The sequence below is a fragment of the Bifidobacterium sp. UTCIF-1 genome (genome assembly GCF_006408915.1).
Lineage (GTDB): Bacteria > Actinomycetota > Actinomycetes > Actinomycetales > Bifidobacteriaceae > Bifidobacterium > Bifidobacterium reuteri.
The window spans coordinates 57672-115342 of sequence record NZ_JFAG01000005.1; the positions used below are offsets into that span (position 1 = coordinate 57672).

Annotated in this window: 46 protein-coding genes (2 of these 46 cut by a window edge); 41 read left to right on the forward strand and 5 right to left on the reverse strand. The window is 53.2% G+C overall.

Annotated features, from left to right (window positions below):
* The 26 genes from BW09_RS03510 to BW09_RS03635 all read left to right on the forward strand — a co-directional run.
* A protein-coding gene (locus BW09_RS03510; protein ID WP_007051325.1) for a DHA2 family efflux MFS transporter permease subunit crosses the window boundary here: on the forward strand, window positions 1-850 show its 3' portion. The gene continues 650 nt to the left of window position 1, outside the view; 850 of the gene's 1500 nt are visible here — the last part of the coding sequence; its start codon lies off the left edge, out of view; the stop codon is at window positions 848-850.
* Window positions 851-1278: 428 nt separating this feature from the next.
* Window positions 1279-2886 (forward strand): extracellular solute-binding protein, encoded by a 1608-nt coding sequence (locus BW09_RS03515; RefSeq protein ID WP_039199152.1) that lies wholly within the window; start codon window positions 1279-1281, stop codon window positions 2884-2886.
* Between the two features lie 106 nt (window positions 2887-2992).
* Complete coding sequence (locus tag BW09_RS03520) at window positions 2993-3964, forward strand: sugar ABC transporter permease (RefSeq protein WP_012578329.1); 972 nt, start codon at window positions 2993-2995, stop codon at window positions 3962-3964.
* Window positions 3965-3976: 12 nt separating this feature from the next.
* Window positions 3977-4912: a carbohydrate ABC transporter permease gene (locus tag BW09_RS03525; RefSeq protein ID WP_140464738.1), complete on the forward strand. Its 936-nt coding sequence runs from the start codon at window positions 3977-3979 to the stop codon at window positions 4910-4912.
* A 62-nt stretch (window positions 4913-4974) separates the two neighbouring features.
* Window positions 4975-5652 (forward strand): YesL family protein, encoded by a 678-nt coding sequence (locus tag BW09_RS03530; protein ID WP_033501636.1) that lies wholly within the window; start codon window positions 4975-4977, stop codon window positions 5650-5652.
* A gap of 28 nt (window positions 5653-5680) precedes the next feature.
* Complete coding sequence (locus BW09_RS03535; RefSeq protein ID WP_140464740.1) at window positions 5681-6772, forward strand: LacI family DNA-binding transcriptional regulator; 1092 nt, start codon at window positions 5681-5683, stop codon at window positions 6770-6772.
* A 100-nt stretch (window positions 6773-6872) separates the two neighbouring features.
* Window positions 6873-8783 carry a glycoside hydrolase family 32 protein gene (locus tag BW09_RS03540; protein WP_101026367.1) on the forward strand — a complete coding sequence of 637 codons (1911 nt, stop codon included), beginning with the start codon at window positions 6873-6875 and terminating at the stop codon, window positions 8781-8783.
* 163 nt (window positions 8784-8946) lie between these two features.
* A complete protein-coding gene (locus tag BW09_RS03545; RefSeq protein WP_007055170.1) occupies window positions 8947-9219 on the forward strand; it encodes an ACT domain-containing protein in 273 nt (90 codons plus the stop codon).
* A gap of 36 nt (window positions 9220-9255) precedes the next feature.
* Complete coding sequence (locus BW09_RS03550; RefSeq protein WP_140462614.1) at window positions 9256-10620, forward strand: PFL family protein; 1365 nt, start codon at window positions 9256-9258, stop codon at window positions 10618-10620.
* A 197-nt stretch (window positions 10621-10817) separates the two neighbouring features.
* Window positions 10818-12284 carry a polysaccharide biosynthesis tyrosine autokinase gene (locus BW09_RS03555; protein ID WP_140462615.1) on the forward strand — a complete coding sequence of 489 codons (1467 nt, stop codon included), beginning with the start codon at window positions 10818-10820 and terminating at the stop codon, window positions 12282-12284.
* 67 nt (window positions 12285-12351) lie between these two features.
* Window positions 12352-13509: a glycosyltransferase gene (locus BW09_RS03560; protein WP_258184973.1), complete on the forward strand. Its 1158-nt coding sequence runs from the start codon at window positions 12352-12354 to the stop codon at window positions 13507-13509.
* Between the two features lie 27 nt (window positions 13510-13536).
* On the forward strand, window positions 13537-14025 hold the full coding sequence (locus tag BW09_RS03565) for an acyltransferase (RefSeq protein ID WP_140462616.1): 489 nt from the start codon (window positions 13537-13539) through the stop codon (window positions 14023-14025).
* Complete coding sequence (locus BW09_RS03570; protein WP_140462617.1) at window positions 14022-15182, forward strand: glycosyltransferase family 1 protein; 1161 nt, start codon at window positions 14022-14024, stop codon at window positions 15180-15182. The genes BW09_RS03565 and BW09_RS03570 overlap by 4 nt, the downstream gene beginning before the upstream one ends.
* Before the next feature lie 26 nt (window positions 15183-15208).
* Window positions 15209-16465, forward strand: coding sequence for a cell envelope integrity protein CreD (locus BW09_RS03575; RefSeq protein ID WP_258184974.1), 1257 nt, complete (start codon window positions 15209-15211; stop codon window positions 16463-16465).
* Window positions 16462-17568 (forward strand): glycosyltransferase family 4 protein, encoded by a 1107-nt coding sequence (locus tag BW09_RS03580; RefSeq protein WP_140462618.1) that lies wholly within the window; start codon window positions 16462-16464, stop codon window positions 17566-17568. The genes BW09_RS03575 and BW09_RS03580 overlap by 4 nt, the downstream gene beginning before the upstream one ends.
* Window positions 17569-17574: 6 nt before the next feature.
* Window positions 17575-18711, forward strand: coding sequence for an acyltransferase (locus tag BW09_RS03585; protein WP_140462619.1), 1137 nt, complete (start codon window positions 17575-17577; stop codon window positions 18709-18711).
* Between the two features lie 2 nt (window positions 18712-18713).
* Window positions 18714-19904, forward strand: a complete 1191-nt coding sequence (locus BW09_RS03590; RefSeq protein WP_140462620.1) for a glycosyltransferase family 4 protein — start codon at window positions 18714-18716, stop codon at window positions 19902-19904.
* 42 nt (window positions 19905-19946) lie between these two features.
* Window positions 19947-21080 carry a polysaccharide pyruvyl transferase family protein gene (locus BW09_RS03595; RefSeq protein WP_140462621.1) on the forward strand — a complete coding sequence of 378 codons (1134 nt, stop codon included), beginning with the start codon at window positions 19947-19949 and terminating at the stop codon, window positions 21078-21080.
* Between the two features lie 31 nt (window positions 21081-21111).
* Window positions 21112-22218, forward strand: a complete 1107-nt coding sequence (locus BW09_RS03600; RefSeq protein ID WP_140462622.1) for an acyltransferase family protein — start codon at window positions 21112-21114, stop codon at window positions 22216-22218.
* Window positions 22215-23228 carry a nitroreductase family protein gene (locus BW09_RS03605; RefSeq protein WP_258184975.1) on the forward strand — a complete coding sequence of 338 codons (1014 nt, stop codon included), beginning with the start codon at window positions 22215-22217 and terminating at the stop codon, window positions 23226-23228. Before BW09_RS03600 ends, BW09_RS03605 begins: the two co-directional genes overlap by 4 nt.
* Window positions 23225-24304 (forward strand): glycosyltransferase family 2 protein, encoded by a 1080-nt coding sequence (locus tag BW09_RS03610; RefSeq protein WP_258184976.1) that lies wholly within the window; start codon window positions 23225-23227, stop codon window positions 24302-24304. Before BW09_RS03605 ends, BW09_RS03610 begins: the two co-directional genes overlap by 4 nt.
* A 6-nt stretch (window positions 24305-24310) precedes the next feature.
* Complete coding sequence (locus BW09_RS03615) at window positions 24311-25291, forward strand: glycosyltransferase family 2 protein (protein ID WP_140462623.1); 981 nt, start codon at window positions 24311-24313, stop codon at window positions 25289-25291.
* A 30-nt stretch (window positions 25292-25321) separates the two neighbouring features.
* Window positions 25322-26470: a glycosyltransferase gene (locus BW09_RS03620; RefSeq protein ID WP_140462624.1), complete on the forward strand. Its 1149-nt coding sequence runs from the start codon at window positions 25322-25324 to the stop codon at window positions 26468-26470.
* A gap of 1 nt (window position 26471) precedes the next feature.
* Window positions 26472-27491: a glycosyltransferase family 2 protein gene (locus BW09_RS03625; protein WP_140462625.1), complete on the forward strand. Its 1020-nt coding sequence runs from the start codon at window positions 26472-26474 to the stop codon at window positions 27489-27491.
* A gap of 12 nt (window positions 27492-27503) precedes the next feature.
* Window positions 27504-28517: a glycosyltransferase family 2 protein gene (locus BW09_RS03630; RefSeq protein ID WP_140462626.1), complete on the forward strand. Its 1014-nt coding sequence runs from the start codon at window positions 27504-27506 to the stop codon at window positions 28515-28517.
* 74 nt (window positions 28518-28591) lie between these two features.
* The gene (locus BW09_RS03635; RefSeq protein ID WP_140462627.1) at window positions 28592-29560 is read left to right on the forward strand and encodes a glycosyltransferase family 2 protein; all 969 of its coding nucleotides are present in this window, start codon (window positions 28592-28594) and stop codon (window positions 29558-29560) included.
* A gap of 303 nt (window positions 29561-29863) precedes the next feature.
* On the opposite strand, the gene BW09_RS03640 is transcribed toward BW09_RS03635, so the two are convergent.
* A complete protein-coding gene (locus BW09_RS03640; protein WP_140462628.1) occupies window positions 29864-30661 on the reverse strand; it encodes a glycosyltransferase family 2 protein in 798 nt (265 codons plus the stop codon).
* 575 nt (window positions 30662-31236) lie between these two features.
* On the opposite strand from BW09_RS03640, the gene BW09_RS03645 reads away from it, so the two are divergent.
* Window positions 31237-32745, forward strand: coding sequence for an oligosaccharide flippase family protein (locus BW09_RS03645; RefSeq protein ID WP_181161733.1), 1509 nt, complete (start codon window positions 31237-31239; stop codon window positions 32743-32745).
* 3 nt (window positions 32746-32748) lie between these two features.
* Here BW09_RS03645 and BW09_RS03650 read toward each other — a convergent pair whose 3' ends face one another.
* Window positions 32749-33846 (reverse strand): polysaccharide pyruvyl transferase family protein, encoded by a 1098-nt coding sequence (locus BW09_RS03650; RefSeq protein WP_140462630.1) that lies wholly within the window; start codon window positions 33844-33846, stop codon window positions 32749-32751.
* Window positions 33847-33993: 147 nt separating this feature from the next.
* Here BW09_RS03650 and BW09_RS03655 point away from each other — a divergent pair, with 147 nt between their 5' ends.
* The 8 genes from BW09_RS03655 to BW09_RS03685 all read left to right on the forward strand — a co-directional run bounded on the left by BW09_RS03655 (window position 33994) and on the right by BW09_RS03685 (window position 43526).
* Window positions 33994-35046 (forward strand): acyltransferase, encoded by a 1053-nt coding sequence (locus tag BW09_RS03655; protein ID WP_140462631.1) that lies wholly within the window; start codon window positions 33994-33996, stop codon window positions 35044-35046.
* A complete protein-coding gene (locus tag BW09_RS03660) occupies window positions 35043-35924 on the forward strand; it encodes an SGNH/GDSL hydrolase family protein (protein ID WP_140462632.1) in 882 nt (293 codons plus the stop codon). The genes BW09_RS03655 and BW09_RS03660 overlap by 4 nt, the downstream gene beginning before the upstream one ends.
* A gap of 587 nt (window positions 35925-36511) precedes the next feature.
* Window positions 36512-36958: a hypothetical protein gene (locus BW09_RS11065; RefSeq protein WP_258184977.1), complete on the forward strand. Its 447-nt coding sequence runs from the start codon at window positions 36512-36514 to the stop codon at window positions 36956-36958.
* A gap of 48 nt (window positions 36959-37006) precedes the next feature.
* Entirely contained in the window at window positions 37007-38530 is a 1524-nt protein-coding gene (locus tag BW09_RS03665) for a DUF4012 domain-containing protein (protein WP_258184978.1), read from the forward strand.
* Window positions 38531-38539: 9 nt separating this feature from the next.
* Window positions 38540-39913, forward strand: coding sequence for a hypothetical protein (locus BW09_RS03670; RefSeq protein ID WP_181161732.1), 1374 nt, complete (start codon window positions 38540-38542; stop codon window positions 39911-39913).
* A gap of 123 nt (window positions 39914-40036) precedes the next feature.
* A complete protein-coding gene (locus tag BW09_RS03675; RefSeq protein ID WP_140462633.1) occupies window positions 40037-40864 on the forward strand; it encodes a hypothetical protein in 828 nt (275 codons plus the stop codon).
* A gap of 105 nt (window positions 40865-40969) precedes the next feature.
* Complete coding sequence (locus tag BW09_RS03680) at window positions 40970-41560, forward strand: low molecular weight phosphatase family protein (protein ID WP_140462634.1); 591 nt, start codon at window positions 40970-40972, stop codon at window positions 41558-41560.
* 232 nt (window positions 41561-41792) lie between these two features.
* Window positions 41793-43526: a hypothetical protein gene (locus BW09_RS03685; protein ID WP_140462635.1), complete on the forward strand. Its 1734-nt coding sequence runs from the start codon at window positions 41793-41795 to the stop codon at window positions 43524-43526.
* A gap of 91 nt (window positions 43527-43617) precedes the next feature.
* Here BW09_RS03685 and BW09_RS03690 read toward each other — a convergent pair whose 3' ends face one another.
* Together BW09_RS03690 and BW09_RS03695 are read right to left on the reverse strand one after the other, a co-directional pair.
* Entirely contained in the window at window positions 43618-44322 is a 705-nt protein-coding gene (locus BW09_RS03690) for a tRNA (cytidine(34)-2'-O)-methyltransferase (protein WP_375137547.1), read from the reverse strand.
* Window positions 44323-44428: 106 nt separating this feature from the next.
* Window positions 44429-45433, reverse strand: a complete 1005-nt coding sequence (locus BW09_RS03695) for a hypothetical protein (RefSeq protein WP_140462636.1) — start codon at window positions 45431-45433, stop codon at window positions 44429-44431.
* A gap of 167 nt (window positions 45434-45600) precedes the next feature.
* On the opposite strand from BW09_RS03695, the gene BW09_RS10845 reads away from it, so the two are divergent.
* The 6 genes from BW09_RS10845 to BW09_RS03720 all read left to right on the forward strand — a co-directional run bounded on the left by BW09_RS10845 (window position 45601) and on the right by BW09_RS03720 (window position 57377).
* Window positions 45601-45771, forward strand: a complete 171-nt coding sequence (locus BW09_RS10845) for a hypothetical protein (RefSeq protein WP_181161731.1) — start codon at window positions 45601-45603, stop codon at window positions 45769-45771.
* Window positions 45772-46108: 337 nt separating this feature from the next.
* Window positions 46109-47125, forward strand: coding sequence for an A/G-specific adenine glycosylase (locus BW09_RS03700; RefSeq protein WP_044090098.1), 1017 nt, complete (start codon window positions 46109-46111; stop codon window positions 47123-47125).
* A 17-nt stretch (window positions 47126-47142) separates the two neighbouring features.
* Complete coding sequence (locus BW09_RS03705; RefSeq protein WP_044090100.1) at window positions 47143-47784, forward strand: hypothetical protein; 642 nt, start codon at window positions 47143-47145, stop codon at window positions 47782-47784.
* A 247-nt stretch (window positions 47785-48031) separates the two neighbouring features.
* On the forward strand, window positions 48032-49258 hold the full coding sequence (locus tag BW09_RS03710; RefSeq protein ID WP_044090101.1) for a Fic family protein: 1227 nt from the start codon (window positions 48032-48034) through the stop codon (window positions 49256-49258).
* Between the two features lie 367 nt (window positions 49259-49625).
* Window positions 49626-53189, forward strand: a complete 3564-nt coding sequence (locus tag BW09_RS03715; RefSeq protein ID WP_044090102.1) for a DNA-directed RNA polymerase subunit beta — start codon at window positions 49626-49628, stop codon at window positions 53187-53189.
* Between the two features lie 141 nt (window positions 53190-53330).
* On the forward strand, window positions 53331-57377 hold the full coding sequence (locus tag BW09_RS03720; protein ID WP_044090103.1) for a DNA-directed RNA polymerase subunit beta': 4047 nt from the start codon (window positions 53331-53333) through the stop codon (window positions 57375-57377).
* Window positions 57378-57489: 112 nt separating this feature from the next.
* Here the strand turns inward: BW09_RS03720 and BW09_RS03725 are convergent, their stop codons facing one another.
* A protein-coding gene (locus BW09_RS03725; protein ID WP_044090104.1) for an FHA domain-containing protein crosses the window boundary here: on the reverse strand, window positions 57490-57671 show its 3' end. Its footprint extends 484 nt past the window's final position; 182 of the gene's 666 nt are visible here — the last part of the coding sequence; its start codon lies beyond the right edge, outside the window; the stop codon is at window positions 57490-57492.

The window sequence follows — 57671 nt, forward strand, 5'->3', positions numbered from 1 at the left end:
TTCCATCGTCGCCTCCGCGCTGGGCTTCGGCTGCCTCGTGGCCGGCGTGAGCCTGATCAGCGACATGGGTTTCTCCGTGGCGGTAGTCGGTTTGTTGGTGATTGGCGTAGTCGTTCTTGCCCTCTACGCCTACCGTCAGCTGCACATCGCCGACCCACTGCTTGACCTGCGCGCGCTTGGCATTGCGGCGTTCCGTACGCCGGCCATCATGGTCAGCTGCTCGTTTGCCTGCACTTTGGCGTTCATGTATTTGGTGCCGCAGGAATTGCAGCGCGGACTGGGCATGAGCTCTACGCTCGCCGGTCTGCTCATGCTGCCCGGCGGCATCGTCAACGCGGTGTGCACGCTGATGGCCGGTCGCCTGTTCGACCGTCATGGTGCGAGGGTGCTCGTGTGGATCGGTGTGGTGATGGCAGCCATCGGTGGCGCGTTGTTCTTTGCCATCGGTGTTGACTCGGGTGTTGTGCTGTTCTTGGCCGCACACATCATCGTGATGGTGGGCATCCCGTTTATTCAGCAGTCGGCGCAGTCCGCTGCGCTCAAATCGTTGCCGGGCCGCATGGCTGCTGATGGCAGCACCATTCTCAACACCATGCAGCAGGTGTGCGGCGCCATCGCCACCGCTGTGGCCACCTGCCTGCTGGGCCTGGGCCAGACCGGCTATGCGGCCGGTGGCGGTGCCAATGCCGCGCAGGGCTTCGTGGACGGTTCGCGCTACGGCTATATGTTCGGCCTCGTGCTTGTGGCAATCGTGCTGGTCTTCTCCTTTATGCTCAAGGGCGGCAAGGAAGAACCGAAGCTGGTGCCGGTGCAGGTCGACGACGGTGCGGTTGAGAGTCTGGCCGTGTGAACATGGCACAACGGACTCGATGATTCCTGAGAGTCCGCGAATCCGGAAATGGAACAGCATGAATGGCGTGATGCAGGTTTGTGACTTGTCTGAGCTGTTCCATTCCGGCGGTATTGGTGCCTGACAACGGTCAGACGACAGACGATACATACGTTATACGATTAACGGCGTGTCGCGATGTGGGTGATTCCGGTGTTCTGCAAGAACGGCAGTATGGAGCCGAAGTTTACGTTTGCGACGCTGGGTGGACTGGTCGATGAGAGTGTTAACTATTGAGATAAACGATTAACGTTTGACATTAAACGATTAACGATTTATAGCGTTAACCACCGCAAGGAAACAACCACAAAGCAAGTGGCTGACGGGGTCGTACCGGTGCGTCTTACATCGGTACGGGGAGGAAACATCAAGGAAGAAGGAGCCTAATCATGGCACGAAGAAGTGTTCGCCTGTTGGCATCAATAGCTGCAGTCGCGACTATGGTCACGACGTTTGCCGCCTGCGGCAACAAGCAGGCCACCACAGACGAGAACGGCAAGCCAATCGTCAACATTCTGGTTCGTCGCAACGTGACCGACCATCCGATGCAGGACACCCAGTACACCAAGGATCTGGAAGCCGCCTGCGATTGCACCATCAAGTGGCAGGAAGTCTCCGACAACGCTTGGGGCCAGCAGAAGAGCGCCAAGATGGCCGCCGGTGAATTCCCGGACATTGGCTTGAGCTTGTTCAGCATGGTGGATGCGGCCAAGTACAGCACCTATTTCGAGGATCTCAAGCCGCATCTGGACAAGATGCCGAACGTCAAGAAGTTCCTCAAGGCCCAGCCGGGCGCCGCGAAGTACGTTACCGATGGCACCAAGATCGCCATGCTGCCCTCCGACCGCGGCAAGGGTTACGAGGTTTCCGGCACTCACATGTTCATCAACAAGACCTGGCTGGACAAGCTGGGACTCCAGATGCCGACCACTTGGGACGAGCTCGAGAACGTGCTCGATGCATTCAAGACCCAGGATCCGAACGGCAACGGCAAGGCTGATGAGGTGCCGATGAATATCCGCAGCCTCGGTTTCGGCCTGTGGAGCCCTCTGGCGCTGATGAACTCCGAAGGCGTGGTCACCTCCTTCATGGGCGGCGGCGCTTCCGAACAGGGCTATTATGTGGACAACGGCAAGGTTAAGAGCTATTACACCTCCGACGCGCTCAAGGACGTCGTCTCCTACCTGCACGGACTCATGGCCAAGGGCCTTATCCCGAAGGATGTGCTCACCCGCGACGCCTCGCAATACACTTCGCAGACCGTCAGTGACGGCAAGACCGCGCTGACCGGCGTCTCCTTCGGTTGGTCCAACTACGCCGAATACGGCAACGCGCTTGGCGACCAGTACGTCACCCTGCCGCCGCTGAAGAAGGACGCCTCCACGCCCGACTCCCAGGTCAAGTGGGATTATTCCCAGGACGCCTGCCGCTGGGCCTACTCCGGTTCCGGCCTGACCGTCAACCCGAACGCAGCCAACCAGGACGCCATCTACAAGGTGATCGACGCCATGTACGGCGAGAAGCTTTCCGTGGCTGGATTCTTCGGCTCTATTCCGGATATCGTCTCCGATGACGGCGACCACCAGTACACCATCGACAAGGCTAAAGCCTACGCCGAATATCCTGATACCCGCGCCGTCGCCCTGCAGGACCGCTTCGGTGGCTGGATTCGCGACGACGTGAAGATGGTCAACGACACCAACGCCGACCAGGTCACTGCGTCCGATTTGGCCATTCGTGAGGCGCGCAACCGCGTCGACGGCGTCAAGGATGTCGTACCGATTTACGTGCGCCCGGATACCGAGGACTCCAACACCCTGCAAAACAACAACACCGCCATCTCCAACTACGCGAACAACCAGATCGCGAAGTGGGTCCAGAAGGGCGGCATCGACAAGGAATGGGATGCCTACGTGAAAAAGGTGTCCGAACCGACCCTCGGCCTCGACGCCAACATCAAGATTTGGCAGAAGTGGTACGACAAGTACACCAAGTAGCCAAGTAATACCGCGGGGTCCATCGCACGGGTTCGTTTCTCTCCCGTGACTGCCGCCGGACCCCGCATTTTTGTTCCCTAGCAATCATCCTAAATTGGAGACCAACATGAGTGCACAAACATCGCAAGGCGTTGCTGCACGGACGGTGGCGATGGAAGCGGCTCCCGACCGCAAGAAACCAGGTCTGCTCGATCGCATCGCCGACCATTTACGTCGCTACTGGCAGTTGTGGATTCTTTCCGCTCCGGCATTGTTCTTCGTGGGACTGTTCTCCTACGTGCCGATGTGGGGCATCCAGCTCGCCTTCCGCGAGTTCGATCCGACCAAAGGCCTGACCGGCGGCAAATTCGTCGGTTTCAAATACTTCCTGGAATTCTTCCACAACCCGCTGTTTGGCGAGATCATGACCAACACCATCCGCATTTCCCTTTGGACACTGGTCATGGGCTTCATCTTTCCGATTATTCTGGCCCTGCTGATCAATCAGATCGGTTCTAAGAAAATCAAGGGTTTCGTACAAACGATCACCTACATGCCCCACTTCATCTCCGTGGTGGTCATCGTCTCCATGCTCAACATCTTCCTGACTCCTGGTACCGGCATTCTCGGTCGCTTCTTCGGTGATGAATCACTGATGGGCTCCACCAGCGCCATCACCGCGGTCTATTGGATTTCCGAAGTCTGGCAGCATGTTGGTTGGAACTCCATCATCTACCTGGCTGCGCTCGCCGGTGTGAACACATCGCTGTACGAGGCGGCGAAGATCGACGGTGCAGGCCGTCTACAGTTGATTCGCTACGTCGATATTCCTGCGATCATGCCGACATGTGCGATCCTGCTCATCATGAACATGGGCTCCGTGCTCAACGTGGGCTTCGACAAGATCTATCTGATGCAGAACTCGCTGAACATGCCGGCCACCGAAGTCATCGCCACATACACCTACAAAATCGGTATTATCAACGGCCAATACTCGTATTCGACGGCAATCGGCCTGTTCAACACCTTGGTCAACTTCATCTTCCTGATCACCGCGAATGCAATCGCCAAGCGCGTTTCCGATACGAGCATTTTCTAGAAGGGTTTTATCATGTCTGCAACAATTGAGGCTGTTACCCAGAACAAGAACGACATTCCCTGGAACAAGCACGTGCGCCAGAAGCAGAAGCCGGGTGACCTGGCAGTGTCGGGCATCATCAATGTGCTGCTGCTCCTAACCATTGTGGCGGTGCTCTACCCGCTGTGGTTCGTGGTCATCGCATCATTTTCAAATCCGAACTCCGTGGCCGGCGGTGAAGTGCTGCTGCTACCCAAGGGTGTGACCTTCGTTGGCTATGCTAAGGTGTTCGCCAACCAGCGCATCTGGCAGGGCTATCTCAACACCATCATCTATTCGGTGGTCGGCACCGCGGTCAACATGGCAGTGACCATTCCCTGCGCCTTCGCGCTATCCCGTCGCGAGTTCAAGCCGCGACGCGTGATCATGTTCCTGTTCACCGTGACCATGTTCATCGCCGGCGGCCTGATTCCGAACTACCTGCTGTACAAGAGCCTCGGCATCAACAACAGCATGTGGGTGTTCATCCTGCCTGGCGCGGTTTCCGTGTACAACGTGATCGTGGCCCGCTCCTTCTTCGAAACCTCTATCCCCGAAGAGCTCTTCGATGCGGCCCAGATCGACGGGCTGAGCTACTTTGGCTACTTCTTCAAGATTGTGCTGCCGTTAAGCTCCGCGATTCTGGCTGTAATTGGTCTGTACTACTTTGTCGGCCACTGGAACGATTTCATGACGGGCCTTATCTACATCACCGACGACAAGAAGCAGCCATTGCAGGTGGTGTTGCAGCAGTTGCTACTGGTGGCGCAGGGTACTGGAACCAATGTCAACGCGGCTGCGCAGCAGCAGGCCGCCGATCAGATCAAGTTCGGCATCATCATCGTCTCTACTCTGCCTCTGCTTGTGCTCTATCCGTTCTTGCAGAAGTACTTCAACAAGGGTGTGATGCTCGGCGCGGTCAAGGGTTGAGTCAAACGCAATTCGACAAGAGACAAACCAATCTAAAAGCCAGCCGATAGAAAGGATTCGCTATGCTTGCCCGCTTCTCTGTGGCCTACGAGCGGTTCTGCCGTCTGCTAGTCGCGATTTTCGTGGTCAACGTGGCCATACTCGCGCACACTCTGATGGGAGCCGTCGTGCTAGGATTTCTCCCCTCGTTCGCAGCTGCGCAGGCTACGTTCCGTGCGTGGGTGCTTTCTGAGGACCGTTCAATGCGGGCCAAGGAAGTTTGGAAGACGTTCCACGACTTCTGGAAAAGCGAAGTCAAGCGCGCGAATCTTTTCGGTTGGCCTTTGATTATTCTCTGGGCCGTGGTCATCGTCGACTACTACGTGATGAACTGGCATGCTCGCGGCGATTTCGACATCATGGTTTCCGGCGTGCTGCTGCTCATCATCGTAGTTTTGGCAGTGTTCTCGTCCTTGGTTTGGGTAGTGCGCGCGAACTATGAAGAGAGTCCCATCTGGATTGTTCGTACAACACTGGCGATGATTGTGGCACGCCCGTTGTGCAGCTTTCTGCAGGTCGGACTGCTGATTCTTACCGTGCTTGTATGGGTGCAATGGCCTGGAATTCTCATGGTGTTCGGCTTGTCGCTGCCGATGTTCTGCACAGCCTGGATTATTTATTCATTCGGTCGTCTGCCTGGAATGGACATTCATGACCGCATGGAACAGAGCACGGGCCACGCCCGAAACCAGACATCGTGACATGTTCGCAAAAAAAGGGGGTGATAAAATGGCGCAGTCGTCAGTAAGGCAACGAGTGAACAGGTCCAAACGATTGGTATCCATCAAAGACATAGCTAAGGAAGCGGGTGTTTCCGTATGCACTGTGTCTTTGGTTATGAACAATAAGGATCACAATCGCGTCAGCAAGGCGGTTGCGCAGAAAATCCGTGCGACTGCCGAGAACATGGGGTACAAGCCCAATTCCGTGGCGCGTACCCTACGTACCAACAAATCCAACGCCTTGGGATTTGTGACCGATGAGATCGCCACGACCCCGTACGCGAGCAAGGTACTCGAAGGTGCGCAGGATGCCGCGAGCAAGCTCGGATACATACTGCTTACCACGAACACCAATAATGACGCTGAACTCGAGAACCAAGAAATATCCGCCCTGCTCCGATACAACGTGGATGGCTTCCTATACGCCATGATGTATCACCGTAAAGTGGACATTCCTGAGGTATTGGAAGGCAGTCTGACAGTAGTGGTGGATGGTGAGGACGCCGCAGGGAAGGTTCCTTCAATCTACCCTGATGACGAGATGGCCGGGTATGATGCCACCAACCGTCTGATTCAAGCCGGATGCAGACGCATCGTTTACTACGGTTCCGCAAACGCCATTGTCGCGCAGGGGGAGCGTCTGGATGGCTATCGGCGTGCGCTCGCGGAAGCTGGCATTGCATTCGATGAGGCGTTGGTCGTCAATGTATTGGAGACGACCAACGCTGCTGCTGAGGCGGCGCGGGTATTCGACGAAATCAAGCCGGACGGCATCTTCTGTTTCAACGATGTGCGCGCCACATTCATCTATGAAGCTGCGCGAGAACGCGGAGTGCGCATCGGAACCGACGTGTCGGTGATTAGCATCGACAATCAGCCGTTCATCACTGATGTGATCAAACCATCTCTGACCACGCTGGAATTGCCCCATTATGAAATGGGCTTCGAAGCGATTCGGCAGCTGGTTGCCATGCTTGACGGCGATAAGGCCGTAGCGGATCTCGAATCCGATCATGGCATGGCGGTGCAGAGACAACGAGATGGCGTCAAAACAGCATTGCGCTGCCGCATCATCGAACGCGATTCCATCGTGTTGTGACGGGTGTTCCCCTTTTTTTCATATTTAGTTTTCCGATTATCGGTTTTTCAATGCGTAGCCACGTGATATCTGATCATGTGGCGCTGTGGAGGAGATTATTATGCCTGACAACTATTCCGTTGCCATCGAGACCGGCGGCTACCGTTTGCTGGAATTGTTCGCCGAAAGATGCGGTGATGACGCTGCCGTCACCATTACAGACGGGGACGGCCATCAAATCGCCAGCCATGCCATGCCGGTGGCCGAGCGTCGCCACCGTTTCTTGATTCCGGTGCCGACAAACGTGTGTCTCACGGTGAGAGCGCGCCAACTGACCGTGCGGTTCGCCTACTTGTCCGAGTGCGAGAATCTTCTTGATGAAGGCGTGCGTTTCATCAGCATGAATCCATATGACAATGAATGGGATACGCAGCCGACGCTGGAGCAGATCTATGATCGTTTCGCTCGCCCTGCGGCGCATTTCGAGCCATTCGCTCGCTGGATGAATGATCCTAACGGCCTGTGTCGTTTCCAAGGACGCTACCATCTGTTCTACCAATTCAATCCGTACGGTTTTGGCTGGGACAATATGCACTGGGGCCATGCAGTGAGCCGCGATCTGGTGCATTGGACGCATCTGCCAATCTTCCTCGAACCGCAGCCGGAGCTGCATATCGACGAACGCATCGTTGGCGGCGCGTTCTCCGGATCCGCGGTGACGGTGGATGCGTGTGACAATCCCTGCAAGGGTGATGATGCGGCCGCTATTCGCCTGTATCTAACCCGGCACCTGGAGACTCGCGGAGACGAATCGTCTGTTACTGAATACCAGACCACCTGCTTGTGTGAGGATGGTGTGCATGTGAGTGTCGAATCTCCAGTCGCGTTGCGCGTTAACGATGGTTTTGGCTTCGATTTCCGTGATCCGAAGGTGGAAACCGGCATGTCCGGCGAGGCGATCAATCCGGAACGCGCTTACATGGTGACCGCCACGAATCTGCCGGTCGCCGAATTCGATACTGATGCTGTGTCCTCCGCGGCGCCTGGCATCAGCGTACAGGGTACAGACGGCTGGTTTACGTGCGGTCCGCAAGGCATGCCCGGCACCGACAAGCCCAATATGGATACGGTGCCTGCCATGGCGCTCTTCTCCGCGAAGAAACCGCTCAAGCGCAACGTGACGTGGCAGTATGAAGGACCGGTGCTCGCCGACTTCGGCCACCAGCTGTCACGTACCTACGAATGTCCTGACCTGTTCCAGCTCGACGGCAAGACGGTCGCCATCGGAGCTCTGATGCACTACCGTGACAAGCAAGGTCGTTTCCAGCAGGTGCGTTGGTATGTTGGTGATCTCAAGGACACCGCCGATGGCCCACGTTTGCAGGTAGGGAACAGCGATTGGTGCGATTTCGGTACCGGCTACTACGCGACACAAAGCTTTGCTGCCGACGACGGGCGTCGTATCGTGTTCGGCTGGTATACCGACTTTCCCGCGATGCGTGTGGAAAAGCCGTGCATCGCTAACGGCATGATGTCGCTGCCACGTGAACTGCACGTGCGTGACGGCCGCTTGACCAGCCGTCCTGTCAAGGAAGCGTACGAGCAGCTGCTAGGCGATCGTTTGGAAGCGCATGCAGGCGAAAACGGGACCTTCTTTATTGTGCCGAACAACGCGTATTACACGGACATGCATCTGGCTGACGATGACGATTTCACAATGCTCATCGCGACCGGTACCAATCCCGCCAATGGTAATTCGATGGAATTGCAGCTGCAGCGTCGCGACGGCGTGACCCGACTGGTCACGAAGGGAACAGTCGTGGACGACATCGATTTCGATAGCGGCATCGCCGATGTGCGTCGCGTCGAAATCTTCTTCGACCGTAATGTGGTGGAAGTCTTCCTTAACAATGGCGAAGCGGCCGGCAGTATGCTGTTCCAAGGTGCGGACGGCGATGGCGAGTTCCGTTTTGTTGCTGACGGCAAGGTCGATTGCGTGGATGTGCGTGTGCTTGACAGCATCTGGCGGTGACATACAGCTGCTGCAGCGGCAGGTGGTAACCGGCAGTCATCTCAGTATGTAAGGCAAAATAGACGAAAGGCACGTGTTTTGGCACGTGTCTTCCCTATACTTGAGGGCACGTCCGGCAATTCGCCAAGAACTGGATATTCACACCTCACGTTTAGGGAGCGCCATGAACAAGGCAATCATCACCGTCGTCGGCCAGGATACTGTTGGCATCATCGCACGCGTCTGCACATACCTTTCCGAACATCAGGTCAACGTGCTTGACATTTCCCAGACCATCATCGACGGTTTCTTCAACATGATGATGATCGTGGATTATTCCAACGCCGGCAAGGAATTCGGCGAGATTGTGGACGATCTCGACAAGCTCGGCGAGGAGATTGGCGTGCGCATCCGCTGCCAGCGCGAGGAGATCTTTACCAAGATGCACCGCATCTGAGCCGGGCCTCAAAAGAAAAGGACTTAAGGAAATACCATGCTGAATATCATGGAGGTCCACGAGACCAATCAGATGATCGAGCAGGAAAAGCTCGACGTTCGCACCATCACGATGGGTATTTCGTTGCTCGACTGCGCGACGGATTCCGTTGAGCAAACCTGCGACAATATCTACCGTAAAATCACCACGTATGCCAAAGACCTGGTCTCCACAGGCCAAGCCATCGAAAGCGATTATGGCATCCCGATTGTCAACAAGCGCATCACCGTGACTCCTATTTCTCTGGTGGGCGCCAGCTGCTGCAAGACTTCGGAAGATTTTGTGCAAATCGCGCACGCGTTGGATAAGGCAGCCAAGGAAGTCGGCGTCGATCTGATCGGCGGTTATTCGGCATTGGTCTCCAAAGCCATGACCCCGGCCGAAGAACTGTTAATCAAATCATTGCCGCAGGCGCTTTCCGAAACGGACATCGTCTGCTCGTCGGTAAACGTTGGCTCCACGAAAACCGGTATCGACATGAATGCGGTGGAGTTGCTCGGCCATATCATCAAAGACATCGCCGATCGCACCGCAGACAACGATTCCTACGGTTGCGTGAAATTCGTGGCCTTCTGCAATGTTCCGGACGACAATCCATTCATGGCGGGCGGTTTCCACGGCGTTACTGAAGGCGATGCCGTGATCAACGTGGGCGTTTCCGGTCCGGGTGTCGTCTCCCGCGCATTGGATGCGGCCAAAGGCAAGGATTTCGAGTTCCTGTGCGAAACCATCAAGCGTACGGCGTTCAAGATCACTCGTGTGGGCCAGCTCGTGGCCCAGGAGGCTTCGCGCAGGCTCGGCGTACCGTTCGGCATCATCGACCTTTCGCTGGCCCCGACCCCGGCCGTGGGCGATTCCGTGGGTGAAGTGCTGGAGAAGATCGGACTCGAGCAGGTGGGTGCTCCCGGCACCACCGCGGCGCTCGCCATGCTCAACGACCAGGTGAAGAAGGGCGGCATCATGGCGTCCAGCTATGTGGGCGGCCTGTCCGGTGCGTTCATCCCGGTATCCGAAGACAAGAACATGATCGATTCGGCGGCGTCCGGTTGCCTGACCATCGAAAAGCTCGAAGCCATGACCTGCGTATGCTCGGTGGGCCTCGACATGATCGCCATCCCCGGCGATACGTCCGCCGCCACCATCTCTGGTCTGATCGCCGACGAGGCCGCCATCGGTATGGTCAACCAGAAGACCACCGCCGTGCGCGTGATTCCGGTGGTTGGCAAGGGCGTGGGCGAGATGGCGAACTTCGGCGGCCTGATGGGATACGCGCCCATCATGCCGGTGAACCAGACTTCGTGCGAGGCGTTCGTTACGCGCGGCGGCCGCATCCCCGCTCCGATCCACAGCTTCAAGAACTGATTCCAACGGTATTTTAACGGTTTAATAAAAGACAATACGGATTTCTGGCCTTCATGAGGTTTCTTATGAAGGCCAGTGTCCTTAGTTATTTAGACAAGCGCAGTAGTATTCTGTTACTAAGAGTGGGCATGCATATTTACATCCATGTGTATAGCTTGCTGTTTGTTGGTTATGACGAGGCATGAAAGAGAGAGATTATGACCGTCGCTGATTTGCTACGGGCCATTAAACGCCATTGGCTGTTGGAACTCATTTTATTTGTAATTACCGTAGGCATTACGGTTGCTTATACGCTGACTGCTGCTCCGGTGTATTCGGCAAGCTCACAATTGATGGTGAAGGTAGATACCACTGGTAGTTCACAGACGACCACAGGTAGTTCAAGCGCCGCGTCTTCTGCGGCTGCTTCATTGAGCAGTTTTGCTCAGCTGGCACAGTCCGATGCCGTTCTGGAGCCAGTGATCGATAACCTCGGATTGCATACTACCGTTTCCGATTTACGTAATCATGTTTCTGCAGAGACTGCGGAAGATGGTGGTCCGTTCATGACCGTGTCGGTTAGCTATGGCAATGCTGATGACACTGTTTCTATTTTGGATGAGGTCACTAAGCAGCTTAACAAGCAGGTCAAGAGCAGTGCTTCTGCATTACTTCAGTTGGATGTAATGCAGAAGCCGGTAAAGCCTACGCAGCCCTTTTCCCCGAATGTTGGAGCCAATATTGCGATTGGTGCAGTTGCAGGCATTATCATCGCTGTGCTAGGTGCCATGGTGCGTGACCTATTCGATAACAAGATTCACGATCGTGCTGAAATTCAGCAGATCATCGAAGCACCGATTCTTGCTTCTATTCCACGTAGTCCTACAGTGGCAGGCCATACTCCGGCTATCATTGTGAAACCACGTGGCCATGCTGCGGAGGCATTCCGACGTCTGGCTACGAATCTTACATTTGTGATGTCTTCCAACGTATCCGACAATGCCAATCTGCTGATTGTTACTTCTTCTGGTCCCAGAGAAGGCAAGACCACTGTTTCTACTAACTTGGCTGCTGCGTTCGCTGAGAAGGGCGAGAGCGTTCTGCTAATCGATGCTGATGCTCGGCATCCTTCTGTGGCCAAAGCGCTTGGTTTGAGCAATGGTGTGGGTCTTATCAAGATGCTGACCAGGGAAGTAAGCGCAAGTACTGCTATTCAGCCATATTGGAAGTCCCAGCTGCAAGTACTTCCTGTCGAAGATGAGTCCACTGCTTCCAATGTGATTCTTGGCTCTGAAATCATGAAGAACATGATTGAACAGGCCACCAAGCATTACGATCGCGTGATTGTGGATACTGCTCCTATTCAGGTTTCTAATGATGCTTCTGTGTTTGCTCGTGAAGGCGGCACGTTGTTGTTGGTGGTCAGCCAGAATGTTGGCCAGCGTAAGGCCCTTCGTGAGGCAGTGCATGAAGTCAAGGTTGCACGCATCAAGATTGGTGGCGTGGTCTTCAACCGCGTGGCCCATGAGCGCAGCCGCAAGGGCAACTATTATTACTACGAGCAGTCTGAAACCGATGCGAAAAACGGCAAGCGCAAGACTCACAAGACTGCACAGGGAGCTAAGTACTCTGGGTCAGCTGCAGTAGCAGCACGTAGGTCTGCTTCAACTTCTGTGGAGGCGTGACCTCCTAACCTCTGTGGCCTCAGGGGGGGGGGGCAGAAGCTCCCCCTCTGTGTAGGGGGAAAATGATATGAATCATGAGAAGATTATTGTGCTGTATGTAGTGGAGACCATGGGTGGAGGCGTACGTAAGCACGTGCTTCAGCTCATTGATGGGCTTGATTCAAATCAATTTGAGCTGTATCTGATTTACGGTCCTCGCTATGACCATGTTTTTGCTTCCTGCATGAATGAACTCAAAGCTCAGCAGAAGGTGCATCTCATCTATATGCCGGAGCTTGGCCGCGCCTTGAACCTGAAGAAAGACATCGCGGCGATTCACAAAACCACTGAGATTATTCGCCACATCAAGCCAGATATTGTTCACTGTCATAGTTCTAAGGCCGGCATCATCGGTCGTGTGGCTGCGAAAATTTGTGGCGTACATAAAGTGTTTTATACGCCGCATGCTTACGCATTCGATTCTCCTGAGTTTTCCGTGGCCAAGAAAGAACTCTTTACTATGGCTGAGCGATGGGCGAGTAGGTGTGCGACTACATGCACCTTTAATGTGAGCAACGGGGAGTATCGTAACGCGCTGAAACATCATATTGATCGGCCGGCGAAATTCAATGTTATTTATAACGGTGTGCCGGATTTGCCATTGCGTTCACGTTCTGAGGCTCGGACTGAGCTTGGACTTGATGGTGTTGTTCCGGAAGATGCTCTCATTGTCGGTTGTGCCGCGTGGCTGGATGCGCGTAAGGACCCGATGACATTTATGCGCATTGCCGAGCGTATTCTTGCCAATCGTCTGGAAATACATTTTGTCTATATTGGCGATGGCGATTTGCATGACCAAGTCATAGCGTTTATCAAGCAGCATCATCTTGAAAACAACATTCATGTGCTGGGCTACCGCGATGATGCCTGCCAGCTCGTTACTGCTTTCAATGTGTATCTGCTTGCCTCGCTGTATGAAGGAATGCCATATTCCCTGATTGAAGCATTGCAGGCAGGCGTGCCGATTGCTGCAACCCGTACCACGGGTAATGATGAAGTGGTGATTCCGGGCGTAAATGGTGAACTATTTGAAGTTGGCGATGTCGATGGCGGAACCAGAGTGGTGAGCCAGTTGCTCGCCGCATCTCCGCATGCAGCGCAGGTACGGCAAACATATACGGATCGGTTTACTGAACAAGAGATGCTGGATCGAATCACGCAGTGGTATGTGCGTAAGTATCAGTAGTGATTGATGATGAGAGGGAATTGGCCCATGGTTCTGATCAAAGCATGGTATCGGTTGACCGGTCTTATTCTGAAGTGGTTCTACCGTGTGGTTTTTGGCAGTGGTTTCCAGTACGGTAAACGATTTCATATGCGTCGCGCATTCCAGATGACTGTTGAGAATGGCGCCAAGGTTATGCTTGGCGATGATGTGTTCTTCAATGACTTCTGCGCTCTACATGCCCGTGTCGGCATCACTGTCGGCGACGGCACGATTTTTGGTGAAAACGTACGTATTTACGATCACAATCACCGATTTGCCGATCCGTCGGTTCCCATCAAGGGTCAGGGCTACACCGAGGCTCCGGTGACCATTGGTAAACATTGCTGGATTGGATCGAATGTGACCATTCTTAAAGGTGTGACCATCGGCGATAATGTGGTGGTAGGAGCTGGTTGTGTGGTTGCGCAGGATATTCCGTCCAATGTGATTGCGCGGCAGCATGTGGAACTTGCCATGGAGGGGATTAGACGATGAATGAACCAGTGCATGTCTTGGTGCTGGATACGGTGATGGATCGCGGCGGTGCCGAGACCATGACCATGAACTATATGCGCCATATGGACCGCAGCAAAGTGCAGTATGACTTCCTCGTCAATCGAGATTACAAAGCCGCTTATGAGGATGAGATAGCACAGCTGGGCGGCAAGGTGTATCGCATGTGTCCGCTGTATCCGCAGAATTTCGCCAAATATAAGCGTCAATTCCGTGGATTCCTGATGGCTCACCCGCAATATCGCATCATTCACTCCAACCTTGAAGAGCGCAGCTATTTCGCATTGCGTATCGCAAAGGAAATGGGTGTGCCGGTCCGCATCGCCCATGCGCATAACCGCCCCGTGGGCTTTGATCTGAAATCGATCGTGCGTGAATACTTCCGTTTTCGCCTTCCTCCGTATGCCACGCATTATTTCGCCTGTGGTAAGGAGGCTGGTGATTGGCTGTTCGGTGAGAAGAACCGCAACCGTGTGATTCAGGAACGTAATGCAGTAGATACCGCGCTTTACCGTTATTATGCTGAGACCGCCAAGGCAGTGCGCGCTGAGTTCAATGTGTCTGAAGACTGTTTCGTGCTTGGGCATGTGGGCCGCTTCTTCCCGCAGAAAAACCACATGCAGCTGGTTGACATCTTCGCTGCTGTGCACCACCAGCGCCCGAACAGCCAGCTTTGGCTTGTTGGCGGCGGTGAATTGGATGATGCGCTGAAGAACCAGGTTAAAGCCAAGGTGCATGGCCTAGGCTTAGATGATGCCGTGGTCTTCACCGGCGTACGCACGGATGTGAACCGACTGATGCAAGGCATGGACGCGTTCGTGCTGCCCTCATTGTTCGAGGGCTTTCCGATGACGATGATTGAGGCGCAGTCCGCAGGGCTCCCCTGCACTATTTCCGATCGTGTGCCGCCGCAGTGCAATGTGACCGGCCATGTACAAGTCGTGCCGCTTGAGGCTTCTCCTGAAGAGTGGGCGAAACGGATTTTGAGCCAGTACGACAATGATTACGGCTATGATCGCGCACAGGGAGCTCAGGCGGTGATTGAAGCCGGCTATGACATTGTGCAGAACGCCGAATGGCTGCAGAACTTTTATCTTGATGCGCTCGCTTGTGCGGAACGTAAACAAGGCACACGGTAGTTATAAGGCTTGAGAGAGGAACATTGATGAGACACGGAGAGCACAAAGCTTCTGTGAGAAGGGATGAGCCGGCCAATAATGCTGATCGTCCAGGCATGTTACCGGACAATAATGATCTGATTCAGGAAGAACGTAAGATTCATCTTGAGGAATTAGGTTACTATAACCGCAATTTGCTTCTTCTGCTGGTCTTCCCGGTGATGCTGGTCGCTAAGTATATGGTGATTAATATACTGCCGGCTAAATATTTCTTCGATAACAATCGAATTCTTAGTATGGTGAATGGCACTGCCGGAAGTAAAGCATGGGCTGGTTCTTACCAAGTGGCTACCGACTTCTTCAAGAATATCAATGTGCTTGGTTTCACTAAATTAAGCGAGTGGACCATTTTTCTGGGATTGCTGTTTTCCATTCTGGTGTTCATCATGATTGCCGGTGCTGATGCACCTGATTTACTGCAATCTGTGTTCATCCTTGCTACGGTTGGCTTGCTTAATATTTATGTTTTTAATATTGGCAAGGATATCATCCAATTCGGATTCTTCTTCGTGGTATATGTGATTTTGATGCTACCAATTCAGAATTCTTTGATAAAAGTTTTTGGCTGTGCAACTGTATTGTATTTCGAAAGTACATTCTTCCGCGCATATTATATTCTTATCGCTGCATTGGCTATAGCAGTGTATGCGATTCTCTTATTGTTCCGCTCCCGTAGTCGGATAGGATTTGCTTCGCTAGTAATGATCAGTTTGCTGCTTTTTGTGATTATTACGGCAGTCATGGTGGTCTCCAGCAAGATAATGCCAGATGAATATCAGCAGATTATGCAGCTGCGTTCAGGATATTCGGATGCGTTCGGTGATGATAATGGCGGTAATATGGCAACCGCGATCCAGAATAAAATACCTGGTGAGAGTCTGCCTATCTTCATGGTCAACTATGTAATTAATCTAGTGCGTATGTTGGTACCTGTGGAGTTGGTAATGCGTGGAGCCGCTTACCTGCCGTTCTTCGTGTTCCAGATGATGGTTACGGCGTATCTGGTGAACCTGTTGCGTCAAATCAACCAGGTCAAAGATGCCAAATTGTTTATTGCAATCTGTGTATTCATCGGATATGTTCTGGCGTCTGCGCTTTTTGAACCGGATTTCGGATCTTGGACTCGTCACGAATCAGCGACATTCCCGCTGCTGCTGATTCTGATTGTGAATCCATTGCAGCGTGTACCGCTTACTCGTGAAGAACGTTTGCTGCAGGGCAAGCCTGTGAAGGAGTTTGCATGAGCCAGGAACTTGAGCAGCTCCATATTGCATTCTTCTCTGGAGATATCACCCGTTCCGGTGGCACTGAAAACGTATCCATCATGATTGCCAATCAGCTGGTGCAAGATTCCGGGTATCGAGTGTCATTCGTGAGTCTGTTCGAAGAACATCAGAATCCGTTCTTTGCCATTGACGGGAGTATCGATCGTCACGCGCTGTATCCCCAGGTAACACATGGTATTCAGCATTATTTTGACACGGTTAAACGTCTCAGTCATTATGTTGCCGGCCAGCATGTTGACATTCTTGTTGATATTGATGGCATTTTGGATATGTATGCTTTGCCTCTGAAACATTCAACTGATGTCAAGGTGATCAGCTGGGAGCACTTTAACTATCTGCAGAACCCACTAGTACCATACCGTAAGCTCACCCGCAGGTGGGCGGCGCGTAAAGCTGATGCCATTGTGACGCTTACCAAGGCAGATAAAGGACTGTACAAGAGCCATCTCAAAGTACACTGCCCCATTGGCGCTATTCCTAACCCCATGATTCAACCTGATCCTGCGCCTACATATGATGCGGATTCCAAGGTCATTATTAGTTCGGGCCGCCTGACCTATCAAAAAGGTTTTGATTTGTTGGTGGACGCAGCTGCACGAGTATTGCCTCAGCACCCCGACTGGCAATGGCTGATTCTTGGCGAAGGTGAAGATCGAGCCATGCTTGAGGAGAAAATTGCTGCTTCCGGTTTAGAGAATCGGCTTATTCTCAAGGGTCGTGTGCCGGACATGGGTGAGTATTACCGAAAAGCGGCGTTCTTCGTATTGAGCTCTCGCTTTGAAGGCTTGCCGATGGTGTTGTTAGAAGCAAAAGCTTATCAGTTACCGATTGTGAGTTTTGATTGCTTAACTGGGCCTGCTGAAATCGTAACGGATGGCGTCAACGGTCTATTGGTGGATAACGAAGATGTACCGGCCCTTGCACATGCGGTGGATAAGCTGATTTCCTCGCAAAATTATCGTGTCCGTATGAGTAAAGCCACTGTGCAAGATGCTGATCGTTTTAATCTTGCAAGCATCATGAATCAGTGGAAGACGCTATTCGCGTCTCTACGAAAGTAGGAATTCATGTCTACTCAGATGGCTTCGAAGGCAGACATCGGAACACAGGCAATACGCAACTCCAGCATAGAATTACTGCGCATTTTAGCGATGCTCATGATTGTGACGAGCCATTGCGTGATGTTCTCAGATGTACATGTGCTGACACAGCCATTAGGCATCAACAAGATTCTGGTAGAGACGTTTCTGTATTCAGGCGGCAAAATTGGTGTAGTGGCCTTTTTTGCTATTTCTGCATGGTTCCTTACGGAAAAAGGAGGAATCCGTGCGGGATTACGCCGTGCATGGTTGCTCGAACAGGAAATGCTGTTTTGGAGCTTAGCGCTGTTCGTGGTTACCGCGCTCACTAATCGTGCCCAGCTGAGTTTGACGCTTATTGTCCAATCACTGTTCCCCACGATAACTGCACTGTGGTGGTACCCCACGGCATATGCGGTGTTTCTCCTTGTTTTTCCATTCCTAATGCAGGGAATGCGAGCTCTCGATAAGGGTGCGCATGGCGCATTGTGCATCGTCATGATTGTGCTTTGGACCGTGCTTGATTTAGTGATGCCATTATCTGGTGTGGGACTTCCCGGTGGTGACGTATTCAGCTTTGTATATATCTACACGCTGATTGCATACTATCGATGGTATATGCAGTCCTTGAGCGCAAAACAGGCATGGGGTTTGCTCATTGGTGGTTATGCGCTCATTGCAATTGGCGCAGTCGCTGGCAGCTTGGTCTATCAGATCACGGGCAAGGTGGAAAAGCTGCAAGTTTATTTGAGCTCGGTAGAATTCCGTTTGCCGGTACTTATGGTGGGATTTGCACTATTTGTATTGTTTGCAATGCGGAGTTTTCACAGCGCAATAATTAACGCAATTGCAGCCTCGACATTTGGAGTGTACCTGATATCCGAATATCCAGTGATGCGTCAATGGATTTGGCATAATCCATGGGTGGATTTTCCGGCGATCATGCACTCGCCATTCGCGTTTATCCAGATTATCGGTGTAGCTTGTTTGGCATTCGTTGGCTGCTCGATATTAGATCAATTACGTATACAGCTCTTCAAAGTTACCGTGAATCGTCACCGTGGCCGATGGTTTGATGCGCTATTGCAATTTGTGAATACGTGGATTGTTCGAAAGGAATCTTAAGAATGTCGTTATTACGCGTATGCGTCGTCAGTCCGGGAGAATTACCCGTGCCTGCGACTCGAGGTGGTGCTATCGAAACACTCATTATGTCATTGGTGACATGCAACGAAAAGAAGCATCAACTCGATTTAACCGTCACATCAGTAGCCGATTCTGAAGCACAACAGCAGGCTGCTCGTTACCGGAATACTCGATTTCTGTTTATTAAGCAGTCTGCAAGAATTCCTGACACCATTTATCATTACTGGCAAGCCGTTTGGAAACGTGTCTTCCCGAAATCGCATATTATGTCTTCCTTGTATTATCGCAAGGTACTCAAGGCCATACGTGGCAACCACTATGATGCGGTTATCTTTGAGGGTGGGGAAAGCTATGGCTTTGCTGCTTATAATCGTGTATTCCACGGTAAATTGTGGTACCACGTGCATGCCACTCCGGTGAGACGAACCCCCAGTGCTACGTTCAATGATGTTTTGGCCATCAGTGAATATGTAGCGCAACAATGGTCGAAGTGGTGCACTGATCATAATCAGCATCTTCATGTCTTGCATAATGGTATAAATACTGCAGCTTTCAAGCAAACACTCACCATTGGTGAGAGAGCGCAATTACGCGCACAGTATGGTTTTAGCGATAATGACTTTGTAGTGATGTATTGTGGCCGCCTGTTTTCCGGCAAGGGTGTAAAGGAGCTTGTCGAAGCAGTAGTTTCAATAAAAGATCCGAATATCAAACTTTTGGTTGTTGGCTATGCACATGATACCGACGCGAAACGGTATGAGCAGGAAATCAAGGATATTGCTCAGTCCGCTGGAGATCGAATCTGTTTTACCGGGTATGTTCCCAATGCTGATGTATGGCGTTACTATAATGCGTCGGATGTTCAAGTTATCCCCTCTTTATGGGAAGAAGGAGCCGGCAATATTTGCATTGAAGGTATGGCGGCGGGATTGCCTATTATCGCAACACGATCGGGTGGTATGCCAGAGTATTTGGCACCGGAGTGTTCGATATTGGTCGATAAGGGACCACAGTTAGTACATGATTTGGCCGTTGCTATCACTGTGTTACAGAAGGATCCTCAGCGTTGCGAGGCGATGTCTGCATTTGCTCGAAAGCATGCCGAACTTTTTTCCGAGGATGCCTACTATACGGCCTATGTTCGTTTGCTCAACACATTTATTCAACATTAAGTCTGTATCATAAAAGCAATTTGGAAGAGATGGAGATTACGTATGACATCAGTTGGTTTAATCACCTACCATGCCGCTCATAATAATGGATCATTTTTGCAGGCATATGCCACACAAAAAAAGATTCGTCAGCTGGGTGTACAGTGCGATGTCATTGACTTTTCCACACCTCTTCAGCAGTATATCTATGCGGTATATAAGCCGATTCGCGGTCCTAAGGATATCGTCAAGAATGCTTATGCTTTGCTGCACCATCGATTGATTCAGCAGCGACATGATGATTTTGAACATCTTATTCATAGTGCGTTGTCGCTGACTCCCCATTCGTATAGCGATCCTTCCCAGATGCGTGGTCTGGAACATGAATACGACATTTTCGTAAGCGGTAGTGACCAGATTTGGAACATGGATGCATGGGATTACAGTGACGCTTATTTCCTGAACTTCGTGCACAACAAGCCTAAGGTCTCATATGCATCCAGCATGGGTGGCCATATTCTCGATAAGCGCGGCGATAAACAGCTCGCGGTAAAATATCGAGCATTATTGGCTGACTATCGTGCGATTTCCGTGCGAGAACGTTCAGCTCAAGATTATTTGAATGATGTTATCGATCAGCCGGTAACTCAGGTGATTGATCCCACGTTGTTGTTGAAGCAGCATGATTATGACGACATCACTGCTCCACGTTTGGTGAATGAGCCATATATCTTCTACTACGCCATTGATTCCATCGAACGCAATGACAGTGCAGCTCGCGCTGTGCAGGAATATGCAGCGAGCAAGGGTTTGCCAGTATATGTGATGTTCACTGGAAACAAGTCATTTGGCCTGAAGAAGTATGGCTTCCACTTGCTGGAAGCTGCCGCTCCCAATCACTATCTGAGCTTGATTAAGCATGCTGATCATGTGCTGACCGCATCGTTCCATGGCACCGCATTCTCGATTCTCTTTGAGAAGCAGTTCCATGTGGTACGTGGCATGCATAACGGCAAGGTCAATATGGATGACCGTATGAGCTCGCTATTGCATGTATGCGGTTTGGAATCACAACAACTCATCCAAGGACACCCGTGGCAAAATGACGTCATTGACTATGACGCGGTGAAACCACGACTCCAGCGGGAAGTTGACCGTTCAACGGTATACCTCCAGCAAGCGTTGCAAATTCGCTGATTGCCGGCATAACAGGAAACGAGTCAGGATAATGGGTGAGAGAGGGACGCATCGTCGCATTGCATGGGTGGACTATGCCAAGGGCATCGCTATTATCGGCGTGTTCATGATGCATAGTGCATATCCAGTGGCGTTGACTTCTGTAATTGCCTCTTTTGATATGATGCTGTTCTTCTTCCTGTCTGGATTTGTGTTTTCAATCCGCAAATATCCGACATTTCGGTTATTCTTGTGGCATCGAATACGTACGCTAGTAATTCCTGGCTTGGTGCTCGCCGCCATAGGCGATTGCATCACGATTATTGTGGACGTGGCTTCAGGCGGTTCGGTGGGGAATATTCTAATTCATATCGCCGGATATGCGATTAATCTTCGAGGGCGAGCTGGCCTTGGCCAAATTCCATGGTTCCTTACGTGTGTATTCCTTATGGAGATCATGGCATACGTGCTGATTCAATTGACCAAACGCAGCAGCCATCGTCTTTGTGATTACGCGGTAACTGCAATTGTCTTCTTTATCGTTGGCTATGCATATAGCGTTTGGATTCATATTGTGTTGCCATGGGCTGGCGATGTGGCACTGGCGTTGTTTGCGTTCTATATTGTCGGAATGATGTTGAGACAGGCCGGAGAACCTGTACAGAATGTACTCATGCAGCCGGTAATGATGCTTCCTATGGCAATTGCTTTTGGTGTGTCTGTGTTCTATGAGGACCACATCATTGGTATTGCCATCAATCCCTATTTAAATGTGTACGGCAACGTGGTCTGTTATGCAGTGGCATCGATCAGTGGTATATATCTTGTTCTTGCATTCTGCCATTGGTTGGAGAGCCGCCATTCAATCATTGCCTCCAAAGTGGGCAATATGCTTCAATATTGGGGCGAAAACACGTTGGTGTATTACTGTGTGAACGCTGCTATCTACACGAGTTTTATCCCTACAGTATTGGGCGTTCTTGGCTTAGATGTGCACTCTTCGGATATGCGAATGCAGGTGGCGTGCGGCATGCTGGCGGTACTGATTAATCTTGTGATATGTCCGCTTGTTGCAGAGCTGATTAATCGGTATTGCCCGCTTTTGCTTGGCCGGCCTCGAAAGCGAATGCTGACGATAAGTGGTAAGGAGAATGGATGATGAAGAATCTTGTAAAACAGCTACTGCCCGAGCGGGTAATTGCCTGGATTCGTGGTTGTGAATCTGATTTGAAGCTGCGCCGGGAAACCATTCGCCAGATGAAAAGGTTCCGGCGCAACTATGCCAGGCGTGGCTCTACGCGTAAAGAGCATCTGCGCACTCGTATTATCTTCTTCACGCATCAGATTGAGAAGGGGCTGAGTCATCGCGACTTCCGTCTCGGCTTCGGCAAGACTGTGCTTGCTCAAATGGCACCTCTTTTGGAACTACTACGCAGTACGGAAGACGCTCGACAGGATGAGGTGTATGTAACCGCTCTCTCCACGTTGCATGAGTACCGACGCCGCCATGAGACCGCTGGATTTGACCTTGAATATGCGAAGACCTTGTTCTCTGCCGAATTATGGAATGAAATCGGCACTACTGATTCGGATTTCGGCGGTGTGCTCACTATTAATGTATCGGACAAGACCGATAATGCTTCCGTTCCGTTTGCCGTGCTTTCTGAGAAACGACATTCACTGCGTGAATTCAGTGATGAACCTGTTTCCGTAGATGAGATTATGAAAGCTGTGAATATCGCGATGCGCACGCCGTCTGTGTGCAATCGCCAACCTACTCGTGTGCATATCATCACTAACCCTGAACTCATCAAGCGAGCCATGCCATTGCAGGGCGGATTTCGCGGATACAAGATGCCGCCGGCATTAATCCTGCTCACTGCGGATATCCAAGCAATGATGAACCAGGATGAGCGCAACGAAGGTTACACGGATGGTGGTCTATTTGGTATGTCTCTCCTGCTGGCCTTGGAAGAACAGCAGCTTGCCGCATGCCCGCTGAACACCATGCTTCCGCAAAAGCGTGATGACGCCACCAGGCAGCTACTTGACATTCCGGACAATGAGCTGTTAGTGATGTATATCGCAGTTGGTCATTTTCTGCCTGAATCGAAAACATGCAAGTCGAAGCGATTCCCTGCTAAGGAGATTGTGACGGTGCACGCATGAGCATGAGCAGTGGAATTAACGCGAGGAGCAAGGCCAATCGGGATGAGCCGCTGGTCAGCGTTATCGTGCCGGTATACAACGTGGAACGTTACCTTGACCGTTGCGTCACCAGCATTGTAAATCAGACCTATCGTAAACTGGAGATCATTCTGGTGGATGACGGATCCCCGGATCGCTGCCCTGAAATGTGCGATGAATGGGCGAGAAAAGATGAGCGCATTCGCGTGATTCACAAGAAGAACGGCGGTCTTTCATCGGCGAGAAACGCGGCACTGCCTGTGATGAAGGGGATGTACCTGTCTTTTGTGGATTCCGATGACTTCGTTGACCTTAATTACATCGAATCCGCAGTACGGGTTGCGCTTCGAGATAATGCGCAGATCGTGTTCCTTTCAACGGTCAATGATGTGGTGAAGGAAAACGGCGATGTCAAGTCGGCGTCCGTTCAGGGGACTCTCGAATTCACTGCGCAATCGCGCGATGAATTCATCGGTCGTTTTCTGGATCTCAGTGATGGACAATATGTGTGCCCTGTATGGAACAAGCTGTTCCTTGCTGAATTCGCTCTGCAAGATGCGCATCGTTTTGATGAAAGCGTGAGAGTGGGGGAGGACTCGCTGTTTAATTTCCCGCTCTATGCCCGTGCCGAGCGTGTTTCCGCAACTCATTCGGCGAAATATCACTACTGTATTCGTGAGCAGAGCGGAAGTTTGATGAGTGTGTACAATCCTCGGATGCTTCGGGATCGTACATATATTCATCAAACGTTGTTGCCGATTATTCAACAATGGAATCCAGCGTATGTAAATGATCACAATAATCGTCTTATATCGAACGTGTGGATTCTTTTGTCGTTGCTGTATGCAGATCACACTTCGGATGTGCGCATAAGGAGAAGACAATTGACGAAAGCCATTCTGATGGATCCGGTTGTCCGAACTTGCGCGGCTTCGGTACGGCTGATGGGGAATCAGAGGCGATTGGTCGTCGTTTTGGTACGTTCGAAAAGCGTGGTGTTGACTGGAATGGTGATGGGAGCGATTTCCAAACTAAAAGCTCTGCGAGGACGGAGGTAGACGAGTATGAAGGCGGATACAGATTCGTTGATCAGCGTTATCGTTCCGGTGTATAAGGTCGAGCAATATCTGGACCAGTGCGTGACGAGTATAGTTCATCAGACGTATGCCAACTTGGAGATTATTCTCATTGATGACGGTTCTCCTGACCATTGCCCACAATTGTGTGATGAGTGGGTTCAGCGTGATAACCGTATCCGTGTCATTCACAAGGAGAATGGAGGGCTTTCCTCTGCACGCAATGCAGGGCTCGACGTGGCACGTGGCCAGCGTATCGCCTTTGTGGATAGTGATGATTGGATTGATCCGGACATGCTGCTCGTCATGAATCGATGGATGAATCAGCGGCCGGATGTTGATGTGGTGATGTGCGGCACGCTACGTAGCTTTGAAGATGGAACCGAAAGTCCTGTCGAGACAGCGCGGGAGGAGCGTCTGTTCACAAGTGAGCAGGCTGTGCATTCGTTCCTGTATCACCGTGATCGCATGGTCAGCGCCATGTGGAACAAGCTGTTCAAAGCGGAGCTCTTTCATCAGGAAAACGGGCTGCGGTTTCCGAACGGTCTGAATTCCGAGGATTATTATATGTTGGCGCATATATATCGCCTTATGAACGGTATTTATGTGAATTCAAGGCCGTTATATCATTATCGAATTCGCGAGAATTCCATTTCCACGGCCAATGTCAATAAGCATACTTTTGATAAAGCGATCATTGCGGATAAATGTTGTCGCTATTTGCGGAAACACCGCTGTGGAAACGATTCCGGTTATGCATATTTCCGTATGCAGGGCCGTTATGACATTGTCTATGATCTGGTGGCGCATAAGGCCAGTAATCAGCTTATTGCACACTGGAAGCACGAACTTCGTAATACTGCAGGACCAGTGTATAAGGACACATCGGTTTCTATTGAACGAAAAATAAAGCTGGCGGCAATGTGCATTTGTCCGAAGCTGTATTACCGAGTAACGAACCATAGTTGATTTTTGCCGCATGGGAGGTAGATAGGAACGATGACGGATCCAGTCCGAATACTGCAGTGGGGAATGGGCGGTAATATTGGCGGTGTTGAATGCATGGTAATGAACATCTACCGCAATATTGACCGAAGCAAGGTGCAATTTGACTTCCTGTGCGATCATAATACCGACAAACTTGCCTTTGAGGACGAGATACTCGCAATGGGAGGGCGCATTTATCGAGTGATGGTTCCGCAACGTGAATCTATGACGAAATCACGTACTGCGCTGACATCATTCTTCCGTGATCATACGGAAATCCAAGGTATGCATGTAAACGCCAATTTTCCCTATGCGCTGCCGCTTAAATACGCGGCAGAATCAGGGGTGCAGTTACGCATCCTGCATTCGCACAATGCAGGAACCGCAGCAAACCATGAGCATGACAACGTGTTGCGCAAGTTGGTGTGGCGGCTGTGCCAGCATCAAACGCAGCGGCAGATCGACCGATACCCCAATGTGTATTGCGCTTGTTCCAAGGCCGCTGCGGAGTACATGTTTCCGGGCAAACCGTATACATGGGTGCGCAACGGCATCGACACCAAGCATTTCGCTTATGACAAAGCAGCGCGCGATGCCACTCGCGCTGCATTGGACATTGCACCAAGCACGTCGGTGATCGGGTTCTGCGGCCGATTCAGGGAGCAGAAGAATCCGCTGTTCCTGATTGATGTCTTTGCTGAATACCACAGGATGGTCTCTGATTCTTTGTTGCTGCTAGTCGGCATTGGAGAGCTGCGAGACCGTATGGACGAACGTATCGCTCAGCTCGGCATTCGGGATGCAGTCCGGTTCGTCGGTTCGCAGCCTGATGCCGCTCCCTATTATCAGGCTATGGACGCTTTCCTGCTGCCGTCGCTCTATGAGGGTCTGGGCATCGTCTACGTGGAGGCGCAATGCGCCGGTCTGCCGTGTTTGGGTTCGGCGGGGGCCGTTCCACCTGAGGCTAAGGTGACCAACCTGATGCGATACTTTCCGTTGACGGAGTCCGCCGAACAGTGGGCGCATGAGTTGCGGGCAGCTATCGAATCATCCGGTGAACGGCGCGACCACGCCGATGAGGTGCGGGTGGCCGGTTATGACATTCGCGATGTGGCTGCGCAGCTGCAGGAGCTGTACCTGGGCAAAGCAGGGAGAAAGTGATATGGGGACTGTTTTGACTCAATCCGCGGCTCAGCCTTTGGTGAGCGTCATCGTTCCGGTGTATAAGGCGGAACGGTTCCTTGACGAATGCGTACGAAGCATCATCGCCCAGACGTATCAGCAATTGGAAGTGATTCTGGTTGATGACGCATCCCCTGATCAATGTCCTGAGATGTGCGATGTCTGGGCGGAGCGAGACAGCCGTATCACTGTGCTGCATCTTGCTCAGGGGGGCGGTGCCTCCGGCGCTCGCAATGTTGGTCTGGACTCCTGCACTGGAGACTACGTCATGTTTGTAGATAGCGATGATGTGTTGGATGCCGAAGCAATCCAATACAGTGTTGAACAGGCGGTAGGCGGCGGTTATGGACTGGTGGTCTTCGGCAAGCGATTCATTGACGAGTACGGTAAGACGATTCGCACTAGCGTGGTGCCTCGCGATATGGTGGCATCTGCCGAACAGCCGGACTATTACACTGTGTTGTCTTACCTGCTCCGAGTCGATTACTTGAACCCGCCGTGGGGCAAGCTATTCGCGCGCCAGCTGGTGGAGCATACGCGTTTCGATGCTGCGATGTGCTATGAGGAAGACCTTGAATTTGTACTCTCTGCCTTGGCGTCGGAATCCAAGCCCAGTGTATTTGCCTCAGCTAAAGCACTGTACGAATATCGGCATATGGATAGCGGCCTGGCCACAGTGTTCAAACGAGAGAAATCCTTGAACGTGGTTCAGGCGAACCGTACAAAGCTGCAGTTCTTTGCCGGCCATATGCAAGACCACGATGTGGCCAGCAACGTATCCTTTCACATGGCAAATGACATTGGCTGGGTCATTCCCATGATTAAACAAGGTACGGGTATTACCACATCGCAAAAGGCCCAGTATGTTATGGAAATGACCGGTGACAAGGAATTGCGTCCATACGTGTTCAAAGCACTCGGTCATTCATGGATGACGCGCTCGCAGAAAATACTCATCGCATTGAATTGGCGATGGCTGTGGCGTATTGCGCTGGCGTGATGGAGAGTGGGGATGAGTAATCCAAGAGTGAGCGTGATCATTCCAGCATATAACGCGGAACGTTCGTTGAAGCGTTGTATAGAGAGCATCACCAATCAGACATACTGCGACATTGAGCTCATCATCGTGGATGATGGATCCACCGATTCGACTCCGTCTATTGCCGATGAGTTGGCGGTCGAAGATAGCCGCATCCGAGTCATTCACCAAACCAATGGTGGTGTCTCCAAGGCACGCAATATTGGACTTGATGCCGCTAATGGCATATACGTGATGTTTATGGACAGTGATGATTGGCTGGACACAAACGCAATCGAACTCATGGTAGATAAGTCGCATCAGCATAATGCAGAAATGTGCATTGCCGGCTATCGGAGTCATTTTGAAGATGCTGAACCTGGGAGAAAGGCCTCAGCACATCAAGTTGCTGATGAAAAGATTGTGCACGTAGGCAATACAACTGATGCAGCGGAACTGAATGCGATCTGTGACCTAGAAGAGTCTTTGTACTTATTCCAATGCTGGGGGAAGCTCTATCAGCGCCAGTGGGTCGGGAATCTTCGCTTTAACGAACAGGTGGCTTACGGTGAAGACACGGTATTTGTATTCGATGCATTGCGCCATGGTCCGTCCACAGTGGTGGCATTGCCGAGTGCACTATACGAATACAGCGAAACGCAGGGTGGACTTGCGTCAGGTTTCAAGTTAAATAAGCCTCAGGATATTCAATGGCAGCATGAGCAGCGCCTGTCTTTCTATCAGTTCGGAGATTTAACTGCCGAGCATCAGTTGGGATTATGCCGCAGACTGGCTAATGACGTGCTCTGGGCTTTGGATGCAGCTCGGCGTGCCCCTTCATCGGTTGGGATCCCTCAACGGTTGAGATATATACATTTACTGGCAGATTCCCCATACAGGTCCTATTACCTACGTGGTTTGCGCAGCGCTGCAGCAAGCCGGATTGTAAAGATTTGTTACCTGCTGAACAGTGATATTCTGTGGCGTTGGTTTCTGGGTAAAGAGTGAAGTAGATATACGAAAAACGGACCTGATGACGGTGATATATTGGTGCAGGACAAGCAAGAGGGGGAGTGTAAACAATGGCAGATATGAGCCACGTGAGCATCATTGTGCCTGTCTATAAGGTGGAATCTAGGCTCGACCGCTGTGTGAGGAGCCTGGTGGCTCAGACATATCGCAATATCGAGATCATATTGGTAGATGATGGCTCGCCGGATTGCTGCCCGCAGATATGCGACGAATGGAGTCGCCGGGATTCACGTATTCAAGTGATACATCAGGCAAATGGCGGATTATCTGCGGCGCGTAATGCTGGGCTGGATGTGGCTCATGGTCAGTACATCGCATTCGTGGATAGCGATGACTGGGTAGAGCCTGACTACATTGAGAGTCTTCTTGAGGCTTTGTCTCGTACGAATTCTGATGTAGCGATTTGCTCTATCGCACATGAGGATAATGCCGGGAATCCTCTTCCAGACGACAAACCTATTGCCGACTCAGAAGAAATTCATTCCCCCTATGACTGCCTCCGCAATCGTCTTATCGGATATGCCGGAGTTGTAGCCTGGAATAAATTGTATGCAGCTCGCATATGGAGCACATTGCGTTATCCGGTCGGAGCGACACATGAGGATGAGTTTGTAATTCATCACGTTGCGGAGCAATGTACTCGAACAGTGTGGCTACCTCAGCAGCTGTATCACTACATTGATAATGTATCAAGCATTATGGGCGCGCAGTACAACATTAAGCGACTGGACCGCTTAGATGCATGGATTGATCGTGTAATTACACTGAACGACAAAGCTGATTGCGCGGATATCATCGATGCATTGTTCGATAGTGTAATTGTTGACTTGTTCTATAGCGAGTCCCTGGGGTGGAACAACACTGAAGTGCATGCAAGATTACGAAAAGTGTTTGCCCATTTCAGGCAGATACCTGTAACGGTTACGCGTATGATGTCAAAGAAGCATGCATTGTATTACTGGGGGCTTCGTATTTGCCCATTTCTGTTTTGGAGACTGAAGATGCTGCTGAAGGGCTGAGTCGTGGCGTTACGTAGCATGTCGTAGATATATGATCGCATACCGGTGGTCCGTAATATGTGATTGGCCACCGTTACGAAGAGATTACAAATATATCGTGTACGTCGACAACGAAGTCACCGTCTTAAATCAATGGTGTAAGAATGAATCTTGCCAGATTCTTGGGGTCGATTTCTCGAATCCCCAGTGTCTTGGCCATCGATCGAGATTGCCTGAGCAATTGTGAGCGTAACTGTCGATATTGCTTTGATGGAATAGATGACTTCAACCGTTTTAAGGTTTTCATCGCGTTGAATGTCATGGCTATGCCGAATTTGCAGACATCATTTGGAGTTGAGGCACGTTCGTCGAAATGAACTCCGCCATCTCATCCAGATTGCTGATATTGCATATGATGCTGTTTGCATTTCTCGAATTGCTTACGGCGGAAGTAGGGCGTTCCCGATAATAGTACAGTATTTCAGGCAATACATCGATAGTATCTGCTTTGCAGAAGACTTTATAAACGGTTACCGGATCTTCCATCACTGCCCGTCCGACAGGGAAGCGAATATTGTATCGCATGTACAATTGTCTCTCCGCAAGGAAGAAAAATGGCATGCTGAACAATTTGCCCTGCAATATGAGTCGTGCGGCTTCGATGCCGGATATGCTCCGTGTTCCCCCCGCAATAACCGGGAACATGTTTGATGGGGCAGCTGTTATGGGAGTCCCATCCTCGGTAGTTCGTATATGCTTGTACATCACGATTTGATGACCGGTGCTGTTGATTGTCTTCATACACTGCTCGACAAGATTCTCCGACATTCTGTCATCGCTATCTATGAAAACGATAAATTGACCTGTACTCGTCTCGATGCCCACGTTGCGCGCAGCGCTGACGCCTTGATTGTTCTGATGTAACGTAATAATACGCGAATCTCGCCTCGACCAAGAATCACATATGTCGCTGCTGCCGTCGATTGATCCATCATCGATTAGTATTATTTCTATATTGGTGTAGGTTTGATTTGCCAGATAATGCATGCATTCGTTGAGATATGGCTTGACATTATATACGGGAACAATTATCGATACAAGTGGTTTTCTACTATCTGTCATTATTCGTGTTTCTTGTCTGTGCGAAACATTCTGGACGTTATTTGTATTGTGACATTGACTAATGCATTTATTAAATATGGATTATTGTTGCCGGTGTTTTGTTTCTTCTGGCAAAGGGAAGTATATTCAGCGGCATGTGGTCAGGCTCCATATATGATGAAGATCGATTTTGCTGATTTCAACAGACGGAGCTCCATCATCGCGTACCGCTGTTCTCAGTAGGGACGGCCTGAACCTTGTCGAAGCAGAAAAAGCGAGTACGCATTTAAGCGAATCCAGAACGGGATAGAGCACCCGCGATGGAGAGGCGGATTCCTTTCCTTCGCTTTGATGATTTAAATGCCTGATACTGTGTCTAGGCTGTCTGTTGTGGCTCAGCATCTCTTGTTCAATCCCCCTCTGCCATTGGGGTTCAATATATATAGACGACACGATTGACAGGCCAAGCTATATAGTGGACGAGCAATAGCGATCAATATCGATGGTTTACCGGTTTTGATTCGAGATGTTTAGGTTGCGATTGAATGATGGGATTGGGGAGAACCGTGGGAGAACGTAAACGCTTGGCGGTTAACATGGCTGCGAACGTGTTGGCCTTCGGAGTGCAGTTTGGCGTGAGCTTTGTGTTGACGCCGTATATCATCCGTACGTTGGGGTCTGAGGCGTATGGCTTCGTGCCGTTGGCGAACAATTTCATCGGATACACGAACATTGTAACGGTAGCCTTGAATTCGATGGCATCGCGTTTCATCTCGATTGAGGTGAATCGCGGCGATTTGAAGAAAGCGAACACATATTTCAACTCGGTTTTAGTGGCGAATACCATTCTTGCGTTGGTGCTGCTGGTGCCTGTAGTCTTGCTGATCCTGTTTGCCGATGATCTGCTGAATATTCCTGCGGGATTGGTGGGTGATGTTCAGCTGACGTTCATGTTCTCGTTTATCGGTTTGCTGGTTGGCTTGGTGTTATCGGTGTTTGGATGCGTGTTCTTTGTTCGCAATCGTCTTGATCTGAGCGCACGCCGTGGCATCGAGGGCAATGTTATTCGTGCGGCGGTATTGATTGGACTGTTTACATTGTTGCAACCGAAGATCTACTTCGTGACTGCCACGATGTTGATCGTGAATATCTGGATATGGGCGACGAACGTGTATTACACACGCAAATTGCTGCCGGAGTTGAGAATTGAACGTGGAAGGTTTAGTTGGACCGCGGTAAAGGAATTGCTGAGTTCCGGTGTATGGAATTCTGTGAATGAGTTGAGCATAGTGCTCCTGACCACACTGGATCTTCTGTTGATGAATGTGTTTGTGGGAGCGCAGGCTGCTGGCGAATACTCATTGGTGAAGACTCTGCCTACGTTCATTCAGCAGATTGTAGCCGTGCTTGTGGGTGTGTTCATTCCCCAGTTCACCATTTACTATGCAAAGAAACAGTATGACAAGCTGATGGATAGCATCATGTTCTCGGTCAAGGTGATGGGTGCGTTACTGACCATACCGATTGGTTACCTGATCATTTTCGGTGCTGATTTCTACCGGATATGGGTGCCTGGTCAGGATGCTGGTCTGCTGCAAGGCCTGTCGGTGCTCACGCTCATACCCATGGTGGTGACGGGCAGCATCAACACTATCTTCAACGTGTACACGGTGACGAACAAGCTCAAGGTTCCGGCTTTGGTATGGGTTGTGCTTGGCGTGGTCAACGTGCTGATGGTCATCGCATTGCTCAAGTTCACGTCACTGGGCATCTGGACGATACCGGTCGTCAGCTTGGTCATGGGGTTGGCACGCAACCTCACCTTTACTCCCATATATGCGGCTTATTGCTTGGATGTGCAATGGTATACGTTCTACAAGTCGATTTTGCGTGGTTGTCTCTGTGTATCTTCTGTTCTAATCATCAGCACGCTGTATCGGATGGTATATGTGCCGACCGGTTGGCTCGGACTGATCATTGCTGCGGCTATTTGCGGATCGCTTGCTTTATGCGCGAATCTTTTCATTGCCTTTGACAAGACCGACCGAGCCGAGTTTGTTGCTTTGATACGTAACAAACTCGGGAAAAAGCTGGCGCGGCGGTGACAATCAGTCGATCAGTTCACGCAAGGGATTGAATGCGGGGGAGAGACCTTTTAACAACGCGGTCGCCTCTGCAGAAGAGACGGTTTGCTGGAGTACCTGAGGAATAAGGTTCACCGTCTCCTCTGCACTGTGGGCGAACGCGATGTAAGGAAAGTCTTTGAGCCACTGGTATTCGAATCCGACTTTACCGGTACTGTTGTTCATTGCGATGCAGGGTGTTCCAGTTACCGCACTGAAGATCATGCCGTGGAGACGATCGGTAATTATGAGTTTGGCCTTACGGAATTCATTGAATTTGTCTATAACCAGCTTCTCTCCGCGTTCTTTGGAAATAGGAGCAAACTTGTTATCAATAGTGGTATCCGTATAGGATACGGTCTCTCCTGTTGCCTGAGCTGCAGTCTCGAGGATGGTTTGTGCGGATATGCTTGTAGTCTTCTCCACATCATTGCGCATGCAAAGCAGAATGCCTGTGCGAGATGCTGGATCAGATTCAACCTGATCAGTGAGCGAAAGGACAATGTCTGGTGTGATGCAGACGTTGTTCTTGACATAGTAAGCATTCATTCGTTCGAGTGAGACTTCCTCTCGAGCGAATAAGTTCAGATTTTTTTTGCACTTACCATATATTGTTTGCGTATGACGCAGGTATTGCTGTGATTTAGGAGTGTCCTCATAACTGATTGTTTGCGGGAACAATACGATTTTGTTGTGAGGGACAAGTGAAAGGATATCGCAACGGTACCGTTCCTCATTCTGATACAGTGTGCCCATATTGCCTCCACCGTGGAGATAAATGGTATCTTCGGGCGTTACGTATTTCTGAACGCAACGCAGCACTTTGGCCATGTCGCCGGAGAATTCAAGTAATGGTCTAGCGCTTTCAGACAGTAGCATTCTACGCTCGGCAAACGCTATAGCGTGATCGCCGATATTGCAATGCTCAGGAACACAGAAGAGGAGACTGCGCGGAGCCTTTGTACCAAGGAACTGAGGCGCATACTCCTTAAAGCCGCGCTCACAGAGTTCACGTTCACGAATCATGCGGTAGCGGCCATCGCCGATGAGGGATTGTGCGAAAAATGCTAGTGATGAGACCATATGAAAGACATATCCTTTGAACAGAGCTAACTCTTCGTGAATCGCGAGGTTACATGCTGATACAAGTCAACACTTATGATATGTACAGTATAGACCTCGAAATAGACTATGAACAATAGCATAGATAGATGATGGGAGTAAGGGATAATGAAGATACATGTATCAAAAGAAACACCTAACAAACTGAAGTCGTTATTGATTTTATTTGTTGTTTTATATCATAGTGTTGCTTTATATTTAGTTCCCGGCTTTCCTTTTCAGTCGAGGTATTCTATATCAAATTCTTTTTTTGAAAAAATATTTCAAATAATATATATGTGTGTACCAATTATGCCCATGTTCTTTGCTGTGTCGGGTTATAATTTCATTTATACGTTAAAAAAGAGTACAAATTATTTACTATTGATATCGAAAAAAATAAAAAGAATTGTTATTCCCACTTTATTTGTAAGTATATGTTGGATGTATCCACTGAAGTTTATTTCTCATGTTTCGGGATATAATAGTGGTTTGTCTCTTATTCTTTTAAAAAAGATGTTTATCACTGGAGAATTGTCGGGTCATTTGTGGTTTATGCCTGTTCTGTTTGCTCTATTTGTGATTATGGGCATAGGATATAGCATATTTGGCTTGTCTTATAAAGGTGATTTGTGTGTTTTTGTAGCTGTTGTAGGATTATTTCTCTGCTATAAGTTCTTCCCTGCAAGTTTCCTGTCGAAACTTTTTATTGAGAATTACTTATTCTTTGTGTTAGGATTGATGCTACATCGTTATCAAAAAGTTCTTTTTAGTAAAAAGAATTTGAATTATAAAATAATCTTTGTGATCATTTGTTTCGCTGTTCTTGTTCTACTTGCAGTTTTGGGACATGGTATAATAAGAAAATATTCGATTTCTTTAATTGCGACACCTATTATTCTGCTTGTCTTTTTGTTGATACCTATTAAATCTAGCAAGTACATCAATCTATTGGGCAACCATTGCATTCGTATATATTTGTTACATAGTCCGTTGGTCTATGTATCGGCTGCATATCTTACAAATATAAGACCAATTATTATGTTCCTAATTAATTTCTTTGTATTTGGTGGTCTTGCCTTATCTATAGGCATTTTATTCGATAAGATTGGTTTAAATTTCCTGCTTGGTGAGACAGATCAAAGAAACATAATTCAAAGATTGGCTAAGAAGGAGAAATGACTGTTAAAATGCGTTTTTTAAAAAAAATATCTTCCTTTTCGTTGGTGCTATTTACTTTTTTGTTTGCTATGTGTTCTCCATTTACAGCATTTGGTGCTGGAACAAATAGGGATGTCGATATTTTTATCGGTGATTCAACTACAGATGGATATGGATTACCTGGATATAAATATGACGATTATGATAAGGTGCAGCAGCTGAATACATGGGCTCATCAGTTTTGCGAGGCAGATAATGCTACTTGCGCTAATTATGCTCACGGTGGTTCTGGTTTTTTAACTAAGTATAATTTTACAGAGCAGTACAATCGTGCGATGTCAGAACAGAAATCTTCTAAAATCCGGAGAATCTTCTTTGTTGGCATTTCTAATGATTTATTAGCCGGCAATAGTATTAATGATATTGGCGCCTCTTTAACTTCCTTGTTTAAAAAAACTGTTAAAGACAATCCTGATGCTCAAATCATTTATATCCCTGAAATCATCCCTCCATCCCCTGCAAATCTTGAGCGTTTAAATGAATTTGGAGCCAGTCTTCCTCTATTAACTGTTGCTCTCAAGACAGTGCCAGGTGTTATTGTTCCGGATAACTGGCAAGACTGGTTAAAAGATACTACCGATACATGGCAGAGCGATAACCGGCATCCTAACGAGAAGGGGCACAAACTGGTGGCCGAAGCTGCAGAAGATTGGATTAATACTACAGATTTGCCTCTAAATCCGGATACGGAAACGCAGTCTAACAATGAGCAGGATTCGTCTAAGAATTCCATTCATGTGTATAATATATTATACTATATTATTTTTGTTTTCTTGTTAATTGTATTTTTTGTTATTGTTTTCTTTATTAGAGGCAGAAGAACACATCGTAGACACTAATTGTGTGAATATGTTACGATTTCTTGGTTGATTAGCGTGCAAATAGAATGTGTTTCAATCACAGAAATCTTGAGTTCTGTTCTTCTCCTATTGTGTTGTGTTTTTTGGGGCGGATAGATGTGCAGCTCGTCTGTGGGAGTTGATTTGTCTGGCAAAATGACGGACGAGAGGTGCGTTGTCTTGCAGCCTACACGACATAAAATGTCATGTAGGTATACAAAAGTATGTGACTTTGTCGACTGTAGTTTTGGCTCGTCCAAGTCACATACTGCTTAATGACTACTCGGAGCAGAAGCCGTATCGCATATAGATCTGCAAGGAGTGTTCACGATGAGAGACTTGGTTCCTTTCTTCGCCCAGGGTCCCTCGACCAGTGAGATTTTGCGGTAGGACACTACTGGCTCATCGCTCTCGTCATGCTCAAATGTGGCGGGCTTGATTTCAAACTCCACGGACACCAATAACCAGTAAGAATAACCAACAATCCACACCCTAACAAACATCCAAAGAGCCAAATAATCCTGATGCCGTTCACATGTATTTGCTAAGCAGTATATATTGGAACGGCTAAAGTCGAATGACGGTCGGTGACTTTTTGGGCAGAGGGGATTGCGGTGGCCGGGATGCATGTTGAGGAGAATAACGAATCAGGGAATCTGGATCTGAACATTTCCAGACGGTCTAGGCGTGCTCAGCTTTGCAGGAAGAAGAAGGGCCATTTCGGGCGCAATATTACCGTGGTCTGCGGTGTGCTGTTCGCCGTTTTGGTTATGTATGCGGTGTTGTTGCATAATGCTGTGTGCATCGTCAAAACCGAGATGGCCCAGGCGGTGGATACTGTTGCTTCATCCGGATTGAGTGCACAGTTGGCGTCAGTCGCTGCGCAGGGGAGCGGCATTCATGGCGACGCTATTGAATCCGCTATCACGCAGTTGCAAGGGCATGGAGCGACGGCGCGTGCGCAGACTGATGGCTTTGTCTGGCACATTGCGACGGTGTTCCCTGTGGTGGGGGATGATTTCGCTGCCGTATAGACTGCCACTGATGCTTTTGACACACTTGCCCAGCAGGCGCTGCCTAGTTTGGTTGATGCCGCCAATACCATGCAGCAGTCTGGCCTCACCAATGCGGACGGCAGCTTCAACGTCAAGACGCTCACTGCTGCAGGCAATGACATCACCGCCGCCAATGCCGCATTGCAGGAACAGGTCCAGGCGCTGGATGCTGTTCCGGAGCCTCATATCAGCCAAGTCCGTATGGCAATCGATAACAGCAAATCAATGCTGAATGCAATGGCAGAGCAGATTGGCAATATGTCTGATATGCTGGGCAGTCTCTCTGCGTTATTCGGGCATAGCGGCACGCGCAACTACTTGATTCTTTCCCAGACCAATGCCGAAACTCAGGCTGCAGGTGGAGTGGTCGGTTCAGTGGGCACTATGACTGTTGAGAACGGCAAGGTCTCCATTGGCAAATTCCATTCTGATTCCGAGTTCACTGAGACCGCGCCGGTTTCCGTAGGCGACAACGAAATCGACAAAATGTATGCCATCTCGCGCCTTGGCGTGCAATATGGCGGCGATATCCGTCTTGCTTCGGCCACCCCGAACTTCCCCATCGGAGCCGAATACGCCAGGCAGGTGTGGGTCGGCCAATCCTTCGGTTCCACGGATGTCGATGGCATGGTTTCGTTCGATACTCTGGCCTTGCAGTCGTTAATTGGCGTCACCGGGAACATCATGCTAAGCACCGGCCAGACGCTCACCTCGCAGAACGCCGCGCAATACCTTGCAAACCAAGTGTATATCGATATTCCGGATCAGGCGGCAGAAGATGCGTTCTTCCAGGAAAGCGCCCAGCGCATCATTGATGCATCCTTCTCCGGCATGAACGCCCAGAAGGCTTTGCAGCTCATGTCCGTAGTGCCGTCTTTGGCAAAGGGACGGCATATCTATATGTGGTCCTTCGATAAGTCGGATCAAAAACAGCTTCGTGCCGCCGGCATGACCGGCGAACCATCCACGAATGCGCAGAATCCGGTCGCCGGTGTTTATGTGAATGAGATGGGGTGGACCAAGTCAGATTGGTATCTGCAGCGCAACACCACGGTGAAGCGAACCTCTACCAATGCCGATGGCAGCGCGACCTATCATGTCACCGCCGTGACCAAGAACACGATGACCGCGGACCAGGCCCAGAAGTTGCCGGTATACATCACCGGCACCTTCCCAACGCAGATGATTAACGAGCTCATTGGTCAATCCTCTGCGAGCGATGACGAAAAGGCCGTGGTGCAGGCGGCCATGAGCGGATTGACGCAGCCGGGAGTCGTGGGACATTCCTTTATGATTGCTCAGCCTGCGGGCGGGTCGGTAAAGAACATCAAGATCACTAGTGATTCGTCTACCAAGGTGGCCCCCGCCGAGCAGACCTTTACCAAGGTAAAATCCAACGGTGCTACCTACTGGATGAATCTGGCGGCGGTGATTTCTCCCGGCTCCACAGTCACGCTGGAGTTCGACGTCACCACAGCCTCTGGTGCCACGTCGCTTACCATCGATCAGACGCCCGCAAACGGAGACTCAAAGATTACATATGAATACTGAGGTGCAGCAATGACGAATGTAGCGTTAGCTCGCAAAGTTAGCAGGCCAAATATTGTTGACCTGACCGATAGCGTTTTGTACGCAGCGCTTATTATGTTGCCTGCGGGCGGTACAGTATTCGGGCTGAACATGATGTACTGGTCGCCGATTTCCCCGGTATTGTTTGCCATATATGCAGTGTTGAATATTCGGTATTTGCCACGGGTGTTTGCTCGATATGGAACTTTACTGCTGTTCCCTGTTGCGCTGGTGATGATTAGCGTATATGGATGGATGACTATCGGTTTCCATCCCAATACCGCGTTGAGGACTCTTGCTGCATTGGTAACCGGCGTAAGTTGCCTAATCTCCTTGGACATAGCGTTCCGAATAAAACGATTGAACTGGAATGCTGCAATCACCGTAATAGTCGTGGCTTACACGGTGTCGTTCGGCGTTGGCATATTGCAGTTCATTGCTGTGCATGGTCATGCACCATGGATGACCATGCTTTCGCAGCGGTTTCTTGAGCGTAATTATGTGCCTAACCGTGTTCAGTTCCTGTTCGCAGAGCCTTCATACATTGGAATGCATCTGTTCGGTGTGCTGATGCCGTTGCAATGGCTTACCCGACGTAAAGATATCGCAGCGCTAATTTTGATGTATGCCTTTGGATCCGCAGCAATGGGTGCCGGTCTGCGCATTCTTGTCGACATGGTCATTGCACTGCTGCTGTGGGTGATTGTACTGGTCAATTTCCATCGTTTGCGCAACATTATTATTGCACTGGTTGGTGTGGGAGTGGTAGGGGCTGCCGGTGGAGCAGTGCTGCTGACCAATGATCGAATCCAACTCATGCTTTCTCACGGTCTGATTAGTGGAGACTTTTCGTCCATGGCGCGTCTTTTCCGCGCACTGGCGCCGGTGGAAGCGTGGCTTGCCGATATTCCACACCTTGTGTTCGGATTCGGTGCAGGCAATCTGAAAGATGCCATTGCACGTGGATACCAAACCGCATTCAATTGGTTGCAGGCGCGCGGAGATAATCCGGCCGGTAACGGTGAGATTCGATTACTTGGCTCCCCGCCGGGCGACCACTATATCTTCTCGATGAGCGCGTACATTGACTTCATCACTGAGTTCGGCGCAGTAATGTTCATTGCTTTGCTGGCATTGATTCTCGTGCATGTGACCCGATGCCGTGCGTGGAACAAGATGACTGTTTGCTGGATGTTGTTGCTGGCCTATTTATACGTGCAGTTCGAGGGATATGCCTTCTATGCGATATGGCTGTTTTTATGGGCAGCTGGTGTTGCGGGTCTGATGGGCAGCCTGAATAGTGGTGTTGATGATGTGAAGAGAATCCGCTTCGCGCACAAACGAGGCAAACATCTTAGTGAATAATTTGGCGCATATCGATTGAATTGTGCATGCAGTTCGGTGGTTTTGGTAGAACGGAACCATTGAAGCTAGTGGGTGTGGTCGGTGTAAAGTATCGGAATAGCGAAGTAATAGGAGAAACAGAGTATGGAAACTGTGGAATACGATTGGCCAATCGATGCAGTACGCCCGGAAAACGCTGCATCTAATACAAAGATTTATGAATTTGATTTCCCATCACTTGATGCGAATGGCGTTTCATTGGCAAATCCATCTGCACTTGCTGCGCGTGCTGTGCTTGCAGATGATGATAATTCCCGAAAAACAACTGTCGCTTTTACTGCAGCCGTTGTGGTAGCAGCGTTGGCGGCTGCTGGTGGTTTTGCGTTGTTGCAGCGCAAGGATACCGCCCAGACCGCTTTTGATTCTTGCCAGCAATCCATTTCTATCTATCAGTCCAGCGTGGAACGTCTCAAGAAGACGGTCAAGGATGTTGAGCCAACGGCTGCAATTACTGCCGATGCGGTAGCTGATGCAGGCACTGTAGATAAGCTCAAGTCTGCCATCGCTGATGCTCAGAAGGTATCTGATACTGCTCCATCCTGTACTGCTGGCGCAGCTGCCAGCCAAAATGCCAGCGAAGATAGCCAGATTACTGCGCAGACTCGTGAGCTGGGCAAGAAGAATGAAAATGTCACTACAGCTAGTGCTGCAGTGTCGGCATCCAAAGAGACTAAGGATGCCACGAATGCTCGTCAGGCGTTGAATGATCAGTTGTCTCAGGTGCAGCAGCTTTCGACTTCGGCCAATATCAGCCATGTTGATCCGTCTACCCGCAAGGAACTTTCTAACGTGCTGAACCAAGTACAGCAGTTGCTCGCTTCTGACCAGCTGATGAGCGTCACTGTATATCAGAATGCGTCTGCCGCTCTGCAGGGTGCTGTCGACAAGGTGAATCAGGCCGCGCTGGGCTGATAGTGCGGGGGCTTTGATATCGTAGATTTCTCAGCTTCAGGGCTATGAGACTTGTTGTTGGTATTGTCACTGGCGCGATAGCCACCGAACGAAGGAACCAATCCCATGCACATTCTGTTCGTCTGCACGGGCAATGTCTGTCGTTCGCCAATGGGCGAGCTTATGATGCGCCGATATCTGGTACATACTTCCATTGAGATTTCCAGCGCCGGTACACATGGTCTCGACGCGCAGCCGATCGATCCGTCCAGCAGGCGTCTTATGGACAGCCTTTCCATCGACTCGTCGTCGTTCCGCTCTAAGCAGCTCACCCGCGAGATGGCCGAATCCGCCGATTTGGTGCTGTGCTTTGAGCATGATCAGGTGCAGGACGTCGTTTCCATAGCTCCCGGGGCGATCCGCCATACGTTCCTGATCACCGAATTCGCGAGCATGTGCTTGTATTGCGCGCGCAACGACATGGTACATGGTGAGACCATTCAGGAGCGTCTTAAGTCCGTGGTGAATGTGGCCTCGTTTGTGCGGCCCCTGATTCCGCCGGCGCGCGACATCGAAGATCCGTTCGGTAAGGAATTCCCAGTATTCCGGGCTGCAGCCGAGCAGACCAACAAGGCATTGTGGCTCATGCTGGACAGTATGCGTAAGTATTATGTGGATGCCCGGCCGATTGATGCGGCACCGGTGGCGAAGGCGTAGGTTACAGGGTAATCTCGGTATGTGAGCTTGCGGCTTGGTGCGCGTGGAATCTAGCGGCTCTGGCCGGCGGGATCATGTGTGAAACAAGTTGTGAAACATAGTGTTTTGTAGGATGTGTTGTGGTTCAGTAGCGAGGTTTGTGGTTTAATACGCTCGAGCATCAGGCAGCATAACCAATAGAACACAATTAGACATAATCGGACGCAATCAGTAAAGAACACAGCAGAGAACGATGACTATGGAGAACGGACAAGGCGAGGTCAACAACAACGCACAGCTGCATCCCGTTGCCGCTGAAGAAACCATGGTGCTGCCTCCAGTGGGGGTGGCGAGCAGCGCCGCCAACCTGAAAACCGACGCGCCTGGCCCGGTGGTAAGGGCGGAAGAGGGGGGTGCCTTGCGTGTTCCATCTGCGGTGCCGGGGGCGGGTGCTGCACCTTCGGCGGTGCCGAGCGCGGCATTGGGCGCTTTGCCTGTTTCGGCCTCGGCACCGAGTGTTTCGGTGCCCGGCGTGACGGTGTCTGGCGCGGGTTCCGTTGTTTCTGCTGCGCCTGCTGCTGAGTCTGCGTCTTCGGCTACTTCTACGGCAACCACGGCACCTGTCGCTCCCACTGCGTCTGCTGCTCCTGCTCATACACAGTCGGCGTTGTCGTTCGACTCACCGCTGACCGCAGTGGACGACATCGTCGACACCCAGTGGGGCATTCCTCCGCTGGAGTTCCCCTCGTCCGTCTATGACGATGACCAGCCGGGGGATTCCGGTGCAACGACTGCGTTGCCGCCTGTGATCATGCCTGAAACTGGCACTTCCGGCGCTCCCGACAATGCCGTCCCGGCACCATCCGACATCCGTAGCGACATCGCCGCGGATCTGGCCGCCGAGCCTGAGGCCCAACCCAAGAAGAAGCGGTCCCCCTGGCTGATCGTGGCCATCGTAGCGGTGGTGGTGATCGTCATCGCACTGGCGATCGGCGGATTTGTGTATTGGAATTCGTTGAAAAACGACAGTGCACATTCCCAGGCGCTCGCCGCGTGCAATACTTCGAACACCGCTGCGAACGACGCCAGCGAGAAACTCTCGCAGGCGCTCGACGGCTCCAAGAAAGCGCAGGCGGTGACCAGCTCGCAGGTGGCGGACACCAGCACGGTGAAGTCGCTCAAGAGTGCAGCCGAGGCCGGGCAGAACATGGACAAGGTGTCCAAGTGCTCGTACATGGCGTCCGCTTCACAACTGAACAGCGTGGCCAAGAAGAACACCACGCTGGCGTCTGCGATGAAGAAGCAGGCCTCGACCATCACAGCTGCCGCCAAGGCCGTGACCGAAAGCCAAACCAAGAAGGCAGTGGACGACGCCAAGAAGAAGCTCAGCGCTGAGGTCTCCACAGCGCAGACCCTGCTCGACCAAAGTGCCGGCGCGGTTACGGATGATGCAACGCGCACCTCCCTGCAGGACGCCATCAATGCGGCCAACACCGCGCTGAACAAGAACGGCGTAACGGCGGACGAGCTTGCTAAGGTGCTCACCGCGCTGCAGAACGCCGAAAAGAGTGTTCAAACCTCCATGCAGGAATATCAGGCCCAGCAGGCGGCCGCGCAGAACGACGGGTCGGGCAATTCCGGGTACTACGGCTATGGTAATTCCGGCGCCGGCAATGGCAATACCGGCAGCGGCAACGGTTCCTCGGGATCTGGTGCCGGCAACTCCTCTGGCTCGGGCAATGGATCCGGCTCCAACCCCGGCAACTCCGGCAACGGCAATGGCGGTGACAACGGTAACGGCGGAGGAACTACGCCGAACCCGAATCCTGGCACTGGTGGTGACAATGGCGGCAACGGTGGAGATAACGGTAACACCGGTGGCGACAACGGTAACAACGGTAACACCGGCGGCGACAATGGCGGTGACAACGGCAACAACGGAAACAATGGCGGTGACAACGGTAACGGTGCGAACAGCGGGAACTAGTATCCCGCGTCGCAATGGTGAAGTCGGAATCTGCCTATCGTACGTGAGGTGGGGGGTTGAGCGGCTCGGATCGGTACGAGCCGCCAGATGGTCACCTGCCGCCTTTGAACCCGAGCTGACGCCATGCCTCGTAGATGGCGATGGATGCGCAGTTGGTGAGGTTCAGCGAGCGCAGGCTCGGACGCATCGGCAGCCGAACCTGCTCGGCCACATGTGGACCGGCCATGATGTCCATCGGGTCGGGGATATCGCCCGGTTCCGGGCCGAACAGCAGGATGTCGGTCGGCCTGTATTCCACTTCGGTGTACAGTTTGGTCGCGTGGGCGGTGAACGCGATGATGCGCGAGTTCGGCATCGACTCCACCAGGTTCTCGAAGTTCGGGTGCAGCACCACATGTGCCATGTCATGATAATCAAGCCCTGCGCGGCGCAGCTTGGTGTCGCGCAGATTGAAGCCGAGCGGTTCCACCAGATGCAGGATCGTGCCGGTCACCGCGCACAGGCGGATCGCCGAACCGGTGTTGCCCGGAATACGCGGGGAGTAGTAGCACAGATGCGGCGTCACGGTTTCCGCCTCGGCGGCCTTCTCGGCCGAAAGCATCGCATCCACCACGGAGATCGGATTGCCGTGAGCGTCGGTCACCAGTTCGTCCGGACCGTAGTTCGACTTGCGGTAGCCGTATTCGAACATCTTCTCGACCTTCGCCTCCGGATTTGCTTGGCTGCTGGGGGCTGCGGAGGCGCCGGACGCCGCCGGGCCGGGTGTTTGCATGTCTGTTGCTGCTTCATTCGTCATAAATGCCAAGAGTAAGAACGATGAACGACACTTTGCGACATCCACGACATCTCGCCGCCGTGTTCCTGATCGTGCCATGATCGCGCGCATCGGCTTCTGGCATGTTTCATTGTGATGCATGCAACAGCGAGTACAGACTCGTGTTGCGAAAATAACGGTCGAGTTGCGGATGTTCGAGCCCGGGGGCGCGGTATATGCGTCGCGTATCCGCCAGCTGCTCGATGGGGATGCACGGCAACGCGATCACGGGGTGGTCAAGGGCTTTGGCGAAGAATGCAGCCGCATCCTTCGCGAGGAGATCCCGGGCCTCGGCATCCACCAATCGCGCCTTGGTGATTTCCATCACCTCCCAATGGTGCGCGCGCAGCCAATTGCGTTTCTCCTTGTCCTGCTCGGCCTGGCGGACGTCGGTCATGTGGAATGAGCCATCGTATTCGAGGACGGTCATCAGTTCGGTATATGCCATGTCCACGGACCATGGGGTCGTGCGGTCCGACGCAATGCCGACATTGACTTCGGCTGAGCCCAGGCCGCGGCAGGCGAGCGCGATCCGTGTCCGTGTCTCGTAGGAGGAATCGGTGTTCTCGCGCATTAATGGCACAGCCCTGATGAGTTTCCTCTTGCCTGTGAAAGCCGAACTATGCGTGAGGAACTCCGCCAAGCGCGCTTTGGTGGTGTGTTGTTGGGCGCCTCTTCTCATCATGCAGTCGCCCAACACCACCAGTTCGAGCATGGGAAGCGCCGCCGCCATCTGCGCGAGCGCCAGCTCCGGGCTGACCACATTGAAATAGGCGGTTGCGGATTGGGAGTGCTCTGCGAGCATGGTTTCGTCTGCGAGATGCACTACTGCACCGGAAAGGACATGGCGCTGCTGGGGTGTCCCGACGGCAATATGGACGGCATGCGGGTCGAATCGTTGTACATAGCGCTCGGGGAGCTCGATGCCAAGGATTTTCAGCGCTGAGGTATGACTGGCTGTCGGTGGCGTTCCTACACGCCTGGCGAGTTGGAAGAGGCGCGTGTGCTCGGCGGCATACTGCTCGGAAAGCCGTTGCTCCACGATGAAAGGGCGTCTGGGCCCGCCCGTATATGGTGTTCCATCGTCGTACATGTCCGGCAGTCCTTTCTGACGGATTGCAGATCGGCTCCGTTCCACCCACTTTGGCATATGCTTGCGGACTGCTTCCAGTCGGCCTCGTCGGTGGCTTCCCGACGGCTGTCCCCTACAGGGGAAGCTAGGAGGAGGCAATGTCAATTCTGGCTTAACCGAGTCTTACAATGAATGCAATTTTAGGCCATATCTTGCAGTTGTGTGTATCGATGCCGCGTGGCGGACGCGATGTGGCGTTTGAAGAGATACGGAAATCGCTGTTTTCCAAGGATCTGGTTGCTGCCGGAACGGGACTTCGTCAGGTTGCCTACACACAACTGCAAGATGCATCCGGTTGAACGCGAGTTGTGCCCGGTTGAACCGCGATGCATCCGATTGCATGCGAGATGAGGAGCCGGGAGCCGACAAGGATATGCCGAGATTCGACGCTGTCGTGCCGTTTGATGCGCGGCGCCGGTGTACACGTGTCGTCGTGTCATGTTGTCGTGCCGCGCTGGTGCGCCATGTTGGTGTGCAGTGCTGATATGCCGTGTCGGTGCGTGACGCCGGTGGGGAATGTGACATGCCGTTTTGGCGTGGAAAACCGGTGCAACGTGCCATCGCGCGCGACCACGTATCATTGTTCCGGCGACTGTTGAATTGATGTGGCTCTGATCAACACAGGAAGGTGACTCCTTGACTGAAAGCGGTGATATTGCCCTGCGTCTCGCCGCATGGTGGGAGGCCAATGCCCGAGATCTGCCGTGGCGATTCGGACGGGCCACACCGTGGGGCGTGCTGGTGAGCGAGGTCATGAGCCAGCAGACACAGATGAGCCGCGTGGTGCCATATTGGACGACGTGGATGGGGCGTTGGCCGGATGCGCGCTCGCTGGCCTCTGCACCCAAGGCGGACGTGATCACCGCATGGGGGCGTCTGGGCTACCCCCGCCGCGCGTTGCGATTGCAGGAATGCGCGCGTGTGGTGGCGGACGATTATGCCGACGAATTGCCGCATGACTATGATGCGTTGGTCGCTCTGCCGGGCATCGGAGACTATACGGCCTCTGCGGTGATGAGTTTCGCGTTCGGTGAGCGGATCGCGGTCATTGACACCAATATTCGCCGTGTGCTAAGCCGGGTGTTCCTTGGTGTGGAGTCGCGTGGGGGAGCGGCAAGCCCGGTCGAACGTGCGCTGGCCAATCGGCTCTTGCCCGACGATGGGTTCACTGATATGGCCGATATGGTGGTCCGTGGCTCAGGTGCCGTAGAAGATGCTGGAGATGCGGGAGATGCGAAGGGCATGAACAACAAGGCCCGGTCCGGCAGGCGCCCACGTGCGCGCAGACGCGAGCGCCCGTCGGTCGTGTGGAACCAGTCGGTGATGGAATTGGGCGCGGTGGTCTGCACGGCGAAATCACCGCTATGCGAGGCATGTCCTATTGCCGATGACTGCGCATTCCTGAAAGCCGGGAGACCCGGGTTGGGGGAGCGGCGCACCCGTCCGCGTCAACGGTTCCAGGGCACCGATCGGCAGGTTCGGGGGATGGTGTTGGAGGCATTGCGTGCGCTGCCGGCGAATGCCGTGCTGGCGCGGAACGAGGTGGCCGGCCTGTGGAAGGATCACGTGCAACTCGATGCCTGCATCGCCAGCCTTGACGATGATGGTCTTGTCGAGATGCTGCCTGACGGCTCGTTGCGCCTTCCTCGCTGATTACACTGGATGTTGTTATGGTTCAGCAGGTGAAGAAGCGCAAACGCAAGCGCAAGATCAGCAAGAAGCAGCAGGCGATTTATCGGCGCAGGCGGATCATGGTCGCCGTCATTCTGGTGTTGCTGCTGGCGCTGATCGTATTCTGCGTCTACAGCATCGGCCGTGGCGTCGGTGCGGTGAACACGCTGATTCACCATGACGAGGTGTACGCGATCTCCCGCGACGCCACGCCGATTCCGAAGAGCACGTCAAAGGTGAAGAAATGCTCCGCCAATGATCTGACATTGCAGCTGAGTTCGAAGTCGCAGTCCGTGGGCGTGGGCGGTTCGTTGGAATTCACCGCGACGATCGTGCACGAGGGCTCCGGCAGCTGCTTGGTGGATGGATCGGATGGCGGACGGGTGCTGACGATTACGTCCGGCACGGAGACCATATACAAGTCCGATCTGTGCTCGTCCGGCTCCCGATGGTTGCTGATGGCCAAGGGCGACAAGGACGAGCAGACGCTCACATGGAATACGGATTTCAACGCCACGCTGACGGAATGCACGGACGAGGCGAGCTGGCCCAAAGTGAATGCCGGCACGTACATCGCGCAGATCGCGTTGAAGGACGCCCCGAAGGCGAAAAGCGATCCGGTGACGTTTACAGTGGAATAGGCAAGTGCGGAGAAGCCGGGATTGTTATCGGCATGTGCAATTCGGGCAAGATGCTTCCCAGAATGGTATTCTGCGTTCTCCTGCCCCGCGGACTGCGGGAGTGATTCGATGTGATGAATCTGATTGTCGAATTCCCTGCAGTTGCGGGGTTGGCTTTAATAATCAAGACAGTGTAAAGAAGATGTGATGTATATATAGTTTTATATCTAACACATATCGTGATATCTGTTATTACATAGGAGTGAGCATGACACATCAGCCATTAGCGCCTATCCCCGTTCCTCCTATGGGTAAAGAATCGCATCTCTGGCATCCGGACAGCGATTCATATCTTTCCCGGTCTGAGCGAATGAGGGAAACCGGGGAGTATTGGTCAGCTGTTCCTCCGAAGATCGCCGATCTATCCATCGCCGTGCCGGCAGACGTCAGTGCGACATTGGAAGAATCCGCCCGTGCGTTGGGTGAGCTTGATGCTTACGCTGGTGCCAAATTCGGCATGAAAAGCCGCGTTCTTGGCCCGATGTCGTCGATTCTGCTTCGGACTGAATCCACATCATCCTCTCAGATTGAGAATCTTACAGTTGGGGCTAAAAACCTTGCGTTGCAGGAGTTGGGGGAGGGTAAGGGCGGCAATGCTGCGGTTGTGGTGGGCAATGTGCATGCCATGGAGTCCGCGCTGGCGTTGTCGGAGACATTTGACAAGCAGCATCTGCTCAGTATGCATAAGGCGCTACTGTCTGCACAGCCTGAATTACAGGCTTATGCGGGGCGTTTCCGTGATCAACTTGTGTGGGTCGGGGGAAGTTCGTCCGGCCCGGTGCATGCACGGCATGTCGGTCCTCAGCCCAATCTTGTTGAACCGTTGATTGACGATATGCTGGCGTATTTGCAACGTGACGACCTTCCGGTGATTCTGCAATGCGCAATCGCGCACGCCCAATTCGAGACCATTCATCCGTTCGTGGACGGCAATGGCAGAGTCGGTCGCGCATTGGTGCATGCGGTATTGCGGAACAAAGGATTGATTCGAAACGTGACGCCGCCAGTGTCGGCGGGTCTGTTAACGGACACGAGAGGATATTTCGATGCTTTGATGGCATATCGCAGAGGTGATGCCAGACCTATTGTCGAATGCCTTGCATACGCCTGCCGTTATGCGTCAGCTACCGGTATCCAATTGATTGAAGCATTGGATGAGCAGCTGGAACAAGCGCGAGAAAAACTGTCGGGGGTGCGAAGAGATGCAGCGGCATGGAAAGTGCTGCCGATTCTTATCGAACAGCCGATTATCAATCAGGAGTATTTGACGTCGCATCTCGGCTTGGGAATGATGACGGCTCACCGGGCTGTCGACACATTGGAAGAACGGGGAGTTCTTGACCGGATTACGGGAGGACGACGCAACAAGGTGTGGATTCACCGTGGCGTCCTGCAAGTCTTGGACGAGTATGCCGCCCAGCTGAGGAGGCGATAGCAGTGGGTGCTGATGCGCATTTTCCGATTGGGCTTTCTGAAATGACCGCTCGAGCCGCTTGAGCGCTGTCCATTTGGGCGAAAAAGCGTATATCGAAACTCCGGGGATGAACCCGAGGATGAACATTCTATGGAATGATCAGTGAGCCGAAAAAATGTGGCGAACAGAAGGCGAAAGCTTGTCCGCGCAAGACAGGCACAAAGATAGTGGTTTTGTCAGCGCTTACTGCTATTCTTTGGAATTTGCATAAGGTGTGTCATATTGCGGGCATGCCGACGACAATGAAGCGCCCGCAGAGGCATATGGTGGCCATGCGCGCGCTCCCAGGGGAATTACCACTTTTTTAGCGAGCGATAAGGAACGTCCATTGGCTAACACAGCTACGACGAACACCACTACCATCATCGCACGCGCCGACCAGCATGACATTGATCTGCACAAGGCGTCGGATCGCGTGAATTTCGGCTCCATCAAAGAGCCTATTGATGTACCCTATCTGCTGGGCGTGCAGACCGACAGCTTCGACTGGCTGATCGGCAATGAGCGCTGGAAGAAGCGCGTCGAAGAGGATGAGGCGAACGGCACCAACACCGTCGCCCATACTTCCGGGCTCGATGAGGTCTTCAACGAAATCTCCCCGATCGAGAACTTCGCGCAGACCATGTCCCTGACCTTCTCCGACCCGTACTTCGAGGAGCCGCGCCACACGGTTCAGGAGTGCAAGGAGAAGGACTACACCTATTCCGCGCCGCTGTACGTGAACGCCGAGTTCGAGAACGGCGACACCGGCGAGATCAAGTCGCAGACCGTGTTCATGGGTGATTTCCCGCTGCAGACCCCGCACGGCACGTTCATCATCGGCGGCACAGAGCGAGTCATCGTCTCCCAGCTGGTGCGTTCTCCCGGCGTGTACTTCGACCGTCAGCAGGACCGTACTTCCGATAAGGAAGTCTTCGGCGCCAAGATCATCCCGTCCCGTGGCGCATGGCTCGAGTTCGAGGTCGACAAGAGGGATCAGCCGCAGGTTCGCGTGGACCGTAAGCGCAAGCAGTCCGCCATCGTATTCCTCATGGCCATCGGCATGACCAAGCCCGAGATCGCCGAAGCCTTCAAGGATTATCCGCTGGTGCTGGATGCTCTCCAGCGAGAGACCCTGGAAACCCAGGACGAGGCTCTGGTGGACCTGTACCGCAAGATCCGTCCGGCCGACACCCCGACTCCGGAAGCCGGCAAGAACCTGCTGGATTCCTTCTACTTCAACACCAAGCGCTACGACCTGGCCCGCGTGGGCCGCTACAAGATCAACCGCAAGCTTGGTCTTGAGGCCGATTTCAATGACCGCTCCCTGCACCGGGAGGACATCATCGCCACCATCAAGTACCTGGTGGCCCTGCACGACGGCGCCAAGACCTTCGCCGGCAAGCGCAATGGCGAGGACATCGACCTGCGCGTGGACGTGGATGATATCGATCATTTCGGCAACCGTCGTATCCGTCAGGTCGGCGAGCTGATTCAGAACCAGCTGCGCACCGGCCTGAGCCGTATGGAGCGCGTGGTGCGCGAGCGCATGACCACTCAGGACGCCGAGGCCATCACCCCGCAGTCCCTGATCAACATCCGCCCGGTGAACGCCACCATCAAGGAGTTCTTCGGCACCTCCCAGCTCTCCCAGTTCATGGATCAGAACAACCCGCTCTCCGGTGTGACGAACAAGCGTCGTCTCTCCGCCCTGGGCCCCGGTGGTCTGTCCCGTGACCGCGCCTCCATGGAAGTGCGAGACGTGCACCCCTCCCACTTCGGCCGTATGTGCCCGATTGAATCCCCTGAAGGCCCGAACATCGGTCTGATCGGTTCTCTGGCTACCTTCGGCCGTGTGAACCCGTTCGGCTTCATCGAGACCCCGTACCGTAAGGTCGTCGACGGCCACGTGACCGACGAGGTCGAGTACATGACCGCAGACCGCGATCTGGATCATGTCATCGCCCAGGCCAACCAGGAGCTCGACGAGAACGGCAACTTCGTGCAGAAGTCCGCTCTTGCCCGAGTCGGCGAGGAAGAGGCAGTCGATGTGCCGGTGAGCTCCGTCGATTACATGGACGTCTCACCGCGCCAGATGGTCTCCCTCGGTGCCTCCCTGATCCCGTTCTTGGAGCACGATGAGGGCCACCGTGCACTGATGGGTACCAACATGCAGCGTCAGGCCGTGCCGCTGATCGAATCCGAGCGCCCGCTGGTGGGCACCGGTTCCGAATGGCGCGCCGCCAACGATTCCGGCGATGTGATCAAGTCCGACAAGGACGGCGTGGTGACCTACGTCTCCGCTGATCTGATCCGCGTGATGAACGACGATGGCACCACCAGCTCCTACAAGCTGGCCAAGTTCCAGCGCTCCAACCAGACCACCTGCTACAACCAGCGCCCGATTGTGCATGATGGCGAGCGAGTGGAGGCCGGCTCGGTCATGGCCGATGGCCCCGCGATCCAGAACGGCGACCTGGCTCTGGGCAAGAACCTGCTCATCGCCTTCATGCCTTGGAACGGCTACAACTACGAGGACGCCGTGATCATCTCCCAGCGCCTCGTGCAGGACGACACGCTCTCCTCCATCCACATCGAGGAGTACGAGATCGACGCACGTGAGACCAAGCTCGGTGCCGAAGAGATCACCCGCGACCTGCCGAACGTCGGCGAGGACGCCGTGGCCAACCTCGACGAGCGCGGCATCATCCGCATCGGCGCCGAAGTCGAGGCCGGCGACATCCTGGTCGGCAAGGTGACCCCGAAGGGCGAGACCGAGCTGACCCCGGAGGAGCGACTGCTGCGCGCCATCTTCGGCGAGAAGTCCCGCGAGGTGCGCGACACCTCCCTGCGCGTGCCCCACGGCGAGACCGGTACCGTCATCGGCGTCAAGGAGATCACCCGCGAGGATGCCGAGGAGGACGGCGACGAGCTGCCCAACGGCGTGAACCAGATGATCCGCGTCTACATCGCCCAGCACCGTAAGATCACGGTGGGCGACAAGCTCTCCGGCCGCCACGGCAACAAGGGCTGCATCTCCCGCATCCTGCCCGAAGAGGACATGCCATTCCTCGCCGACGGTACCCCGGTGGACATCATGCTGAACCCGCTGGGCGTGCCTTCTCGAATGAATCTGGGCCAGGTGCTCGAACTGCACCTCGGCTGGATCGCCCACGCCGGCTGGGACATCTCCCTCGACCCGAACCTGGAAGCCGAATGGAAGAAGCTGGTGCCGGCAGGCGCCGAGAAGGCCGAACCGGGCACCCCGGTGGCCACCCCGGTGTTCGACGGCGTCAAGCCGGAAGTGCTCAAGGGCCTGCTGTCCACCACGCTGCCGAACCGCGACGGCGACCGCCTCGTGGGCCCCGACGGCAAGGCGACCCTGTTCGACGGCCGTACCGGCGAACCGTACACCAAGCAGATCTCCGTCGGCTACATGTACATGCTGAAGCTGCACCACCTGGTCGACGACAAGATCCACGCACGCTCCACCGGTCCGTACTCCATGATCACCCAGCAGCCGCTTGGTGGCAAGGCCCAGTTCGGTGGCCAGCGCTTCGGCGAGATGGAGGTGTGGGCCCTTGAGGCCTACGGTGCCGCCTACACGCTGCACGAGATGATGACCACCAAGTCCGATGACGTCGACGGCCGTGTGCGTGTCTATGGCGCCATCGTCAAGGGTGATAACCTGCCGCCGGCAGGCATCCCTGAGTCCTTCAAGGTGCTCCTGAAGGAAATGCAGTCCCTGTCCCTCAACGTCGAAGTGCTCAACGCCGAAGGCGTGGCCATCGACATGAAGGACGAGGAAGACGATCCGGTGAGCTCCACCGACGACCTGGGCTTCAACATCGGCGCCCGCCCGGACGCGGCCGCCAAGGAAGACCAGAAGGTCGACGAGCCCGAATACCAGTGATCCCACGGGCCGCATGCCCGATTACGATGCCCCCGGCATCGGCCGGTCTCAACGGTATGAGACCGGCCCCGGGGCAGCCCGATCGATATGCGGCTCCACACAGCGTGAACGAAACATTTTCAACAAGGAACGGATTTATAAGTGCTGGACGTCAACGCATTTGACAAGCTTCGCATCGGCCTGGCCACTGCAGACGATATCCGCGGCTGGAGCCACGGCGAGGTCAAGAAGCCTGAAACCATCAATTACCGTACTCTGAAGCCCGAGAAGGACGGTCTGTTCGGTGAGCAGATCTTCGGTCCGACCCGCGACTGGGAGTGCGCCTGCGGCAAGTACAAGCGTGTGCGCTTCAAGGGCATCGTCTGCGAGCGTTGCGGCGTCGAAGTGACCCGCAGCCGCGTGCGCCGTGAACGCATGGGCCACATCGAGCTGGCCGCACCCGTGACTCACATCTGGTTCTTCAAGGGTGTGCCTTCCCGTCTCGGCTACCTGCTGAACGTCACCCCGAAGGATCTGGAGCGCGTCATCTACTTCGCCTCCTACATGGTCACCGAAGTGAACGATGAGGAACGCCACAACGACCTGCCCGGCCTGCAGGACGAGTTCGACTCCGAGATCTCCCGTCTCGAGCAGCGTCGTGACGCCGATATCGAAGCCCGCGCCAAGAAGGTGGAGGAGGATCTCGCCGCTCTCGAGGAGGCTGGCGAGGCCAAGGGCCCGGCCCGCGCCAAGCTGCGCAACGGAGCCGAGCGCGACATGGCAGCCATTCGCACCCGTTACAACGACCAGATCGCCCGCGTGGACGCCGTCTTCGACAAGTTCAAGAAGCTCAAGCCCGGCGACATGGTCGATGACGTCGATCTGTGGCGTGAGATGCAGGATCGCTACGGCGACTACTTCGACGGCTGCATGGGCGCCGAGGCCATCAAGAAGCGCCTGCAGTCCCTCGACCTCGAAGCCATCTCCAAGGAGCTGCGCGAGGAGATCAAGGACGCTTCCGAACAGCGTAAGACCAAGGCGCTGAAGCGCCTGAAGGTCGTCAACGCCTTCCTGACCACCGGCAACAAGCCGGAGGCCATGGTGCTCGACGTGATCCCGGTCATCCCGCCGGATCTGCGGCCGATGGTCCAGCTCGACGGTGGCCGTTTCGCCACCTCCGATCTGAACGACCTGTACCGTCGTGTGATCAACCGCAACAACCGTCTGAAGCGACTGATCGAGCTCGGCGCCCCCGAGATCATGCTCAACAACGAGAAGCGCATGCTTCAGGAGGCCGTCGACTCGCTGTTCGACAACGGTCGTCGTGGCCGCCCTGTCACCGGTGCGTCCAACCGCCCGCTCAAGTCCCTGTCCGACATGCTCAAGGGTAAGCAGGGTCGTTTCCGCCAGAACCTGCTCGGTAAGCGAGTCGACTACTCCGGCCGTTCCGTGATCGTGGTCGGCCCGTCCCTGCGTATGCACCAGTGCGGTCTGCCGAAGCCGATGGCCCTCGAGCTGTTCAAGCCGTTCGTCATCAAGCGCCTCGTCGACCTGAACTATGCACAGAACATGAAGTCCGCCAAGCGTCTGGTCGACCGCGGCGACTCCGAGGTGTGGGGCGTGCTCGAAGAGGTCATCTCCGAGCATCCGGTGCTCCTCAACCGTGCACCTACGCTGCACCGTCTGGGCATTCAGGCCTTCGAACCGATCCTGGTGGAAGGCAAGGCCATCCACCTGCCGCCTCTGGCCTGCGCCGCCTTCAACGCCGACTTCGATGGCGACCAGATGGCAGTCCACCTGCCACTGTCCGCCGAAGCCCAGGCTGAGGCACGCTCCCTGATGATGGCCTCCGACAACATCCTGAAGCCGGCCGACGGCCACACCGTGACCATGCCGTCCCAGGATATGATCCTCGGTCTGTACTACCTGTCCACCGTCATCGACGGTGCCAAGGGCCAGGGCCGCGTGTTCTCCTCCCTCGAGGAGGCCGAGATGGCTCTCGACCGTCACGAGATCGACATGCAGGCCAAGGTGCTTATCCGCCTGCCCAAGACCTTCACCCTCCCGAAGAACTGGGAGCCCGGCGAAGTCAAGGTGGTCGACCCGCGCGACGGCGAGACCGGCGTGGCCAAGGAAGAGCGTCTGCACGACGGCACCGTCCTGTTCGCGACCTCATATGGCCGCATCCTGTTCAACGAGACGCTGCCGACCGACTATCCGTTCGTCAACGAGCAGGTGGCCAAGGGTCGCCTGTCCAAGATCGTCGATGACATCGCCATGCGTTACTCCACCCAGCAGGTGGCTGCGACGCTGGACGCCCTGAAGGACCTCGGCTTCACCCGCGCCCCGTGGTCCGGCGTGTCCTTCGCCTTCTCCGACGTGAACGAGCCGCCTGAGCGCGACCAGAAGATCGCCGAGTTCGAAGCCAAGGCCGACAAGGTCAATGCCAACTACGAGATGGGTCTGCTGACCGAGGAGGCCCGCCGTCAGGAGCTCATCGACCTGTGGACCGAATGCACCGCCGAGGTGTCCAAGGAAGTCGAAGACAAGTTCGACCCGACCTCCAACCTGGCCATCATCGTGCAGTCCGGTGCACGAGGCAACATGATGCAGATCAACCAGATCGCAGGCATGCGTGGCCTCGTGGCCAACCCGAAGGGCGAGATCATTCCTCGTCCTGTGAAGTCCAACTACCGTGACGGCCTGTCCGTGCTGGAGTACTTCATCTCCCAGCACGGCGCGCGTAAGGGTCTGGCCGATACCGCACTGCGTACCGCAGAATCCGGTTACCTGACCCGTCGTCTGGTGGATGTCTCCCAGGACGTCATCGTCCGCGAAGAGGACTGCGGCACCAAGGCCGGCCTCATGATCCGCGTGGCCGACCGCGACGCCGACGGCAACTTGAACCTCGTCAAGGCCGCCGACGGTGGCCCGTACTCCCGTCTGCTCGCCGCCGATGTCATCGACCCGGCCGACGGCAAGACCGTGCTGTACAAGCGTGACGACGCCCTGTCCATGGACGTGCTCAACGACCTCGTGGCCCACGGTGTGGAAGAGGTCAAGTGCCGTTCCGTGCTGACCTGCGAATCCAAGCGTGGTGTGTGCTCCAAGTGCTATGGCTGGTCCCTGGCCACCAACACTCTGGTCGATGTCGGCGAAACCGTCGGTATCGTCGCCGCCCAGTCCATCGGCGAGCCTGGTACCCAGCTGACGCTGCGTTCCTTCCACTCCGGTGGCGTCGCCGCAGCATCCGATATCACGCAGGGTCTTCCTCGTGTCACCGAGCTTTTCGAAGCCCGTACCCCGAAGGGTGAGGCTCCGATCACCGAGTTCGCCGGCACCATCAAGATCATGGAGAACGATCGCGGTCGCCAGATCATCCTGACCCCGGACGCCGATTCTGGCGCACCGAAGGAAGACGGCGTGATCAAGCCGATCACCTACCAGGTCTCCAAGCGCGTTCCGCTCAAGGTGGCCGATGGCGATCACATCAAGGTCGGCACCCAGCTGGTCGAAGGTTCCGTGGATCCGAAGAAGATCCTCACCATCCTCGGCAAGCGCGCCGCTCAGGTCAACATCGTGGAGGAAGTGCACACCGTGTACCGCTCCCAGGGTGTGGACATCCACGACAAGCACATCGAGGTCATCGTGCACCAGATGACCCGTCGCGTGACCATCATCGACTCCGGCGACACCGACCTGCTGCCGGGCGAGCTGGTGGACAACGCTCGCTTCCGCGAGATCAACCGCAACGTGGTCAAGAACGGTGGCAAGCCTGCGGTCGGCCGTCCTGCCCTGATGGGTATCACCAAGGCATCCTTGGCCACCGATTCCTGGCTGTCCGCCGCCTCCTTCCAGGAGACCACCCGCGTGCTTACCGAAGCCGCGCTCTCCGAGAAGGTCGATGACCTCAAGGGCCTCAAGGAGAACGTCATCATCGGTAAGCTCATCCCGGCCGGTACGGGTCTTGCCCGTTACCGCAACGCTGTGGTGGAGCCTGACAAGGCCATCCGCGACACCATCTACCCGAACTTCGGTCTGGGTGGTGACAACGATCTCGGCGATGCGAGCTTCTCCGACTCCGATCTGTCCGATCTGAACTTCTCCAACTTGGAGTTCGGTGATCTGAAGCTCGGTGACGACTTCAACCCTGACGATTTCTACTCCGATCAGGGCGATTTGACTGACGGTGATGATGCGCAGCAGTGAGCGCTGATTGACCGATGACAGGTCGATGACGGGTGTCGGGCGTTTGCCTGGCACCCGTCATTTGTTAGCGAGACAGACCACTAGGGTTTGTCACAGGTCTGTCACAGGTCTGTCACATTTGGGTCAGCTTGAAGAAGAGGTCGCCCAGACGGACCGTTGCCGGAATATCGAGACGCATCGGTGTGCCCGCTGGCACTTGGGTTTCATGGTTGCCCCGGATGATGTAGGTGCCGTTCAAAGAGTCACAATCCTCAATCCAAAGCCGCCCTTGGTCGTCGATGCTGAGCGTCGCAT

Excerpts from the sequence above, each read along its gene's own strand:
- BW09_RS03605 (WP_258184975.1), top strand. The coding sequence starts at position 22,215 with ATGATGAAGAATCTTGTAAAACAGCTACTGCCCGAGCGGGTAATTGCC.
- BW09_RS03560 (WP_258184973.1), top strand. The coding sequence starts at position 12,352 with ATGAATCATGAGAAGATTATTGTGCTGTATGTAGTGGAGACCATGGGT.
- BW09_RS03515 (WP_039199152.1), top strand. The coding sequence starts at position 1,279 with ATGGCACGAAGAAGTGTTCGCCTGTTGGCATCAATAGCTGCAGTCGCG.
- BW09_RS03585 (WP_140462619.1), top strand. The coding sequence starts at position 17,575 with ATGTCTACTCAGATGGCTTCGAAGGCAGACATCGGAACACAGGCAATA.
- BW09_RS10845 (WP_181161731.1), top strand. The coding sequence starts at position 45,601 with ATGAATGCAATTTTAGGCCATATCTTGCAGTTGTGTGTATCGATGCCG.
- BW09_RS03535 (WP_140464740.1), top strand. The coding sequence starts at position 5,681 with ATGGCGCAGTCGTCAGTAAGGCAACGAGTGAACAGGTCCAAACGATTG.
- BW09_RS03630 (WP_140462626.1), top strand. The coding sequence starts at position 27,504 with ATGAGTAATCCAAGAGTGAGCGTGATCATTCCAGCATATAACGCGGAA.
- BW09_RS03695 (WP_140462636.1), bottom strand. The coding sequence starts at position 45,433 with ATGTACGACGATGGAACACCATATACGGGCGGGCCCAGACGCCCTTTC.
- BW09_RS03650 (WP_140462630.1), bottom strand. The coding sequence starts at position 33,846 with ATGGTCTCATCACTAGCATTTTTCGCACAATCCCTCATCGGCGATGGC.
- BW09_RS03580 (WP_140462618.1), top strand. The coding sequence starts at position 16,462 with ATGAGCCAGGAACTTGAGCAGCTCCATATTGCATTCTTCTCTGGAGAT.
- BW09_RS03555 (WP_140462615.1), top strand. The coding sequence starts at position 10,818 with ATGACCGTCGCTGATTTGCTACGGGCCATTAAACGCCATTGGCTGTTG.
- BW09_RS03675 (WP_140462633.1), top strand. The coding sequence starts at position 40,037 with ATGGAAACTGTGGAATACGATTGGCCAATCGATGCAGTACGCCCGGAA.
- BW09_RS03610 (WP_258184976.1), top strand. The coding sequence starts at position 23,225 with ATGAGCATGAGCAGTGGAATTAACGCGAGGAGCAAGGCCAATCGGGAT.
- BW09_RS03680 (WP_140462634.1), top strand. The coding sequence starts at position 40,970 with ATGCACATTCTGTTCGTCTGCACGGGCAATGTCTGTCGTTCGCCAATG.
- BW09_RS03540 (WP_101026367.1), top strand. The coding sequence starts at position 6,873 with ATGCCTGACAACTATTCCGTTGCCATCGAGACCGGCGGCTACCGTTTG.
- BW09_RS03685 (WP_140462635.1), top strand. The coding sequence starts at position 41,793 with ATGACTATGGAGAACGGACAAGGCGAGGTCAACAACAACGCACAGCTG.
- BW09_RS03615 (WP_140462623.1), top strand. The coding sequence starts at position 24,311 with ATGAAGGCGGATACAGATTCGTTGATCAGCGTTATCGTTCCGGTGTAT.
- BW09_RS03635 (WP_140462627.1), top strand. The coding sequence starts at position 28,592 with ATGGCAGATATGAGCCACGTGAGCATCATTGTGCCTGTCTATAAGGTG.
- BW09_RS03645 (WP_181161733.1), top strand. The coding sequence starts at position 31,237 with ATGGCTGCGAACGTGTTGGCCTTCGGAGTGCAGTTTGGCGTGAGCTTT.
- BW09_RS03530 (WP_033501636.1), top strand. The coding sequence starts at position 4,975 with ATGCTTGCCCGCTTCTCTGTGGCCTACGAGCGGTTCTGCCGTCTGCTA.
- BW09_RS03525 (WP_140464738.1), top strand. The coding sequence starts at position 3,977 with ATGTCTGCAACAATTGAGGCTGTTACCCAGAACAAGAACGACATTCCC.
- BW09_RS03640 (WP_140462628.1), bottom strand. The coding sequence starts at position 30,661 with ATGACAGATAGTAGAAAACCACTTGTATCGATAATTGTTCCCGTATAT.
- BW09_RS03710 (WP_044090101.1), top strand. The coding sequence starts at position 48,032 with ATGACACATCAGCCATTAGCGCCTATCCCCGTTCCTCCTATGGGTAAA.
- BW09_RS03590 (WP_140462620.1), top strand. The coding sequence starts at position 18,714 with ATGTCGTTATTACGCGTATGCGTCGTCAGTCCGGGAGAATTACCCGTG.
- BW09_RS03625 (WP_140462625.1), top strand. The coding sequence starts at position 26,472 with ATGGGGACTGTTTTGACTCAATCCGCGGCTCAGCCTTTGGTGAGCGTC.
- BW09_RS03600 (WP_140462622.1), top strand. The coding sequence starts at position 21,112 with ATGGGTGAGAGAGGGACGCATCGTCGCATTGCATGGGTGGACTATGCC.
- BW09_RS03705 (WP_044090100.1), top strand. The coding sequence starts at position 47,143 with ATGGTTCAGCAGGTGAAGAAGCGCAAACGCAAGCGCAAGATCAGCAAG.
- BW09_RS03520 (WP_012578329.1), top strand. The coding sequence starts at position 2,993 with ATGAGTGCACAAACATCGCAAGGCGTTGCTGCACGGACGGTGGCGATG.
- BW09_RS03575 (WP_258184974.1), top strand. The coding sequence starts at position 15,209 with ATGAGACACGGAGAGCACAAAGCTTCTGTGAGAAGGGATGAGCCGGCC.
- BW09_RS03620 (WP_140462624.1), top strand. The coding sequence starts at position 25,322 with ATGACGGATCCAGTCCGAATACTGCAGTGGGGAATGGGCGGTAATATT.
- BW09_RS03655 (WP_140462631.1), top strand. The coding sequence starts at position 33,994 with ATGAAGATACATGTATCAAAAGAAACACCTAACAAACTGAAGTCGTTA.
- BW09_RS03570 (WP_140462617.1), top strand. The coding sequence starts at position 14,022 with ATGAATGAACCAGTGCATGTCTTGGTGCTGGATACGGTGATGGATCGC.
- BW09_RS03670 (WP_181161732.1), top strand. The coding sequence starts at position 38,540 with ATGACGAATGTAGCGTTAGCTCGCAAAGTTAGCAGGCCAAATATTGTT.
- BW09_RS03690 (WP_375137547.1), bottom strand. The coding sequence starts at position 44,322 with ATGACGAATGAAGCAGCAACAGACATGCAAACACCCGGCCCGGCGGCG.
- BW09_RS03660 (WP_140462632.1), top strand. The coding sequence starts at position 35,043 with ATGACTGTTAAAATGCGTTTTTTAAAAAAAATATCTTCCTTTTCGTTG.
- BW09_RS03550 (WP_140462614.1), top strand. The coding sequence starts at position 9,256 with ATGCTGAATATCATGGAGGTCCACGAGACCAATCAGATGATCGAGCAG.
- BW09_RS03545 (WP_007055170.1), top strand. The coding sequence starts at position 8,947 with ATGAACAAGGCAATCATCACCGTCGTCGGCCAGGATACTGTTGGCATC.
- BW09_RS03595 (WP_140462621.1), top strand. The coding sequence starts at position 19,947 with ATGACATCAGTTGGTTTAATCACCTACCATGCCGCTCATAATAATGGA.
- BW09_RS03565 (WP_140462616.1), top strand. The coding sequence starts at position 13,537 with ATGGTTCTGATCAAAGCATGGTATCGGTTGACCGGTCTTATTCTGAAG.